Genomic DNA, 54,425 nt, shown 5'->3' with positions numbered 1-54,425 from the left:
CAACCGGCCCGGAGGGTCACCTTGCGGCGGCCGCCTGCGGGTGCGGGCCGCTCGACCGTATAGCCGATACGCTCTTCGCGGCCCGCCCCCGCATCCGACTCGCCGCGAGGCGACGCAGGGCGCAAGGGGTGTGAGAAATGCAGGCTGAGGGCTTGTTAGGACCGGGGCTGCCATCTGGCAAGCGCGCTTGCGGTATTTCTGCCGCATGGCCATGATCCGGCCGCCGCAGCAGGACGCCCCGCCATGACCGACCGCTTGATCATCCGCCGCCCCGACGACTGGCATCTGCATCTGCGCGACGGCGCCATGCTGCGCGCGGTCCTGCCGCATACGACGGCGCATTTCGCCCGCGCCATCATCATGCCGAACCTGACGCCGCCGGTGGTGACCGCCGCCGACGCCCGGGCCTATCGCGACCGCATCCTGGCGGCGCTGCCCGAGGGCGCGCGCTTCACTCCGCTCATGACCGCCTACCTGACCGAGGGCACCGACCCCGACGACCTCGTTCGTGGCCGGGAGGAGGGCGTGCTGACCGCCGTGAAGCTGTACCCCGCCGGCGCCACCACCAACTCGCATGGCGGGGTGCGCGATCTCGCCAAGGTCCGCCCGGTGCTGGAACGGATGCAGGCGATCGGACTGCCGCTCCTGGTGCATGGCGAGGTGGTGGATCCCGATGTCGACATCTTCGACCGCGAAGCGGTGTTCATCGAGCGCCACCTGCAGCCGATCCGCGCCGACTTCCCGGAGCTGCGGATCGTCATGGAGCACGTCACCACCCAGGACGGGGTCGACTTCGTGCAGGCCCAGGGCGACGGCCGGGTCGGCGCCACGATCACGCCGCAGCACCTGGTGCTGAACCGCAACGACCTGCTGGTCGGCGGGGTGCGGCCGCACTATTACTGCCTGCCGGTGGTGAAGCGCGAGCAGCACCGCCTAGCGCTGCGCCGCGCGGCAACCTCGGGCGATCCGCGCTTCTTCCTCGGCACCGATTCCGCGCCGCATCCAGTGCATGCGAAGGAGGCGGCCTGCGGCTGCGCCGGCGTGTTCAACGCCCGCGTCGCGGTCGCCTGCTACGCCCAGGTGTTCGAGGAGGAGGGGGCGCTGGACCGGTTCGAGGCCTTCGCCGCGCTGAACGGCCCGGCCTTCTACGGCCTGCCAGTGAACGAGGAGAGCGTCACCCTGCTCCGCGGCGCCGAGGAGCTGCCGGAGCGGCTGGCGGTGCCGGGCGGCGACGACGTCCATGTCTTCCGCGGCAAGACCGTTCCGGGCTGGCGGGTGGAAGCCTGAAGCTGTAGCCGATCAGATCCGGCGGAACACGACGCTCAGATTGTTGGCCGGCATCTCGGCGACCTCCGGGCCTGAGAAGCCGGTTGCGGCGGCGAGTTCGGCGACGGCCTCCAACTCCCGCAAACCCCAATCCGTGTTACGCTGCCGCAGATCGCGGTCGAACGCCTCGTTGCTCGGTGCGGTCGCCACGCCGGCGCGGCGATAGGGGCCGTAGAGGTACAGGGCGGCGCCCGGCGGCAGGATCGAAGCGGCGCCGCGCATCAGCCCTTCGGTCGCAGCCCAGGGCGAGATGTGGATCATGTTGATGCACAGCACCGCGTCGGCCGTGGTGACCGGCCAGGACGCGGCCGCGGCGTCCAGCGCCAGGGGCGGGCGCAGATTGGCCAGGCCGCTGTCCGCTGTCCAGGCCGCGATGCTGCGACGCGCCTCCGGATTCGGGTCGGACGGCTGGAACACCAGGTCGGGTATGGCAGCGGCGAAATGCACGATGTGCTCGCCCGATCCGCTGGCGATCTCCAGCACCGTGCCGGTCCGGGGCAGCACGCCGCGCAGCACGGCGAGGATCGGATCCCGATTGCGCGCCGCGGCGGGCGCATATTGGCGGTGATCGGTCATGATCCTTCCCGGGCTCGTCGGCCTACCCCGCGGGCCGGCGGGCGGCGGCGAGCAGCAGGCCGAAGCCGATCATCAGGCCGCCGGAGATCCGGTTGAACCAGCGGAACGGCCGGGCGCTGCGAAAGGTGCGGCCGAGCCGGGCGCCGATCAGGGCGTAGATCGTGATCGCCACCCCCTCCAGCACCAGGAAGCTGGCGCCGAGCAGGGTGAAGCTGGCGGCATAGTCCTGCGGCACCACGAATTGCGGGAAGAAGGCGGTGAAGATCAGGATCGCCTTCGGGTTGCCGGCTGCGACCCAGAATTCCTGCCGGATCAGGGCGCCGAGCGGCTGCAGCCGCCCGGCCGCCTCCCGGTCCGGCGCCGGGGCGTCGGCCCGCAGCAGCTTGATGCCGAGCCAGACCAGATAGGCGGCGCCCAGCCATTTCACCACCGCGAAGGCCAGCTCGGAGGCGGTGAGCAGCGTGCCGAGGCCGAGCCCGGCGATGGCGATCATGATGGCGAAGGCGACCAGCCGGCCGGAGGCGGCGGCCACGGCGCGCAGCGTGCCGTCGCGGGCGCCGTTCGACAGCGACAGCAGGTTGTTCGGCCCGAACGCCATGTTCAGCGCGAAGCAGGCGGGCAGGAAAAGGAGATAGTCGTCGAGCGTCATGTCCAGGCCTCCGCCGGCACCGCCGGCCGCGGGCAGCGTGCCAGAGATCGGACGGCCGGGAAACCGCCGAGCAGAACCGGGCACCGCGGTAGGATTTAGTTCCCTAATATTGGATTTTCGTAAAACTGGGGCTGATAGTTCTGAGGTTTCGGCCTGAATTCATTGATCGAAGGCAGGGATTGTCGCCATAATCGCATCGGATTGCAGGATTCGATGAGAGGTTTCGTGGCGATCTCTGTTTCCGGTATCGCGATGCGGGCCTATCTCGGCGGGGTCGAGCCGGTGCTGTTCCGGCTGCGCAAGGAGCAGCGCCTGCGCATCTGGGGGCTGCGCACCGCCGACCTGCCGGAGGCGGCGCTGCGGCTGCAGACCGAGGGCTGCACCGGCGGGCATCTCTGCCGCCACATGGTGTCGGCGCATCGCGACTATCTGGCGAAGTACACGCGGCGCGGGCCGGACGGCATCGCCCGGCTGTGGCAGGGCACGCCCTGCCTGCTCGACCTCGATCCCTTCGCCGATGCCGAGGCCTATGAGAAGGAGATCCGGAAGCACTCCTTCGGCTACATCCTGCGCGAGACGCGCAAGGCCGCGAAGGCCGGCTATCGCTGCCGGATCTTCGACCGCTTCGCCCAGGGCGACGACATGCGGGACATCGAGGCGTCGAAGCTGTTCCGCTCCGGCGGGCCGGTGCCGCAGGCCTTCGCCCAGCGCTTCGGCCGCGGCAGCGCCGTGAAGGGCGACCCCTGGCTCGACGCCGAATGCCCGGAGCACTGGGCGGTCGACTGGGGCGTGTTCATCGATGAGGACGGCCGGGACCGGCTGGTCGGCACCATCGTGCTGCGCCGGATCGGCAACATCATCCGCATCGTCAGCTTCCTCGGCCATGCCGCACACCTCTCCTCCGGCGCGATGAAGCTGCTGTTCGTCGAGATCGTGCGCTGGCTGCTGCGCCGCGAGGACCCGCGGGTGCAGGGCGTGCGCTTCGTCCTCTACGGCGCCCTGGAGCAGGGCGGGCTCGGACTCCTGCACTGGAAGCGCCGGCTGCTGGTCCGGCCCTTCGTCTTCGCCGACGCGGCGCCGGCCGGGGCCATCCGCGCCTGACGCCACGATTGTGGCGGAAGGCGACGCCGGATCGGCCCGATGACGCCATTTTCCCCGGTTGAACTGGCCGTGATCGACATCTCCGGGGGATGATCATGGGGCAGGATGGTGCGGCCGCGGCGCGGCCGGGAACGGATGGCGAAGCCTCGCGCTCGCCGGCAGGGGCGGCCAGCCGTTCGGCCGAGAACGAGGCGCGGATCGTCGCCCATCTGCGCGCGGTGCTGCTGGCGCCGGGGCGTTCACACGTCTGGGAGTAACCCCGATTTCGGCGGGTGCAAATCCGAGGTAGAGTCCAAAAGATCGCACCGGCAGGTCGGGAGCTGACAATGTCGGAGGCCCTTGAGCTGGAGGACGTTCCGGCCGCGTTCATCGCGGCCTGGAACCGCCACGACATGGCGGCGCTGGCCGCGCTGTTCGTGGAGGATGCGGACTTCGTCAATGTCGTCGGCCTGTGGTGGCGAAGCCGGGCCGAGATCGAAGCCGCCCATGCGGCGACACATGCGACCATCTTCAAGGACAGCCGCCTGGAAGGCGGCATCGCCAAGGTCTCCCGTCTGGGACCGGGAACCGCCGCCTTGCACGTGGCCTGGACGCTTACCGGCCAGAGCGCGCCGGACGGCACTCCGGCCGGGCGGCGGCAAGGTATACTGCTTCTGGTGCTGACCGAAGTCTCGGGCGGCTGGCGGGTTCGGATCGCCCAGAACACCGACATCGTGCCGGGCGCGCTTGCGCCGCCATGACCGTGTGTTCTTCCGCTAGCTCCGGCCGAGCACCTCGGCGCTCGGCCGGGCGGCGATGCGGTCCCACCAGGCGGCCAGCCTTTCGTGCCGCGCCAGCAGGTCGCGCCCCTCCGGCGCCATCCGGAAATAACCGAGGATCGGCGCCGCGTGCAGGTCGGCGAGGCTGAGCGCGTCGCCCAGCAGCCAGGGGCCGTCGCCGAGGAAGCCTTCGAGCACGTCAAGGCAGAGGCCGGCCCGCGGCAGGGCGGCGGCGATCCGGGCCTCGTCGCCCGGCCGGCCGGCGTGCGGCTTCGACACCCGCTCGACATAGACGTCCCAGACCAGCGGGCGGTAGGCATAGCTGTCCAGCACGCCGATGATCTGGGTCATCCGGGCGCGGCCGCGGGCATCGGCGGGCTGCAGCGCCGGGCCGGGAAAGGCCTCGTCGACATAGCGGGTGATCGCGGCGGTCTCGTAAAGGGCGAAGCCGTCATGCTCGAAGGCGGGGATGCGGCCGAAGGGGTGCCGGCCGAGATAGCCCGGCGGCGGCCCTTCGGCGGCGAAGATGTCGACCTCGACCAGGTCGAACGGTACGCCCTTCTCCTGCAGCGCCATCAGCGCGGCGCGGACATAGACGCTGTAACGGGCGCCGTAGAGGATCGCGGTCACGGGATCTCGACCTTCCGCTCGGTGTCGATCACCAGGACGCTGTTCCGCTCCAGCTGGTATCGGCCGGTATAGGTCCCGGGCTTCCAGCCCCCCGGCGGGGCGCGCCGGCCGCTGAACACGGACCAGAGATTCTTCGATTCGGCCAGCACGGTCCGGTCCTGGTGCACCGGCTTGCCGTCCGGGCCGGTGATGACGACCGTCTGGGTGTCGCCGCCCCGCACGCCGAAGCTCTCGGCCCACAGCACCAGCGGTGCGTTTCGGCCGCCCTTGATGCCGGCGTAATCGCCGCGCCGGGCGGTCTCCCAATCGGCCGGGCCGGCGGCGAAGCCGGCGATCAGCAGGCCGGTCGGGATATAGGGCACATCCGCGGCCCACAGAGGATGGCCGGCCGTCTCGCAGCCCGAACCGATCGGCAGGGCGGTGAAGGGATCGATGAAGGCCTCGACAGCGCCGTCACCCTGCGCCTTCATCACGGTGAACTCGACATGCGGGAACTCGGTGCTGCCGGACAGGCCGATCTGGCCCAGGGGCTGGCCGGTCTTGACCGTATCGCCCGGCTTCACCCGGATGCTGCCCTGCTTCATATGGGCATATCGCGTCTGCCAGCCGCCGCCATGGTCGATGATGACGGCGTTGCCGGCCTTCACGTCCTTCACCGCCTCGGCTCCGCGCTCCTTGACCGAGATGTCGGGCTCGCCGTCGCGGACGCGGAGGACAGTGCCGTCGGCCGCCGCCAGGATGTCGACGCCCTGGCGCATCGCGGCGAGGTCGCGCAGGCGGATGTCGATGCCGTTGTCGCCGTCATAGCCCAGGCGGTCGCAGCGGAAATTGGCGAAGCGCGGCCCGGGGGCGGTGTCGACATAGTTCTGGATGAAGCAGTCCTGCCCCAGGGTGCAGGCGGCCGGCCAGGCGAAGCGCGGCTCCTGCTCCTGCGCCGAGGCGGCGGCGGACGCGACGAGAAGGACGAGTCCGATCAGGGCGCTCCGCATCATCCGCCTGCTCCGTCTAGAGTGTCACCACCCGGATCCGCCGTCCCTGCACGGCCAGCGCGATGCCGCCGCGCTTCAGCGCCAGCGCATCCTCGCCGAACATCTCGCGGCGCCAGCCGTGCAGCGCCGGCACCTGGGCGTTGTCGTCCATGGCGATGGCCTCCAGGTCGTCGCTGCCGGCGACCAGCTTCTGGGCCACGCCTTCGTCCTCGCATTTCATCTTCAGGAGGACGCGCATCAGCTCGACCAGCGGCGCGAGGCCGGGCGGGGTCGGCGGGCGCTGCGCCAGCTTCGGCGCCTGGTCGGGCGGCGTCGCCAGGCCGCGCTCGACCGCCGCGATCAGCCCCTGGCCCTGCCAGCCCTCGGCCATGTTGCGGCTCATGCCGCGGATCCGGGCCATGCCGTCGATGTCGCGCGGGGTGTGGGCCGCGATCTCCAGCAGGGCCTCGTCCTTCAGGATGCGGCCGCGCGGGATGTCGCGCTTCTGCGCCTCGCGCTCGCGCCAGGCCGCGACCTCGCGCAGGATCGACAGGAACTTGGCCGAGGCGTTGCGCGGCTTCAGCCGCAGCCAGGCCTGATCGGGCTCGGTACGGTAGGTGGCCGGATCGCACAGGATCGCCATCTCCTCGGCGAGCCAGGATTCGCGGCCGGACTTGGTCAGCTGCTTGCGCAACGCCTCGTAGGACGGGCGCAGATGGATGACGTCGGCCAGCGCATAGTCGATCTGGCGTTCGGTCAAGGGCCGGTGCGACCAGTCGGTGAAGCGCGACGACTTGTCGATCCGGGCATTGGCCAGCTTGCCGACCAGGTTCTCGTAGCTGACCGATTCGCCGAAGCCGCAGACCATGGCCGCGACCTGGGTGTCGAACAGCGGCGTCGGCACCTGGCCGGTCAGATGGACGAAGATCTCCACATCCTGCCGGGCGGAGTGGAAGACCTTCAGCACCTTCGGGTCGTGGACCAGCGCGAACAGCGGCGCCAGATCGATGCCGGGGGCCAGCGGGTCGATCGCCGCCGCCTCGTCCAGCCCGGCGATCTGCACCAGGCACAGCTTCGGCCAGAAGGTGTGCTCGCGCATGAACTCGGTGTCGATGGCGATGTAGTCGGCCGCTGCCATGCGATCGCAGAAGGCGGCGAGCTCGGCGGTGGAGGTGATCAGAGTCATCTTTGCCGTTGTAGCGGATGAAACCCCCGGTTGCCGAGAGCTTTACGCCGATCCGCTGAACGGAATGCCGCCGGCGGCGAATCCGGCTAGTCTCGACCGTGAGCCGGGGTGGGGCCGGAGCGGGAACGAGGCCATGCTTTCGCCATGGCGTTCCGGGAGCGTGGGAGGCGACGGCAAGGAGGGCCGCATGAGACGATCCCTGGCATCCACGGCGACGGCCGCGATTCTGGCGGTGACGGCGCCCTTCGCCGGCGCGGCCGAGGAGACGCCGGCCGGGCTGTTCCGGGTCGGCGACACCGGCGTGCGCTGCCTGAAGCAGCCCTGCCCGTGGCGCGGCGTGGTGCCGGTCGACGACGAGAGCGTCGCGGCCGGGGCCGTCCCCCCGGCCTATGCCGGCGACGCGCCGCCGGTGATCGCGGCGCGGGCCGAGCTGCTGGACCAAGTGCGCCGTGAGATCTGGCGCGCCTGGGCCGCGGGCGGCTGCCTGCTGGTCCATGGCCGCTTCGACCGCCGCGGCGCCGCGGCGGTGCCGGTGCTGGCGGTCGACCGGATCATCGGCCCGTGCAGCCGCTGACGGCCGGCCTGTAGACGGAGACGATCGTGCCGACGACATTGAGAGTGATCGCCATCCTGGAGCTTCTGGCAGGCCTCGTCCTGACGCTCTGGTGCTGGTTCGGCGCGCCGGAGAGCTTCTTCCTGGGGCTCGCCTTCCTCCTCACTGGACTCATCTCCGCCGCCGTGTTCGTGGCGCTGGCCCAGATCCTGGAGAATTCGGAGCTGCTGCGGTTGGATCTCGTCCGGCTGCGGCACGACCTCTGGGGGGAGCTCAACAAGCTGCGGGACGGCGGGCCGGCCCCGAACCGGCCGCCGTCCTCGCCGCCGCCACGCCCGTCGACATCGCCGATCCGGGAGTCGACCGATCCGATCACCGGCCGAGTCTCCTACCTGTACAACGGCGTGACCTATGACAGCCGCATCGCCGCCGTGGCGCAGCTCGCGGAGGACGAGCGGCGTGGGGCGCCTCCGGTCTCCGGGTGACGTTGGCGGCAGCCGGCCCATCCGTTTCGCCTCACCCCTCCCAATCCAGCCCCAGGTCGAGGATCGGCGCCGAGTGGGTGATCCAGCCGGCGGAGATCAGGTCGACGCCCGCGGCGGCGATCGCCGGCACCGTCTCGGCCGTCACCCGGCCGGAGGCCTCGGTCACCGCCCGGCCACCGACCCGGCGCACCGCCTCGCGCAGCTGGTCCGGGGTCATGTTGTCCAGCAGCACGGCGTCGACGCCCTCGGCCAGGGCTTCGTCGAGCTGGCCGAGCGTGTCGACCTCCACCTCGATCTTCACCAGATGCCCGACCGCGGCGCGGGCCCGGGCGATCGCCGGCCGTACCCCGCCGGCCACGGCGATGTGGTTGTCCTTGATCAGCACCGCGTCGTCGAGGCCGAAGCGGTGGTTGACGCCGCCGCCGGCCCGCACGGCGTGCTTCTCCAGCGCCCGCAGCCCCGGCGTGGTCTTGCGGGTGCAGGCGATGCGCGCCTTGTGCGGCCGGGCGGCCGCGGCCAGCGCTGCGGTGGCGGTGGCGACGCCGGACAGATGGCACAGCAGGTTCAGCGCCACCCGCTCCGCCGCCAGGATCGGCCGGGCCGGACCGTCGATCCGGATCACCGCGTCGCCCGGCGCCGCCCGGCTGCCGTCGGGCATGAGCACGGTGACCACGATGGCGGGGTCGAGCAGGCGGAAGGCCAGGGCGGCGGCGTCGGTGCCGGCCACGGTGCCGGGCTGGCGCGCGGCGATCGCGCCGCGCATCCGGGCCTCGGCCGGGATCACCGCGGCGCTGGTGATGTCGCCGGCGCGGCCGAGGTCCTCGGCCAGGGCGGCGCGGACCACCGGTTCGACCAGCAGGGCGGGGAGGGAGGGAGATCCATGGTCGGCCTCACGGGCGGGCGGTGCCGGTGCGGGGGGCTTCGCCCTCCAGCACGTCGGCGAGGGTGAGGAAGGAGGGGGCGGAGGCCGGGTCGGCCTCGGGCCGGTCGCTGCGGCACTGCGCGCCGCGGCTCTCGCGCCGGCGCAGGGCGGCGGTCGCGATCAGCAGCCCGGCGAGGGCGCGGTCGGACAGGGCCGAGGGCGCGGCGTCGGCCAGGGGGCGCAGCGCCGTGACCGCGGCGATCAGGCCGGCGCCGTCGCGGACCACGCCGACATGGCGCTCCATCAGCTCCCGCAGCGCGGCGACGATGCCGGCGTCCGGGGCCGGGCGGCGGGCGGCGCCGAGCGGCAGCGGACGCAGCGGCGGCCGGGCCTCGCCGCCGCGGATGTCCCCGGCGATCCAGCCGGCATAGGCCAGCGCCTCCAGAAGCGAGTTGCTGGCCAGGCGGTTGGCGCCGTGCAGGCCGGTCGCTGCCACCTCGCCCGCGGCCCAGAGGCCGGGCACGGAGCTCCGGCCGTTCCCGTCCACCGCGACGCCGCCCATGTGGTAATGCGCCGCCGGGCGGATCGGGATCGGCTGCCGCGCCGGGTCCAGCCCGGCCTCGCGGCACAGCGCGATGACCCTGGCGAAGCGCTCGAGCCTGCCGCCCAGCGGGCGTGCGTCGAGGAACACCGGCTCGCCGGCCATGACCTTGCGGAAGACGGCGCGGGCGATGACGTCGCGCGGGGCCAGGTCGCCCTGCGGGTGATCCGCCATCACCCGCCCGCCCGCCGCCGTGACCAGCATGGCGCCTTCGCCGCGTAGCGCCTCGGTGGCCAGGGGCATCGGATCGCGGCCGACGGCCATGGCGGTCGGATGGAACTGCACGAATTCCAGGTCGCGCAGCACCGCCCCGGCCCGTGCCGCCAGGGCCAGCCCGGTGCCGGCCGCGCCGAGCGGGTTGGTGGTGTGGGCGTAGAGGCCGCCGACCCCGCCGGTCGCCAGCACCACGGCCCGGGCCGGGATGGCGACCGGCTCTCCGTCCTCCCGGGCCAGCACGCCGCAGATTCCGGCTTCGTCGCGCAGCAGGGCAGTGGCGCGGGCGTGGCGGATCGCGATACGGGGATCGGCCTCGGCCGCCTGGGCCAGGGTGCGCAGCACCGCGGCGCCGGTGCCGTCGCCGCCGGCATGGACGATGCGGCGGCGGGAATGCGCGGCCTCCAGGCCCAGGGCGAAGCCGCCGGCCTCGGCCCGGTCGAAGGGCGCGCCGAGCCCGTCCAGCCAGGCGATGCAGCCGGGCGCCGCCTCGGCGACGCGCCGCGCCACCTCCGGGTCGGCGAGGCCGGCCGCGGCCGCCAGCGTGTCGGCGGCATGCAGCGACGGGTCGTCGTCGGGGCCGAGCGCCGCGGCGATGCCGCCCTGGGCCCAGCCGGTGGCGGCCTCGGCCCCGAGCGGTGCGGCGGAGAGCAGGAGAACGGGCAACGGCGCCAGCCGCAGCGCCGTGGCCAGCCCGGCGATGCCGGCGCCGATCACGACCACCCGGTCCTGCGGGCGAGGGGAGATCGCATCCATCACCGCACCTCCAGCATGCGTTCGACCGCGGCGCGGGCGCGGCCGGCCACGGCGGGGTCCAGCTCCACCGCCTCGGTCATCGTCTCCAGCGCGCGCCGGATCTTCGGCAGGGTGATCCGCTTCATATGCGGGCACAGGTTGCAGGGCCGGACGAAGTCGATCTCCGGGAACTGCACGGCGACGTTGTCGCTCATCGAGCACTCGGTCACCAGCACCACCCGGCCCGGCCGCTGCTTCGCCACATAGTCGCTCATCGCCGCGGTCGAGCCGGCGAAGTCGGCCTCCGCCACCACCTCCGGCGGGCATTCCGGATGGGCCAGCACGGTCACGCCGGGATGGCGGTCACGCAGCTGCCGGATGTCGTCGGGGCCGAAGCGCTCATGCACCTCGCAGGCGCCCTGCCAGGCGATGATCTCGACCTTGGTCTCGGCCGCGACATTGGCCGCCAGATAGCCGTCCGGGATGAAGATCACGCGCGGCACGCCCAGGCTCTCCACCACCTTCACGGCGTTGCCGGAGGTGCAGCAGATGTCGCTCTCCGCCTTCACCGCGGCCGAGGTGTTGACGTAGGTGACCACCGGCACGCCCGGATAGCGGCGGCGCAGCAGGCGCACATCCTCCGGCGTGATCGAGGAGGCCAGCGAGCAGCCGGCCGCGGCATCGGGGATCAGCACGGTCTTGCCGGGGTTCAGCAGCTTCGCGGTCTCGGCCATGAAGTGCACGCCGCACAGCACGATCACCGACGCCTCGACCCGCGCCGCCTCGCGCGCCAGGGCCAGGCTGTCGCCGGTGATGTCGGCGATGCCGTGGAAGATCTCCGGCGTCTGGTAGTTGTGCGCCAGGATCACCGCGTCGCGCTCCCGCTTCAGCCGCAGGATGGCGTCGATGTCGGGGGCGAAGCCCGGCCAGTCGAAGGCTGGGATGACGCGGGACAGGCGGCCGTATAGCGGCGCCATGCGCGCGGCCACGGCAGGGGTGTATTCGGCAGGTGCGGACATCGGGTTCTGCTCATTTTGAGAATTACAAGGACAGGGGCGGCCCGAATCGGTGTCGCTTTGGTTACTCTAATTCTCAGAATAAGAAAATCAAGTCGCTAGCCTCGATGCTGTTGGCAGGGCGGTCCTCGCGCCTACATTGGGACGGGGGCGAGGGGGCGCCGCGGCACGCCGGACGATGCCGCAGATATCGGGCCGGGCCGCGGGCGCCCGGCCGGATCCGATCGAAGGAGAGATCATCGTGGAACTGCGCAATCTCGGCCGCTCCGGCATCCGGGTCGGGCCGCTGGCCCTCGGCGGCAACGTCTTCGGCTGGACCGCGGACGAATCGGCCTCCTTCCGGGTGCTGGATGCCTTCGTCGACGCCGGGCTGAACCTGATCGACACCGCCGACGTCTATTCGCATTGGGCGCCCGGCAACCGGGGCGGCGAGTCGGAGACGATCATCGGCCGATGGCTGAAGCGCGGCGGCAAGCGCGACCGGGTGGTGATTGCCACCAAGGTCGGCGGCGAGATGCCAGGCCGGCCGCCGCGGAAGGACCTGTCAGCAGCCTGGATCCGCGAGGAGGTAGAGAACTCGCTGCGCCGGCTGCAGACCGATGTGATCGACCTGTATCAGTCGCATTGGGACGACCCGGAGACGCCGCAGGAAGAGACGCTGGCCGCCTATGCCGAGCTGATCCGGGCCGGCAAGGTGCGGGCGATCGGCGCCTCGAACTTCTCGGTCGAGCGTCTCGCCTCGGCCCTGATGCTCAGCGCCGAGAGCGGGCTGCCGCGCTACGAATCGCTGCAACCGCATTACAACCTCTACGACCGCTCGGACTACGAGGGGGCGCTGGAGGATCTGTGCCGCCGTGAAGAGGTCGGCGTCATCACCTATTTCTCGCTGGCCGCCGGCTTCCTGACCGGCAAGTACCGCACCGAGGCCGACCTGTCGCAGAGCGCCCGCGGCGGCCGCGGCATGAAGGACCGGCTGAACCCGCGCGGCCTGCGCATCCTCGACGCGCTCGACCGGGTGGCCGAGGCGCATGGCGTGCGCCCGGCCACGGTGGCGCTGGCCTGGCTGATCGCCCGGCCCGGCGTCACCGCCCCGATCGCCAGCGCCACCAGCCCGGAGCAGCTGGAGGACCAGATCGCCGCGACCCGGCTGACCCTGGCGGCGGACGAGATCCGGCTCCTGGACGAGGCGGGGCGGTAGGCCGTCCGATCAGTGCAGGTTGGGTTCGCGGCAAGCGAACCCAATCTACGGATTGCGGCCGGTTACAGCCGGCGCGACAGGATCGCCCGGTCGGTGCCGGCGAAGCCGTGGCGGCGGTACAGGCGGGCCGCGTCGGGGTTTCCGGCCTCGACCTCGAGGTGCACGGCGTGCACGCCTTCGGCCCTGAGCAGCCCGGCCAGCGTCTCCAGCACCGCGGAGCCGTGGCCACGGCCGCGATGCTCCGGCTCGATGTAGAACTCGTCGATGAAAGCGTCGCGGCCGCCGAATTCGATGCTCCAGGACCAGGTCACGACCAGATAGCCGATCGTCTCGCCGCCCGCCTCGATCATCCAGCCGGCGGCGAAGCGCGTGCCGCCGGCCAGCTCCTGCAGCGCCCGCCGGCCGCCGGGCCCCAGCGGATGGTTGTCCTCGTCGTTGAAGGCGATGGCCATGGCCAGCAGCCGGTCGTGGTCGGCCGGAACCAGCGGGCGGAGCCGCGCGGTCATCCCGGCCGGCGCGACAGGGGCAGGCGGACGCCGGGCTCGGGCTGCTCCTGCAGCACCTCGCGGCGGAAGCGGACCAGCCGGGCCGGGCGGCCGCCGGTGCCGCCGGCGACCTCGCCGGTCTCCTCCACCAGCCCCTGGCTGTCGACCAGGCGGCGGAAGTTCGGGGCGTGCAGGCGCAAGCCCGCCAGCGCCTCGACCGTGCGCTGCAGCTGCGACAGGGTGAAGGTCGGCGGCATCAGCTCGAACACCACCGGCCGGTACTTGATCTTGCCGCGCAGCCGGCCGATCGCCGTCGCCAGGATGCGGCGGTGGTCGGCCGCCATCGGCGCGCCTTCGGCCAGGGCCGCACAGGCGGGCCTGCCTTCGCCCCGCGCGTCCCGATGCGCCTCGGCGGCAAGGCCGGCCTCGTACATCAGCTCGTAGCGCTCCAGCACCCGCTCCTCGCCCCAGGGCAGGCCGCCGAGGCCGAATGCGAGGCGCAGCCGGGCCTCGCGCCGCCGCCGCTCCGGCTCGGCCGCGGCCGCCTCGACCCAGCCGGCCAGCGCCGGCTCGATCCGGTCCAGGAGATCCGGACGGCCGCCGCGCCGGTCCTCCCAGGGGAAGTGGCGGTACCAGTCGCTCCACAGGCTGTCGCCGGCTGGCGCGGCCTCGCGCAGCAGCGCCAGATAGCCGACCGACAGCACCCGGCCCGGCCCGGCGAGATGCCGGTCGCGGTCGCCGAAGGTGTAGAGCTGCTCGACATAGCCGAGCGGCTGCCCGGTCTGGGCCTCGACCCAGGCGCGCAGCCCCAGCTCCAGCGTCCGGTGCTGCGGCTCCAGCGGGCCGGCGGGCAGCGCCTCGACGCCGCCCGGCCCGCGCAGCGCCAGCACGCGCGGCGTGTCCCCGGCCACCGCCACGACCACGGCCGACAGGTCGACCGTCACCCGGTCCTGGGCGGCCCGGCTCTGAGGGGAATTCGGCGCCCTCTGCGCCCTGGCCGTCACGCCGGCCATCGTGGATCGGAAGCCTCGACTCGCATGCGGCCAGGATAGCATGCACGGGCGTCGCCCGGATGACGGCTCATGGCCGGCGCGTCAGTCGACCGGAGAGAGCTTCGCCCCGGCGGTTGATGGTACCGATCGCTGACGGGGCGGTGGAGGCGCAAAGACCAGGGGCCGTAGATCGGCGAGGCAATCATCGTCGGGCCGCCGCGTCGGGTCATCCAGGAAACGGCCGGCGATGCTGCCGGCGCAGGCATCGCCATAGTAGAGCACGCCATGGCCGTAGGCCGGAAAAACATAGCTGGTGCCATTGGCCAGCCGCTTCACTGCCGCCTCGGCCCAGGATGCTGGGGTGGTGGGATCGAAGGCGCCGGAAATCAGCAGCGCCGGAATGTCGCTGGTCACCGGGGCCGCTTCGCGTTCCGGGCTCCGGGGCACCGGCCATGGCGAGCAGCCGTCGATCTGCTCGTCCTCAATCTGGTCGGCGAAGCGTGCGTCCCTGGCCGAGGCCTGCTCGATCCACTCCGGCTCCGCCGGGATCAGGTCGGCGCAGGCGATCGAAGCATAGACGGCCTGATCCGGGATCTCGTCCACCTTCCGCACCTGCTGGAGCTCGTACTTCTTCATGTTCTTGAGGATACGAGTTTCATTCGCTTCGAGGTCGTCGATGAGGAAGGGCACGAATGTGGCGTCGGCGGGCAACCGCAGCATCTTGATTACGATGTCGCGAAGCATCCAGCCGTCGATCCGCGCGCTCGCATGATCCGAGATCTTCACGGTCAGAGGCTCCTCATCCAGCCGCCGGACCAGCGCGAAGAAGCGCGGCTCGAGATCGGGATAGGCCTTGTTGCAGGTGGTGCTGGTCCGGCAGGCCCGGACGAGTGCGTCGAAGGCTTGGCCGCTGTTCGCGGCATCGTCAAAGACATTTGCCTCCGGCGGCAGCACGCCTTCGAGGATGACCGAGCGCAGACCTTCCGGATGGTCGCGCATGACGATCATCGCGACGCGTGAGCCGAACGAGATTCCCCACAGATTCCAGGCCGGCTGGCCAAGGGCCTGGCGCAAATCCACAATGTCGGCGGCGATGGCCGCGGTGGTGATCTGTGCGGGATCGTGCCCGGCTTCCCGAAACCTCGCCCAGCACCGCTTCGCGCTCTCCCTGATACCTGCGACCCAAGTCTCGCGCGCCGGCTGCGTGTGGTCGAGTATCGACTGCCGTGCGTAGCGGTCGAATGGCCTGCAACGGGTCGGCAGGAGCCTGGATTCCCCGACCCCCCGCTGATCGAACAGCACCAGCGGGCGAGCCCCTAGCCAGTCGGCGGTTCGAAGCGCGGTCGCCCAGTTCGACAGTCCTTTCGCGTCGAGCCCCGCCGGGCCACCCGGCCCGCCCTGGATGAACAGCAGCGGATCCGGCCGCAATTCGCGGTCGGTGCGCCGCAGCGTCGCCACCCGCAGCCGGATGCGCGGCCCGACCGCATCGGCGCGGTTCTCCAGCACCGTGACCGTGCCGCATTCGGCCGCGACGGTCTCCGGCAGGATCATGCCGGCCGGGCAGTCGTCGGCAATGAAGAAGGGCGGCTGCGGTTCCGCCGCGGCGGTGGTGCCCGCGGCGAGGAAAAGGATCAGGACGAAAATCCAGCGCATGCTATCGGAACCTGAAACGAGGCGAAATGCAGCCATTCTGCCGGAGGCAGGGCAGGGGCGTCGAGCCGCGGCTTGACAGGCCGGCGCGGGCGGTGTCACTGACCGGCGTTTCTGCCCTGGTCCGAGAGCATCCCATGCACGCCTACCGCACCCACACCTGCGGCCAGCTTCGTCCCGAACAGGCCGGCGAGACCGTCCGCCTGTCGGGCTGGGTCCATCGCAAGCGCGACCATGGCAATCTGCTGTTCCTCGACCTGCGCGACCATTACGGCCTGACCCAATGCGTGGTCGACACCGACAGCCCGCATTTCAAGGCGGCGGAGGCGGTGCGCGTCGAAAGCGTCGTCACCATCACCGGCACCGTGGTCAGGCGCAGCGCCGAGACCGCCAACGACAAGCTGCCGACCGGCGGCATCGAGGTGCGGATCGACGATTTCGTGCTGCAGTCGGCCGCCCAGGTGATCCCGCTGCAGGTGGCCTCGGACGAGGACGCCGGCGAGGACATCCGCCTGCGCAACCGCTTCCTGGACCTGCGCCGGCAGAAGATGCAGCGCAACATCGTGTTGCGCAGCGAGGTCATCTCCTCGATCCGCCGCCGCATGATCGAGCAGGGCTTCCGCGAGTTCCAGACGCCGATCCTGACAGCGTCGAGCCCGGAGGGGGCGCGCGACTTCCTGGTGCCGGCCCGCCAGCACCCCGGCAAGTTCTACGCCCTGCCGCAGGCGCCGCAGCAGTTCAAGCAGCTGCTGATGGTGGCGGGCTTCGACCGGTACTTCCAGATCGCGCCCTGCTTCCGCGACGAGGACAGCCGCGCCGACCGGTCCCCGGGCGAGTTCTACCAGCTCGATTTCGAGATGAGCTACGTCACCCAGGAGGACGTGTTCCAGACGATCGAGCCGGTGCTGCGCGGCGTGTTCGAGGAGTTCTCGGACTTCACCGGCACCAAGCGCGCGGTCACCGCCGGCGCCTTCCCGCGCATCCCCTATGCCGAGTCGATGCTGAAATACGGCAACGACAAGCCGGACCTGCGCAACCCGCTGGTGATCACCGACGTCACCGAGGTCTTCGCCCGCGACGACGTGACCTTCCGCGCCTTCAAGGGCGTGATCGAGAAGGGCGGCGTAGTGCGCGCCATCCGCGCGCCGAAGGTGGCCGACAAGCCGCGCAGCTTCTTCGACAAGCTGAACGGCTGGGCGCAGGAGCTGGGGGCGCCGGGTCTCGGCTACGTCGTGTTCGAGGCCGGCGCCGGCAAGGGGCCGATCGCCAAGTTCCTGGAGGCGGGCGCCCAGGACGCCTTGCGCGCCGCCACCGGCGCCGAGGACGGCGACGCGGTGTTCTTCGTGGCCGACCTGGAGGCTGCGGCCGCCAAGCTGGCCGGCTTCGCCCGCACCAGGATCGGGCAGGAGCTGGAGCTGATCGACCCGGACCGCTACGAGTTCTGCTGGATCGTCGACTTCCCGATGTATGAGCTGAACGAGGAGACCGGGCAGATCGACTTCAGCCACAACCCGTTCTCGATGCCGCAGGGCGGGCTGGAGGCGCTGGAGACGCAGGACCCGCTGACGATCAAGGCGTTCCAGTACGACATCGTCTGCAACGGCGTCGAGCTGTCCTCGGGCGCGATCCGGAACCATAAGCCGGAGATCATGATCAAGGCGTTCGCGATCGCGGGATACAGCCAGGACGTGCTGGAGGCGAAGTTCGGCGGCATGCTGTCGGCCTTCCGCTTCGGCGCCCCGCCGCATGGCGGCTCGGCCCCCGGCATCGACCGCATCGTCATGCTGCTGGCGGACGAGCCGAACATCCGCGAGGTCATCGCCTTCCCGATGAACCAGCGCGCCGAGGACCTGCTGATGGGCGCCCCGGCCGAGGTCGATCCGGCCCGGCTGAAGGAGCTGCATATCAAGCTGGACCTGCCGAAGAAGGCCTAAGACCGTTTGATAATGCACCTGGCGTGGCCGTCTGACGGCGGTTTCTGCGCTTCCGGTGCTCACGGACTATAACGTCCGCTGCGCTCCGGTTCTCGAAACCACCGCCAGCCGACTCACGCCAGCGCATTCTCATACGGTCTCCGACTGCCGTCGCGCTTGCGTCGGCCCGCGGCTTCGGGCTCAGATGGTGCATGTCCCGCATCGCACCATCCCTCGCCGCCCTCGTCCTCCTGCTGCTGTCCGGCGCGGCCCAGGCCGCCCCGGCGGCGGCGCTGCAGCCGCACCGGGCGGTCTATTCCCTGACGCTCGACATGACGCGCGGGCAGCGCAGCGTGGTCTCGATCGAGGGCCAGATGGAGTATCGCTGGGCCAAGGCCTGCGACGGCTCCAGCTTCGAGCAGAACTACCAGGTGGCGATGGTCTACGCCTCGGGCGACACGCTGACCCGCAAGACCCGCTACGCCGGCTGGGAATCCGCCGACGGGCACGAGCTGACCTACACGCTCAGCTCCTCCACCAACGGCGAGGACAAGGAGGACATCCGCGGCACGGCTCGGCTGGACGGCGCCGCGGGCGGCGACGCGGTGTTCAAGTCGCCGGCCGACCTGAAGCAGGCGCTGCCGGCCGGCAGCCTGTTCCCGACCACGCATATGCAGCGGCTGGTCGAGGCGATGCGGCAGGGCCGGCCGATCTTCACCGCCGGCTTCTTCGACGGCAGCTCCACCGACGGGCCGCAATATGTCAGCGTCGCGATCGGCCGGGCGCAGCCGGGCGACCCTTCGGCCGACGCGCTGCGGCAGGGGCCGTCGCATGCGATCGTCATGGCCTTCTTCACCGTCGGCAAGGCCGAGAAGGACAAGGAAACGGGCGCGGAGCAGCCCGAATACGAGCTGCGCCAGCGCCTGTTCGAGAACGGCATCGCCGACCGCATCGTCATCGACTACGGCGACTTCGCCATGGCGGCGAAGCTGGACACGCTGGAGCCGATCGCGGCGCCGCGCTGCGACTGAGCGCGACGCAGGTTGGGTTCGCGTGCCGCGAACCCAACCTGCTCTCACGCCCCCAGCCGGTCGGAGACGACGGACCAGTTGACCAGACTCTCCATCACCGCCTTGACGTGGTCGGCGCGGCGGTTCTGGTAGTCCAGGTAATAGGCGTGCTCCCAGACATCGATGCCGAACAGCGGTTGGCCGCCATGGGCGAAGGGCGAATCGGCGTTCGAGGTGCCGACCAGGGTCAGCTTTCCGGCGTCGGCCACCAGCCAGACCCAGCCGCTGCCGAACACCTTGCCCGCGGCCTCGGTGGTGGCCTTGACCAGGCCGGCCTGGTCGCCGAAGGCCTCCCCGATCGCGTCGGCCAGCCGGCCTTGCGGCGCCTTCGGGCCGCCGGGGACGAACTGCTCCCAGTACAAATTGTGGTTCCAGGCCTGGCCGGCCTGGTTGAACACCGCGGCGTCCTTGGCCTCGGCGGACTTCACCACCACCTCGGCCAGGGTCATCGATTCGTAGGGCGTGCCGGCGGCGAGCTTGTTCAGCGCGTCGAAATAGGCCTTGTGGTGCTTGCCGTAATGCAGCCCGACGGTCTCGGCGCCGATGGCCGGGGCCAGCGCATCCTCCTTGAACGGCAGCGGCGGCTGCTTGAACGGGCCGGACGGGGCGGTCTGGGCCATGGCCGGGGCGCCGATCCGGGCGGCGGCGGCGACAGCGGCCGCGCCGCCGAGCATCAGGGCTTCACGTCGATTCATCGCAGGCTTCCTCGGTTGGGCGCCGGCCGTGCCGGCGGATCTCATGAAAGCAGGTGGGGCGCAGTCTCGTCCCGACCAGGGCTTGACGCCCAGGGGGAATCCGCCGCGACCGAAAGCCGCTGCGAACCGTTATCCCGGACGGCGCGGCAGGCCGGACCGCCCCTTGGCGATGACGTCCGGACCCAGCTTGCGGCGCATGGCGTCGACCGCCTCCTCGACCGCGCGGCGCTTGGCGGGGGCGGGGTCCAGCAGGTCCGGCGGATCGGCCAGGCGGCCCTCGACCAGGTCGGTGCAGCCGACGCCGATCAGCCGGAAGGCCTCGCCATTCGCCGCCTGCTCGACCATCGGCACGGCGGCGCGCCAGATGGTCTCCGCCAGCTGGGTCGGGTCGGTCAGGCGATGGCTGCGGGTCAGCTGCCGGAAGCGGGCGGTCTTCAGCTTCAGCACGACGGTGCCGCCGGCCAGGTCGTGCTTCTTCAGCCGGGCGGCCACGGTCTCGCACAGGGGCCACAGCTCGCGCAGCAGCGCCTGCGGATGCTGGATGTCGGTGTTGAAGGTGGTCTCGGCCGAGACGCTCTTGGTCTCGCCGTCCGGGTCGACCGGCCGCTGGTCCTCGCCGCGGGCGTAGCGGTAGAGGCGCCGGCCGAACACGCCGAAGCGGCGGACCAGCGCCCCCTCGTCCAGCCGGCGCAGGTCGCCGACGGTGCGGATGCCGTCGCTGAACAGCTTCTCGCGCATGACCTTGCCGACGCCGGGGATGATGCCGACCGGCTTGTCGGCCAGGAAGGCCATGGCGTCGGCCCGGCCGATCACGGCGAAGCCGCGCGGCTTGTCCAGGTCCGACGCGATCTTGGCCAGCATCTTGTTCGGCGCCAGGCCGATCGACAGGGTGACGCCGATCTCGCGCTCGACCTGGCGGGCGATGGCGGCGCAGGTCTCGGCCGGGCTGCGGCCGTGCAGCGCCTGGGTGCCGGTGAGGTCGAGGAAGGCTTCGTCCAGCGACAGCGGTTCGACCTTCGGCGTCGCGGCCAGGAACAGGGCCCGGATCTGCCGGCTGACCGCGGCGTATTTGGCCATGTCCGGGCGCAGAACCACGGCGTCGGGGCAGGCTTCCAGCGCCTTGAACATCGGCATGGCCGAGCGGACGCCGTACAGCCGCGCGACGTAGCAGGCGGCGGAGACGACGCCGCGCACCCCGCCGCCGACGATCACCGGCCGGTCCTGCAGCTCCGGCCGGTCGCGCTTCTCCACCGTGGCGTAGAAGGCGTCGCAGTCGAGATGGGCGATGGCGAGCGCGTGCAACTCGGCATGCCGGACCAGACGCGGCGACCCGCAGCGGGCGCAGCGCCGCGCGCCCGGCGGCGGATGCGCGCCGCAGTCCCGGCACAGGCCGGGCAGCAGGCCGGGCAGCAGGCCGGCGCGGTCCGGCTTCTGGCTCATCGGGCCGGCCGCGTTGCCGGGACGGGATCGGACATGGCGCCATCGTACCCGTTTTGTACCGGATGCGCACCGGTCACCGAGATACGGGTGCTGCGGCCTTTACAAGGCAGAGGGCCCGGCCGATTCTGCTGCCTGGGGGCATCGGACTCGGATGCCGGAAGGGGCGGGCCATGCCGAAGACCGTGCTGATCGTCGAGGACAACGACCTCAACCGGAAGCTGTTCGTCGATGTGCTCGAGGCCAATGGCTACGCCACGGTCGGCACCGACAACGCGTCGGAGGTGATGGCGCTGGCGCGGGCGCACCGGCCCGACCTGATCCTGCTCGACATCCAGCTGCCCGAGATCTCGGGGCTGGAGGTGACGAAATGGCTGAAAGCCGACCGGGAGCTGGCGGCGATCCCGGTGATCGCGGTGACGGCGCTGGCGATGAAGGGCGACGAGGCGATGGTGCGCGCGGGCGGCTGCGACGACTACATCTCGAAGCCGATCAGCGTCGCCGGGTTCATCGCCACGGTGCGCCGCCATCTGGACTGAGAGACCGCTGCAAATGCTACTGGCGCGGCCGTCTAACGGCGGTTTCTGCGCTTCCGGTGCTCACGGACCTGGATGTCCGCTGCGCTCCGGTTCTCGAAACCGCCGCCAGCCGACTCACGCCAGCGCATTTCCAAGCGGTCTCTGACGCGCGCGGGCATGCAAAAAGCCCCGCCGCCGGCGGGGCTCGGTCGGGCAAGCAGGGAAGCGGCGCCCGGTCGGCCGACCGGGCGGCGACGCTTACTTGATCTTGCCTTCCTTGAACTCGACGTGCTTGCGCACGACCGGGTCGTACTTGCGCAGCGTCAGCTTCTCGGTCTGGGTCTTCGGGTTCTTCTTGGTGACGTAGAAGAAACCGGTGTCCGCGGTGCTGTTCAGGCGGATCTTGATGGTGCTCGGCTTGGCCATGATGCTGGTCCCAATATCACTCTGCTCGGCGCCGCATCACGGGCCGGGAAGCGCGCACCATAGCGTCCGCCGCGCGCGAGTCAAGTGCGGCGATGCCCGGCCCTACGGCGCGTGGGCGGCGACGGTGCCGCGGTCCTGTGAGCCCAGGGCCTGGGCGTACAGGGCCGGATCGCTCAGCAGGCCGATCGCCACCTGGACGTCGAGATCGGCGTCGTGCACCTGCCAGGGGCAGGCGGCGCGCACGCGGCGCAGCGCCGTGTCGTCGTCCGGTGCCCGGAAGCGATCCGCCGCCGCATCGGCCAGGCTCGGCAGCTGGCCGGCGCGGAAGGCCTGGATCATCGCCTTGGCGTCGGTCCCGTTGCCGCTGGTGCAGACGGTCGGCAGGATGCCCTGGCGATGCCAGGTGTAGCCGGAGGGCGCATAGATCCGGCTCCAGGTCAGGAACAGCTCGCCGTCGTTCGGCAGCCGGGTCACGGTCTGGACGCTGCCCTTGCCGAAGGAGGTCGAGCCGATCAGGATCGCCCGGTCGGCATCCTGCAGCGCCGCGGCGGTGACCTCGGCCGCCGAGGCGGAGTGGCCGTCCACCAGGACGGCGAGCGGCAGATGGCTCGAAATATCGCCGTTGCGTGCGGAGAAGCTCTGGTCACTGTCCGGGTTGCGGCCGCGGGTCGAGACGATCTGGCCGTTGTCCATGAACATGTCGGCCAGCGCCACCGACTGGTCGAGCAGGCCGCCCGGGTTGCCGCGCAGGTCGAGGATGATGCCGCGGGCCCGGCCGTTGAGGCCGCGCAGCAGGCCGGTCACGGCGTTGCGCACGGCGGAGGCGGCGGTGGTGTTGTAGCGCAGCAGCTTGACGATGATGACGTTGTCGCGCACCTCGCTGCGCACCATGTTCTCGATCACCTTCTCGCGGGTCATGGTGACGGTGCGGCTGGTGCCCTTGGGCTCGCGCACGGTCAGGTCGACCTTGGTGTCGACGGGCCCGCGCATCAGGTCGGCGATCTCGTCGACCTTGGCATCCTCCACCGACACGCCGTCGACGGCGACGATCAGCGAGCCCTTCAGCAGGTTGGCGCGGGCGGCCGGCGTGTCCGGGAACACGTCGCCGATCACCGGCCGGCCCTTGTCGTCCTGGCTGAGGGCGATGCCGACGCCGGTGTAGCCGTCGCGCTGGGCGCGGTCGTCGCGGGCGCGGTCCGGGTTGACGTAGCGGGAATAGGGGTCGAGGTCGGACAGCAGCGCGTCATAGACCGCCTGGTAGGCGGCCTCGCTGCCGGCGGTGGCGATCTTCGGCGAGGCCAGCGAGGCGGCGTCGAGCGTCGAGGCCACCAGCGTGCCCCAGTCATAGGAGGCGTCGGGCGCCGGCGAGTCGAAATCGCCGACGACGTGGCCGGCGCGGATCAGCTGCACCCGGCCGCCGTCACGGCGGGCGCTGAGCCCGTCATCGAGCTTGGACAGGCCGTTCAGCCCGTCCAGGGCCAGCTTTCCGAAGTCTTCCTTGACCAGATAGACTTCCTGGATGCGGTCGAAGCCGACGGTGAACACCGACGGATCGGCGAAATGCCCGCCCTCGCGGGCCTGCGCCGCGGCCTGGGGCGCCGGGGACTCCGGGGCGGAGGAGAGACAGCCCGAAAGCACCAGCAGCGCCGCAACAACCGCCGCCAACCGCTTCTGACGAAACACTTAATGGAACTCCGGCCCCGATCTTTTCACCCTGCACTCTAGGCCAGGACCTTGACAGGAGAAAGGCGGTATTGCAGCGCAGCAGGGCTGCATTTTGCGGCGAGAGACTGTGGACATAAACAGGTATGCGTTTGGCGGCCGGTCCTAGCGGCGCGATCCGCCACGCGGGCCCGGCTTGCGGCCGGGTGGCCGGGGGCGGCCGCGGCGGCCCGGCTCGGCGAGGGGCGGCAGTCCTTCGAGATCGGCGCCGTGGCCGGCATCGACCAGGGCGAAGACGGTGCTGCCGGTCAGGGGATCGGCCTCGGTGACCCGCACCCGCACCCGGGCGCCCAGCCGGAACACGCGGTTCCAGCGCCGGCCGACCAGGGCGTGCGCCGCCTCGTCATGATCGTAATAGTCGTCGGGCAGGGTCGAGATCGGCACCAGCCCGTCGGCGCCCGAGTCGTCCAGCTTCACGAACAGGCCGAACTTGGCGACGCCGCCGATCCGGCCGGGCAGCACCGCGCCGATCCGGTCCGACAGCCAGCTCGCCAGGTAGCGGTCGACCGCGTCGCGCTCGGCCTGGGCGGCGCGACGCTCGGTGAGCGAGATATGGGTGCCGATCTCCTCCAGCCGCGACAGCTCCTCCTCGGTCGAGCCGTCGTCGCCGAGACGCAGCAGCCGGATCAGGCCGCGATGCACGGTCAGGTCGGCATAGCGGCGGATCGGCGAGGTGAAGTGGGCGTAGCGGGGCAGGGCCAGGCCGAAATGGCCGAGATTGTCCGGGCTGTACACCGCCTGGGCCTGGGCCCGCAGCACCATCTCGTTGACCAGCGGCTCCTCCGGCCGGCCCTCGGCCCGCGCCAGGATCTGGCCGAACACCCGCGGCCGCATCACCTGGCCGAGCGACAGGGAATAGCCGAGCGGGGCCAGGAACTCTCTCAGCGCCTCGACCCGGGCGCGGTCGGGCTGGTCGTGCACGCGGTAGAGCGCCGGCATGGCCTTGTCGCTCAGCGTCTCCGCCGCGGCGACATTGGCGGCGATCATGAACTCCTCGATCAGCTTGTGGCTGTCGAGCCGCGGCCGCACGCCGATCGAGGCGACCCGGCCGTCCTCGCCCAGCTGGACCTTGCGCTCCGGCAGGTCCAGCTCCAGCGTGCCGCGCTTCTCCCGCGCCGCCAGCAGCGCCTCATAGGCGCCGTAGAGCGGGGCGATCACCGGCTCCAAGAGCGGCCCGGTCAGCTCATCCGGCTGGCCGTTGCGGGCGGCCTGCACCTGCTCATAGGTCAGCCGGGCGGCGGAGCGCATCAGCCCGCGGCGGAAGCGATGGCGCTTCAGCCGGCCCTGCGCGTCGATCCACAGGTCGGCGGCCAGGCAGGCGCGGTCCTCGTCCGGCCGCAGCGAGCACAGGCCGTTCGACAGCGCCTCCGGCAGCATCGGCACGACGCGGTCGGGGAAGTAGCAGGAATTGCCGCGCTCGAAGGCGTCGCGGTCGAGCGGCGATCCCGGCGGCACGTAATGGGCGACGTCGGCGATGGCGACGATCAGGTGCCAGCCGCCCGGGTGGTCCGGGTCGGGCTCGGCCCAGACCGCGTCGTCGAAGTCGCGGGCATCGGCGCCGTCGATGGTGACCAGCGGCACCTGGCGCAGGTCGACCCGGCCGTCGAGACCGGCGGGCTGCGCCGCCTCGGCCTGAGCCAGCGCCTTGGGCCGGAACTCGGTCGGGATGCCGGCGGCATGAATGGCGATCAGGCTGATCGAGCGCGGATCCTCGGCGTCGCCGTAGCGGGCGGTGACGACGGTGCGGCGCGGCCCGAGGCGGTCGGACGCCTCGACCAGCGCCTCGACCAGGTCGCCGTCCTTGGCGCCGCCGGTGTCGCCCTCGCGCACCGGCCAGGTGTCCCGCGCCCGCTTGTCGGCCGGCACGATGCGCGCCTGGCCGTCGCGGCCGCGGCGGAATACGCCGACGACGCGAAGATCGGCCTGGGCCTCCAGCCGGCGCATGGTCCGGCCGGTCCAGCCGCCGTCCTCGTCCTGCTGCAGCCGGGCCAGCACCCGGTCGCCGACCGCCAGCGCGCCGCGGCTGTCGGCGGCCATGACGATGCGCGGCGGCGGCTCTTCCTCCTCCCAGCGGATCGGCTGGGCCAGAGCCTCGCCTTCGGCGTCGATGGCGACGATGCGCAGCACGGCGACGCCCGGCAGGGCCGCGCCCGGCGCGCGCATGCGTCGGCCGCGGCGCTTCTCCAACTGGCCGTCCTCGGCCATGTCCTGCAGCAGCTGCTTCAGCCGCACCCGATCGTCGCCGGTGATGTGGAAGGCGCGGGCGATCTCGCGCTTGCCGACCGTGTCCTCGCGCGACTTCAGGAAGTCGAGGATCTGCTCGCGCGTCGGGAAGGGCTTCTCCGCCTTCCGGCCCTTGGCCGCGGGGGGCTTGGCGCCCTTCCGGGTCGGCGGGCGGGTCATGATGCGAAGGGCGGCAGGTCTGCCGCCTCACGAGTTCTCTCCCCCTCCCCTTGCGGGAGGGGGCAGGGGAGGGGCTGTCGATCGAAGATCGCCGGTGGCGCCGGATCGAGAGCTTGTGGCCGGATCGCACGATCGGAAACCGCTCTTCGGCCCAACCCTCTTCCCCCTCCCGCAAGGGGAGGGAGATCACAAAAGCCGTAATCGAGGGGGAGGAGGGGCGTTCACTCGGCCGCCTTGCCCTTGCGCGCGGCCGCCTTCTTCGCCGGGGGCTTCTTCGTGGCGGATTTCGGCGCCGCCTTGGCGGAGGACCGGCCCCCTCTTGCACTCTTGGGGCCACCCTTGGCCGGGCCCTTCGCCGCCTTGGCGGCCAGCCATTCCACCGCCTTGTCCACCGTCACCGCCTCGGGCTCCACGCCGCGGGGCAGCGAGGCCATGACCTTGCCGTGGCGGACATAGGGGCCGTAGCGGCCGGCAAAGACCTTGATCGGCTCGCCATCCTGCGGATGGGCGCCGACCTCGCGCAGCGGCTCGGCGCTGGGCCGGGCCTTGGCGGCGTCGGCGGCCAGCAGGTCGACGGCGCGGTTCATGCCGATCTTCAGCACGTCCTCGTCCGGCGGCAGGTTCTTGTAGCGCTCGCCATGCTTCAGATAGGGCCCGAAGCGGCCGATGCCGGCGACGATCGGCTCGCCCGATTCCGGATGCCGGCCGATCTCGCGCGGCAGGGACAGCAGCGCCAGCGCCTCCTCCAGCCCGATCGTCATCGGGTCCTGCGACTTGGTCAGCGAGGCGCGTTTCGGCTTCTCGCCCTTGGCCGCCTCGTCCTTCGGGCCGAGCTGGGCGTAGATGCCGTAGGGGCCCTTGCGGATCGACACCGGCAAGCCGGTCTCCGGATCCTCGCCCAGCAGCCGCGGGAAGGCCGATTCCTCCGCCCCGCCATTCTCCTCCGTCGGGGCGCCGAGCGGCCGGGTGAAGCGGCATTCCGGATAGTTCGAGCAGCCGACGAAGGCGCCGGTGCGGCCCAGCTTCAGCCCCAGCCGGCCCTTGGCGCAGGACGGGCACAGACGCGGGTCGGTGCCGTCGCCCTTGGGCGGGAACAGGTGGTCCGACAGCGCCTCGTCGAGCGCCGAGATCACGTCGCCGATCTTGAGGTCCTTGGTCTCCTCGACCGCGGCGTGGAACGCGGCCCAGAAGTCCCGCAGCACCTGCTTCCAGTCCAGCCGCCCGCCGGAGATGTCGTCGAGCTGCTCCTCCAGCTTGGCGGTGAAGTCGTACTCGACGTAGCGGCGGAAGAAGTTCTCGAGGAAGGCGGTGACGATGCGGCCGCGGTCCTCCGGCACGAAGCGCTTCTTCTCCAGCCGGACATACTCCCGGTCCTGCAGCACCTGCAGGATCGAGGCGTAGGTGGAGGGACGGCCGATGCCCAGCTCCTCCATCCGCTTCACCAGGCTGGCCTCGGTGTAGCGCGGCGGCGGCTGGGTGAAGTGCTGCTCCGGGATGGTCTTGCGGCGGTCGACCGCGTCGCCCTTGGCCATGGCCGGCAGGCGGCGCTGGCTCTCGTCCGCATCTTCCCCCGGGGCCGCCGGATCGTCGCGGTCCTCCTGGTAGACCTTGAGGAAGCCGTCGAAGCGGACGACCGTGCCGACGGCGCGGAACACCGCGGTCTGGCGGGCATCGGCGACGTCGACGATGGCCTGGTCCAGCACCGCCGATTCCATCTGGCAGGCCATGGTGCGCTTCCAGATCAGCTCGTAGAGCCGCAGCTCCTCGCGCGACAGGAAGCGCGACACGTCCTCCGGCCGGCGGCGCAGGTCGGTCGGGCGGATCGCCTCATGCGCCTCCTGGGCGTTCTTGGCGGTCGATTTGTAGACCCGCGGCTGGCCCGGGACATAGGTCGGGCCATAGAGGTTGCCGATCGCCTGGCGGGCCTGGGCGATGGCCTCGCCGGCCAGGGTCAGGCCGTCGGTCCGCATATAGGTGATCAGGCCGACCGTCTCGCCGCCGATGTCGACGCCCTCATACAGGCGCTGGGCGGTGCGCATGGTCTGGGTCGCGCTCATGCCCAGCTTGCGCGACGCCTCCTGCTGCAGGGTCGAGGTGGTGAAGGGCGGGGCCGGGTGGCGCCGCACCTGCTTGGTCTCGACCGAGACGACGGCGAAGGCCAGCGGGTCGATCGCCGCCACCGCGGCCCGGGCCGAGGCCTCGTCCGGCAGGTCGAACTTGTCGAGCTTGCGGCCGTTCAGATGGGTCAGCCGGGCGGTGAACTCGTCGCCCTTCGGCGTCCGGAACACCGCCTCGATGCTCCAGAACTCGCGCGGCCGGAACCGCTCGATCTCCAGCTCGCGCTCGCAGATCAGCCGCAGCGCCACCGACTGGACACGGCCGGCGGAGCGGGAGCCCGGCAGCTTGCGCCACAAGACCGGCGACAGGGTGAAGCCGACCAGGTAGTCCAGCGCCCGGCGGGCCAGATAGGCCTCGATCAGCTCGCGGTCCAGGTCGCGCGGATGGGCGACGGCGTCGAGGATGGCGGATTTGGTGATCTCGTTGAAGGTGACCCGGCGGATGTCCAGGTCCTTCAGCCCGCGGCGGTCGCGCAGCAGCTGCTGCACATGCCAGGAGATGGCTTCGCCCTCGCGGTCCGGGTCGGTGGCCAGCAGCACGCGGGAGGCGTCCTTGGCGGCGCGGGCGATCTCGTCCATGCGGGACTTGCCGCGGTCGGCCAGCTCCCAGTCCATGGCGAAGTCTTCCTCCGGCCGGACCGAGCCGTCCTTGGCCGGCAGGTCGCGGACATGGCCGAAGCTGGCCAGCACCGTGAAGTCCCGGCCGAGATACTTGTTGATCGTCTTGGCCTTCGCGGGCGACTCGACGATGACGAGGGTCTGGTCTGCCAAAGCGCCACACTCGATTGCGACAGCGGCGCCGCCGGGTGGCGACGCCAGGAAACGGGCTCACCAATAACGGCGAGTCACAGCAGGCTGATCCGGTTGCCGGGCTGGCGCTCGATCCGGCCGGCGAGTTCGAGCTCCAGCAGCACGGTCAGCACCACCGGCGGAGACAATTGGCAATCGCGCAACAGTTCGTCAACCGCCGTCGGCGTCGGCGACAGCAGCTCCAGCACCCGGGCCATCGCCCCGGCGCGGTCGGTTTCTGCCCCGTCGCCGCCCTCCGGCACGGCGGCGGGGCGGGGGCGGGACACCGGGGGTGACGCCTCGCGCAGCAGCGGGGCGGAGATCTGCGGCGCCAGCGCCTCGATCACGTGCTCGGCCGATTCGACCAGGGTGGCGCCGCCGCGGATCAGCCGGTTGCAGCCCTGGGCGCGGGGGGCCAGCGGCGATCCCGGCACCGCCAGCACCTGCCGCCCCTGCTCGGCGGCCATGCGGGCGGTGATCAGCGAGCCGGAGCGCAGCGCCGCCTCGATCACCACCACGCCGAGCGACAGGCCGGAGATCAGCCGGTTGCGCCGCGGGAAGTGGCGGGCGGTCGGCTGGGTGCCGAGGGCGCTCTCCGCCACCACGAGACCGGATTCGGCGAGGCGATCGTACAGCCCGGCATTCTCCGGCGGATAGATGATGTCGAGCCCGCCGGCCAGCACCGCCAGCGTGCCGGTGGCGAGGGCGCCCTGATGCGCCGCTGTGTCGATGCCGCGGGCGAAGCCGGAGACCACGGTGAAGCCGGCCTGGCCCAGCTGCCGCGCCATGTCATGGGCGAAGCGGCGGCCGTTCAGCGAGGCGTTGCGGGCCCCGACCATGCCGACCATCGGCCGCGCCGGCAGGTCGCCGCGGCCCAGCAGCGACAGCACCGGTGGCGCGTCCTCGATCGCCGCCAGGGCTTCGGGATAGTCCGGCTCGCAGGCGGCGACGAGGCGCCCGCCGATCCGCGCCAGCGCCTCCAACTCGCGCCGCGCGTCGGCCGGGGAGGGCGGCTTCAGCTCGACCCGCCGGCCGCCGCGGCGCGACAGCTCCGGCAGCGCCTCGATCGCCGCGCCGGCCGAGCCGTAGCGGGCGATCAGATGATGGAAGGTGATGGGCCCGACGGCGTCGGTCCGGGCCAGGCGAAGCCAGTCCAACCGTTCGGCTTCGCTCAGGGGGCGCCGGGGCATCGTCATCCGGCCAGCTTCGCGGCTGGGCGCCGGCCGGGTCAATCGGGATCTCGCGGAGGGCTGCTTCAGGCCGCCGCCATCTCCGCTTCGTCCGCCACCTTCAGTCGCGCCAGGAAATGCCGCAGCACCGGCGGCTCATAGGCGAATTCCAGCCCGCGAAGCTGGTGGGCGCGGCCGGCCACGGCGATCAGGCAATCGGCGATGTAGTCCATATGGTCGTTGGTGTAGACGCGGCGCGGGATAGCCAGCCGCATCAGCTCCAGCGGCGAGGGCTTCTGGCGACCCGTCGCGGGGTCCCGGCCGAGCAGCAGCGAGCCGATCTCGACAGCGCGGATTCCGCCTTCGAGATAGAGCGCGTTGGTCACCGCCTGGGCCGGAAACCGCGATGGCGGGATGTGCGGCGCCAGCTTTGCCGCATCGACGAAGACCGCGTGGCCGCCGACCGGAGTCTGGATCGGGATGCCGCCGTGCCGGAGCCGCTCGCCGAGATAGGCGACCTGGGCCATGCGATAGGACAGGAAGGTCTCGTCGATGCCCTCGCGCAGCCCGATCGCCAGCGCCTCCATGTCGCGCCCGGCGAGGCCGCCATAGGTGACGAAACCTTCGAACGGCACGCAGCGGATGCGCACCGCGTCGAACAGCGCCTCGTCCTCCCGCACGCAGCAGAGCCCGCCGATGTTCACGAGCCCGTCCTTCTTGGCGGACATGGTCATCGCGTCGCCGTAGGTGAACATCTCACGGACGATCTCGGCGATGCTCGTCTCCGCATAGCCCGGTTCGCGCTGCCGGATGAACCAGGCGTTCTCGGCGAAGCGGGCGGCGTCGATCACCACCGGGATGCCGTGGCGCCGGGCGATCACATGGACGGCGCGCATGTTCGCCATCGAGACCGGCTGGCCGCCGGTGCTGTTGCAGGTGACCGTGACGATGATGGCGGCGACGTTGGCCGGGTCGTGCTCGGCGATGGCGGTTTCGAGCCGATCGAGATCGAAGTCGCCCTTCCAGCCGTGGTCGGACGCCGTGTCGAAGGCCTTCTCGGTGACGACATTGACGGCGCGGGCGCCGCTCAGCTCGACATGCGCGGCCGTGGTGTCGAAGTGGTAGTTCGAGATGAAGACGGGCTGCCGGGCCCCGCCCTGGTCGCGCTTCCGCTGCACCAGGCAGGGGAACAGGATGTGCTCGGCGCCCCGGCCCTGGTGGGTCGGCACGACCAAGGGGTAGCCGAACAGGTCGCGGACGGTCTCCTGCAGCAGGAAGAAGCTGCGGCTGCCGGCATAGGATTCATCGCCGGTGATCAGCCCGGCCCATTGCCGGTGGCTCATCGCCCCGGTCCCGGAATCGGTGAGGAGGTCGATATAGACGTCCTCGCCCTTCAGCAGGAACGGGTTGTTGCCCGCCGCTTCGAGGGCAGCCTGCCGCGCCTCGGCCGTGATCGCCCGGATGGGCTCCACCATCTTGATTCGGAAAGGTTCCGGGATGCGCCGCATGGTCCGTCCTCGATTTCATCGAATCGCGTCGGACGCATACAGAGGTAAAAAGTCGGAGCCGATCAATCACATCAGATTGAAATCTTTCATCATGGCTCGAAATCATCGGCCCCGGTCCTGACGCAGGCGGTCGACAAACGATTCATGTCGACGAAATCCCGGCGGGGACACCGGTGCTCAGCCCGCCGTCTGCGTCTTCTTCTGGCCGATCTTCGGCTCCTCGCCGCGCAGCAGCCGGCGGATGTTGCCGTCGTGGCGGATGAACACCAGCACGGCGATGAACAAAGCGAGGGCGGCGCGGGGCAGGTCGGCCCAGACCGCGCCGAAGATCGTGATGCCCGACAGGGCCCAGGCCAGGACCGGCGCCGCGGCGGCCGAGGTCAGCGAGGCGAGCGAGGAGTAGCGGAACAGGACGGCCGTCGCGAGCCAGACCAGGCAGCACAGCACGCCGACCGGCCAGGCGATCGCCAGCAGCGTGCCCAGCGCCGTGGCCACGCCCTTGCCGCCCTTGAAGCCGAGCCAGACCGGGAACAGGTGGCCCAGCATGGCGCCGCCGCCGGCCAGGACGGCCAGCATCGGGTCGAACAGGCCGGCGACCAGCACGGCGATGGCGCCTTTGCCGCCGTCCAGCAGCAGCGTCGCCAGGGCCAGGCCCTTGTGGCCGGTGCGCAGCACGTTGGTGGCGCCGATGTTGCCGGAGCCGATGCTGCGGATGTCGCCCAGCCCGGCCGCCTTCGTCAGCACCAGGCCGAACGGGATCGAGCCGAGCAGATAGCCCAGCACCGCCGCGGCGGCGAGCGCCCAGATCGAGGTGGGATCGAATGAGGACATGAGCGAATCCGTTCCTGCGCCGCGACCATCATGGCGATTTTCCCGGCTGGGGGAACGGCGATCTCTGCGTCAGGCGGCGTGGTTCAGGTGGCGGATCCGGCGCAGCTGTGGGAACCAGGCCGACCACAGCGCGGCCACGGCCATGGTGCCGATGCCGCCGATCACCACCGCCGGAACCACGCCGATCAGCGCCGCCGACAGGCCGGCCCGGAACTCGCCGACCTCGTTCGAGGCGCCGACGAAGACCATGTTCACGGCATTGACCCGGCCGCGCAGCGAATCCGGCGTCCACAGCTGGATCAGGGTCTCGCGGACATAGACGCTGGCCATGTCGAAGGCGCCCATCAGGATCAGCGCCAGGATCGACAGCCAGGGCAGGGTGGAGGCGCCGAAGACGCAGGTGAAGGCGCCGAAGCCGGCGACGCAGACGAACAGGATCAGCCCGGCCCGGTCCTCGATCGGCCGGCGGGCCAGCCAGATCGCCACCACCAGCGCGCCGATGCCGGGGCCGGCCCGCAGCAGGCCGAGGCCCCAGGGCCCGACGTCGAGGATGTCGCGGGCATAGGCCGGCAGCAGCGCCGTGGCGCCGCCCAGCAGCACGGCGAAGAGGTCGAGCGAGATCGCGCCCAGCACCACCTTCTCGCCCCAGATGTAGCGGAAGCCGGCGCCCAGGCTGTGCCAGCTCGCCGGCTCCGGCACCGTCTTCTGCGCCGGCTTGGGGATCAGCGCCACCAGCACGACCGAGACCGCCATCAGTACCGCGGCGCTGGCATAGGGCACCTCGGGCGCCAGGCCGTAGAGCAGGCCGCCGATGACCGGGCCGGTGATGGTGCCGATCTGCCAGGAGGAGGAGTTCCAGGCGATCGCGGTCGACAGGTCGGCGGCCGGCACCAGGTTGGGCAGCAGCGACTGCGCCGCCGGGTTGAGGAAGGCGCGGGCGATGCCGAGGGCCGCGAGGACCACGAAGATCGGCCAGACCCGGTGGTCGCCGCCAATGGTGATGGCCAGCAGCGCCAGGGCGCACAGGATCTCGCCGACGATGCAGACCGCCATGATCATGCGCCGGTTGTAGCGGTCGGCCGCGGCGCCGGTGACCAGCACCAGCGCCAGCGACGGCAGGAACTGCACCAGCCCGACCAGGCCCAGGTCGAACGGGTCGCGGGTCAGGTCGTAGACCTGCCAGCCGACCGCGACGCTGACGAACTGCACCGCGAAGGTCGCGATCAGCTTGGCGGTCCAGTAACAGGCGAAGCCGCGGTGGCGGAAGACATGGCCGGAGGCGGCAGGGGGAGGCTCGTCGGTCATCGGCGGCGCTGGGCAGAGGGGCGCCGACCATAGCCCGAGCCCATCCGCCAATGCTACTGGCGCGGCCGCCCGACGGCGGTTTCTGCGCTCCGGTTCTCGAAACCACCGCCAGCCGACTCGCGCCAGCGCATTCTCGGACGGGCTCTCGGCCGGTTCTTCTCAGTCGATGGCGTCGCCGGTCGCGTCCAGCGGGGCGGCGACCGGGTGGCCGACCACCGGCACGGCCTTGACCACGGCGCCGGTGACGCGGAACGGCGCGGCGACGACGCCGCAGCCGGCCAGGGCGGCGGCCGCGGCGGCCAGGACCAGCCAGCGGGCCTGTCGGCGGTGAGCGCGGGTCATCATCTCTCGTCCTTCGTCTGCTTCCGGATGGGCAGTGTCGGTATCGGCATCATATCACTCCCGCCGCAACGGTGGGCCCGGCCGCTCGGTCGCAGAGGGCCGGTCGCGGGCGACCAGGCACAGGGCACAGGCCCAGAGATAGGGCGCGGCGAGCAGCAGGATGCCGGCGAGCCAGAGCATGACGCCGATCATTTCGGTCCCGGCCCGGCCCGCCGGGCCTCGCCGGAGCGGTGTGCGTCATGCGCCAGCCGGAGCGGCGCCGGCCGTTGATGCGGGACGCCGTGCGGCAGCAGGCGCACGATCCGGACCCGGCGGTCGGGGCGGCCGGACACCCGTGCCAGGCCGCGGGCCACGCTGCGCATGAGCACAAAGCAGGCTCGGAAGATCATCGTATCCCACTCCCCTGTTGATCCCCGGCCGCTACAGGCCGAAGCGATAGGTGACGCTGACGAAGCCGTAGGCCTGGTCCGCCGTGCCGCCCTGCTTCACGATCGGGCTGCGGGCGGCGTCGCCCAGCAGCCGCTCGTAGCCGGTGACGGCGCGGACCGACCAGCGCTCGCTCAGGGCGTAGCTGGCGCCGAGCGACAGGCCGGCGTTCTTGAAGCCGGCCTCGGCGTCGAACTCGTCGTATCTGCTGCGCCGCGCCTGCCGGCGGGTGACGCCGAAATTCGCCGACATGGCGTCGTCGCTGGCCCAGGTCGCGTCGGCGCCGATGGACAGGCTGAAGGATTCGGACAGCGGCAGCTCGTATCCGGTGTCGAAGCCGACCAGGACGCCGCCGCTGTCGATCACGTCCTGGCGGGCCGAGACCGAAGCCGACCAGCCGCCGAAGCCGATCCGGGCATAGGCGCCGAGATCGAAGGCGTCGTCGACATCGCCCAGCCCCTTCAGCCGATGGTCGTCATCCTGCTGACGCCCCGGACGCCAGGCGGCCAGGGGGCCGGCTTGCAGCCAGGGCGTCCGGATCACGACCAGCCGGGCCGTGGTGTTGTCGATCATCAGCGTGTCGTTCCAGGCCAGGCTGACCGCGGGCACCGGCACGAACTCGTAGCGCTTCGACCCCTCATAGGTCGGGGCGAAGCCGGCGCCGACGCCGAGGCCGAGGATCAGGCTGGAGCCGGCCAGGCCGGCGTCGGGCTCGGCGCCGGCGGAGCCGTGCGGCAGCCCCAGGATCAGCAGGGCGGCGGCAGGCAAGGCACGGGCGTTGCGGGAAATCATCGGATCCTCGCTGATCGGTCGTCGAGTCGGAAGGAGGGCGTCCTCGCCCGTCGGGCAAGGTCGCCTATGGTCTGTTCGGGCGGTCTATTCGGGCGGCTCGGGGGCGTCGTCCCCGGGGCCGGGCACATATTCGAGCAGGTCGCCGGGCTGGCATCCGAGATGCCGGCACAGCGCCGTCAGGGTGGAGAACCGGATCGCGCGCGCCTTGCCGGTCTTCAGGATCGACAGGTTGGGGATGCTGACCCCGACCGCATTGGACAGGTCCGTCAAGCTCATCTTCCGCTGGGCCAGTACGACGTCGAGGCGCACGATGATGGGCATCCGGGCTATACCGTCAGGGCTGCGTCTTCCGCCAGATCGGCCGCCTGTCCGAGGACATGGGCCATGATCAGGGCGAACAGGCCTCCCACCAGCGGCATGAAGGGGAGATCGGTCAACAGGATCCAGATGTCGGACGGGTCGAAGCGCGGCTCGGTGGCCCACAGGGCCGCGATGGTGAGAAGCGGCGTCAGCACGTCGACCGCGGCCAGCGCCACCAGCTGCAGCCCGATGCGGCGGAAGCCGGCGACACAGTCCCGGGTGAAATACTGCTCGCGGCCGAAATGGTTGAGGATCCGGCGCAGCGAGAACAGCGCCACCACCATCAGAGCCGCGCGCAGCGCATAGAGCCCCAGGAACACCACGACCGGCAGCAGCGGCAGCGACGACACCGGGACATTGACGTCCTTCGACAGGTCGGCGTCGCCATAGGCGACGACCCAGACCAGGAACGGGATCGTCGCCAGCAGGATGAGCCAAGCCAGGACCGTGACGGCAGGACGGAGCACGCTGCTGAGGCGCGCGACGCGGTGCATGAAGAGGACTCACCCAGTCGAATCACGGCTCCACTATGCGTGGCTCCATATCGAGGGTCAATAAGGGTTTATCGAATTTCGATAAGGACGGCGCGAAGGCCTGCCGACGGCAAGGCCTCCGCGGCGCCCGAAGATGTCAGACCCCGTGCGTCCGGAACCAGGCCTGCAGCCGCTTCCAGCCGTCCTCGGCCGGGCCCTGGCGGTAGCTCGGCCGGTAGTCGGCGTTGAAGGCGTGCGGCGTGTCCGGATAGACCACGAATTCGACGGTCTTGCCGGCCGCCTTGGCGGCGGCTTCCATCTGCTTGACCGTGTCGACCGGAATGCCGGTGTCGGCGCCGCCATAGAGGCCGAGCACCGGGGCGTGCAGATCGGCCACCAGGTCGATCGGGTTCTTCGGCTGCAGCGGGGTGGGATCGCCGACCAGTTTGCCGTACCAGGCGACGCCGGCCTTGAGCTTCGGATTGTGCTCGGCATAGAGCCAGACGATCCGGCCGCCCCAGCAGAAGCCGGTGATGCCCAGCCGGGCGGCGTCGCCGCCGTCGGTGGCGGCGAAGGCGGCGGTGGCGTCGAGATCGGACAGCACCTGCTGGTCCGGCACCTTGGACACGATGGTGGAGATCAGCTGCTGGATGTCGCTGATCTTGCCGGCGTCGCCCTGCCGGGCATAGAGCTCGGTCGCGATCGCGTAGTAGCCGAGCTTGGCCAAGCGGCGGCAGATGTCCTTGATGTGCTCGTGCACGCCGAAGATCTCCTGCACCACCAGGATCACGGGCGCCGGGCCGCCGGCCTTGGGCTTGGCGCGGTAGGCCGGGATCCGGCCGTCCTGGACCGGCACCTGCACCTCGCCGGCGTCCAGCCCCTCGGTGTCGGTGGTGATGGCCGCGGCCGAGACCGGCCGGGTGGCCAGCGCGAAGCCTGCGATCAGCGAGGTCATGGCGAAGCCCCGGCGGGTCAGGTCGCCGGCGTGCCGGAGGCTCGAAATGTCGGAATCGAAGCTGGTCATGGAGGGCCCCTTCGTTGTCGGCGGTCGGAGGCGCGCTCCGGCCCGCCGGCGACGATAGGGAAACCGCAGGCGGCCTGTCGATGGCGGCGTCGTCATGGCGGGCCGGATCAGCCGGGGCTGCAAGTTTACGAAGAATTTAGGCGCCTTACCAAGAGTTAACATGCCTCGGAGGGGCGACTCATGGCGTTCTCTTCCTGCGCGGCACTGTCGGATGTGCCGTTTCGACACGGCTCCCGGGAGCGCTAGACTATGCGGAAACTTATCCTCGCCGGCATCATGACGTTGGCTCTGCCTGTCGCCGCCTTCGCCCAGACTTCGGGCACGACGGACACGACCGCCGCGCCGGCTGCGACCGCCCACAAGACGACCCATCACGCGGCGCATCGCCGTGCGCACACCGCCAAGCATGCCAAGAAGCATGCCCGGACCCACAAGAAGACGAGCTCGACGACGGCGGCGCCGTCGTCCAACCCCGTGAACTGATCGCTTCTCTCCCCCTTCCAGCGATCGTTCATGAAACCCCGGCGTCGGGCCTCGGCGCCGGGGTTCTTTTCAGCCAGCAAGACGAGTTCGGCGACGGCGGTGCCGTCGTCCAGCCCTGTGGACTGATCGCTTCTCTCCCCCTTCCAGGCGATCATTCACGAAACCCCGGCGTCGGGCCTCGACGCCGGGGTTCTTTTTATTCAGCCGATGAGGGGGCCGCCTCAGCGGATGCTCTCGGCCAGCAGCTGGTTGCGCACCTCGACATGCGGGTAGCCGGTCACGGTGGCGGAGCGTCCGACATGGCCGGTCTGGCCCGGCACCACGACGGTCCACGCCTCGGTCGGGGTCTGCAGGCGGAACGAGGTGACGCCGCCCAGATGGGTGACGCCGTCGACGCGGCCGGTCACGGTGATCGGCGTGCCGGTGGCGTATTCGCGCGGATCGGCCGGCGCCGGCCCGCTGGGCATCGCCGTGACCGGCGGATGCCGCGGCTGCGCGCCGCCATGCACCAGATAGGGCTGCTGCGTCCGGAGGTTGGGATCGACCGGATAGGCCGTCGTCGGCTCGGCCATGACGGGGGGCGGCGGGGCGACGACGGCGGGCGCGGGCCGCACGACCGCCGTCGGGGCCGGTTGCACCACCGTCGGCGCCGGTGCGGGGGTGACCACGGTCGGGGCCGGCGACGGCACGATGACGGTCTGGGCCATGGCCGGCGCTGCGACCAGCAGCGCGGCCAGGGCGGCGGCAGACGCCGCATGGACAGTCTTGGCCATGTCTCTGTTCTCCGTCCTTCTCGGCGCCAGGCGCGACCGGACAGTGGCGCGCCCATGACGGATGCGCGCGCCTCGCCGGCGCATGGCGCCAGCCTCAGTTCCCCTTATTAACGCCCGGAAGCGGCTTTCGGTTCGCCGAGCCAGTCCTGCAGCACCTCGTCGCCGTCGGCGCCGCACACGGGCGGGGCGTGGCGATAGCTGACCGGCGTCTCCGACAGCTTGATCGGGCTGCCGATCAGGGCGACCGGTTCCGGCGCCAGCGGATGCGCCATCTCGATCCGCATGCCCCGGGCCGCGACCTGCGGGTCGGCGAAGACCTGGTCAATGGTGTTGATCGGGCCGCAGGGCACCTGCCGGGCCTCCAGCGCCTCGAGCCAGTGGCTGCGCGGCTTCTCCGCGATCAGCCCGGCGACGATCGGCACCAGCACCTCGCGGTTGCGCACCCGGGCCTGGTTGGTGGCGAAGCGCGGGTCGGCCGCCAGGTCCGGCCGGCCGGCGACGTCGCAGAACTTGGCGAACTGCGAATCGTTGCCGACCGCCAGGATCAGGTACTCGTCCGCTGCCCGGAACGCCTGGTAGGGCACGATCGTGGGATGGCCGTTGCCGGTGCGCGGCGTCGGCACGCCCGAGGTCAGGTAGTACTGGCCGGCGTTGGACAGCCAGGCCACCTGGGTGTCCAGCAGCGCCATGTCGACCAGCTGGCCGCGCCCGGTGCGGCGGCGGTGGTCGAGGGCGGCGAGGATGCCGATCGTGGCATAGGTGCCGGTCATCAGATCGGCGATGGCGACGCCGACCTTCATCGGCTCGCCGTCGACCGGGCCGGTCAGGCTCATGATCCCGCCCATCGCCTGGATCAGGTAGTCGTAGCCGGCGCGCGCGGCATAGGGGCCGGTCTGGCCGAAGCCGGTGATCGAGCAGTAGACCAGCGCCGGGAACTCGTCCTTCAGGTCATCATAGCCGAAGCCGTAGCGGGCGAGGTCGCCGAGCTTGTAGTTCTCGACCAGCACGTCGGCCTTGGCCACCAGCCGGCGCAGCAGGGCGCGGCCCTCGTCCTTGGTGAAGTCGATGGCGATCGACCGCTTGTTGCGGTTGGCGCTGAGGTAGTAGGCGCTCTCGGTCGTGTCGTTGCCGTCGGCGTCCCGGAGGAAGGGCGGGCCCCATTTCCGCGTGTCGTCGCCGACGCCCGGCCGCTCCACCTTGACCACGTCGGCGCCGAGGTCGCCCAGGATCTGGGTGGCGCTGGGGCCGGCCAGCACGCGGGTCAGGTCGAGCACCTTGAGGCCGGCCAGGGCGCCGGCGGGGCTGTCGGACATTCTCGGGAACTCCCTCCTTGAGGCTTTCTGGTTAGCCCAGGCGGGGCGGGGCCGCAATCGGCGCGGTCCCGACGGATCATGACCCCAGGTTAAGACCTTCCTCCTTTTTGGCCCGGGCGCGCCGGTGGTATAGGCCATAGCCTTGGCGCCGAAGAAAGGGCCAGCCCAACAGGGGGTACAAAGATGCAAGGCTTCTCCAGGGTTCTCGTCCGCAGCCTGCTGGCGGCGGCGCTGCTGGGCGGGATGTCGCAGATCGCCGCGGCGGAGATGGTGCTGAACGCCGGCAACAGCCAGGAGCCGGAGTCGCTCGACATCCACAAGTCGTCGGGCATCAGCGAGGCGAACATCCAGAACGACCTGTTCGAAGGCCTGCTGACCCAGGACGCCAAGGCGCAGCCGATCCCCGGCGCGGCCGAGAGCTGGACCGTCTCCGACGACGGCAGGACCTACACCTTCAAGCTGCGCGCCGACGGCAAATGGTCGGACGGCACGCCGGTGACGGCCGGCGACTTCGTCTTCGCCTGGAAGCGCCTCCTGGACCCGAAGACGGCCAGCCCCTACGGCTACTTCATCGACCAGGTGGTCAACGCCAAGGACATCCGCCTCGGCAACAAGCCGGCCGACACGCTCGGGGTCAAGGCGGTCGACGACCGCACCTTCGAGGTCACGCTGGTCGGGCCGACGCCGTACTTCCTGGCGACGCTGACCCACCACGCCACCTTCCCGCTCAGCCGCGCCAATGTCGAGAAGTTCGGCGACGACTACATCAAGCCGGGCAACCTGGTGTCGAACGGCGCCTACAAGCTGGCCGAGGCGGTGCCGCAATCCCATGTGAAGCTGGTCAAGAACCCCGAGTTCCACGCCGCCGCCGACGTCAAGATCGACACCGTCAACTACTTCGTGACCGAGGATGTCGACGCAGAGCTGGCGCGCTTCAAGGCCGGCGAGCTCGACTACACCTACACCCTGCCGAACCAGCAGATCCCCGAGCTGAAGCAGACCATGGCGGACGAGGTGCGGATCGTCCCCTATATCGGCACCTACTACTACACGGTCAACCTGACCCATGAGCCGTGGAAGAGCCATCCGGAGCTGCGCCACGCCCTGTCGCTGGCGATCGACCGCGACGTGATGGTCAGCAAGATCACCCAGGGCGGCGAGCTGCCGGCCTACACCTTCGTGCCGCCGGGGATGAGCAACTTCGCGGCCTGGACGCCGAAGGAGGCGGGGGAGACCCAGGCCCAGCGCGACGCCGAGGCCAAGGAGCTGTTCGCCAAGGCCGGCTACGGCCCCGACAAGCCGCTGTCGGTGGAGATCACCTACAACACCTCGGAGAACCACAAGAAGATCGCCGTGGCCATCGGCGCGATGTGGAAGCAGAAGCTCGGCGTCGAGACCACGCTGACCAATCTGGAATGGGGCACGATGCAGAGCGCCCTGCGCAAGAAGGAGTACAAGGACGTCGCCCGCACCTCCTGGATCGGCGATTTCGACGACCCCAGCAACTTCCTCGACCTGTTCCGCAGCACCAGCGGCGAGCAGAACTATCCGGGCTACGCCAGCCCGGACTACGACAAGCTGATGGATGCGGCGGTGGTCGAGGCCGACCCGGCCAAGCGCGGCCAGATCCTGGCCCAGGCCGAGCAGCTGTTCATGGCCGAGCAGGCGATCATCCCGATCTACTACTACACCAGCAAGCGAATGCTCTCGGCCCGGGTGAAGGGCTGGCAGGACAACGTCCTCGACAACCATCTCAGCCGCTGGCTGTCGGTCGAACGCTGACGCGGCCCGCAGCCGTCGGATCGGGCCCCGCCTCCCGCCCGGAGGCAGGGCCTTTCCGTTTCAACCGCGCCAGAACGGCTTGAGCGCCTCGCGGTCGGCGGCGCTGCGCTCCAGGCCGAGGTCGCGCAGCTCGTGGTCGCTCAGCGTCCACAGCCGCGGGCGGGTGCGGGTCCGGCGCAGCCACAGCGACGCCAGCTGGAACAGGCTTCGGACGGTGTCGTCGCGGCGGGCGGCTCGCGGCCCGGCCGCAATCGCGGAAGGCGGGCGCATCGGTCACTCCCCGCCCGCGGTCGCTGCGTCGGCTTCGCGCAGCGCCCGGGCGCAGTCGTCGCAGCACACCTCGACCGTCTGGCCGCCGATCGTCACCTTGATCGCCTCGGCGTCGAGCTCGCAGTCGCAGGCCGCGCAGGTTCTCTCGCTCATCTGGGCTCTCCTTCTTCGCCCGACATCCCGGGCAAGGACAGGGAAGCATTCCGGGCGGGAGGCCCGCTGTCGGATTCTTTAGGGACTTGCGGCGGTCAGCGCAGGCGGACCGAGCGCTGGAATTCCGCCGGGGTGCGGCCATAGGCCTGGCGGAAGGCGGCGCTGAAATGGCTGTGGCTGGAGAAGCCGAGATCGAGGCCGAGCGCGGTGAGGTCGTCGTACCCGCCCAGCAGGTCCAGCGCCCGCGCCAGCCTCAGGCGCAGCTGGTAGCGGTACAGCGGCATGCCCTCGACCTGCCGGAACACCTGCGTGAGGTAGACCGGCGAGACGCCGACCTCGGCCGCGATCTCGGCCAGGGTCCAGCGCCGCGCGAGATCGGCGGACAGCGCCAGCTTGGCCCGGTCGACCAGCTTCTGCAGGCCGCGGCTGGCGCCCGCCTTGTGCGAGGTGCGCTCGCCGATGGCGCGGCGCACCAGGGTCAGCGCCAGGGTCTCCGCCTCCAGCGTCTCGGCGGCGCGGCGCTTCAGGCTGTGCCGCAGCAGCGCCACGAGAGCCTGGCTGCGCGCATCGATGCGCAGCCGGTGTGGGCGGAACGCCGTCGTCGCGCCCTCATGCAGCAGCTCCGGCGGCGCCAGCTCGCGCAGCAGCGCGTCATCGACCACGAGGTCCAGGCAGGAATCGCCACCCGCGACCGGGTGGCTGACCCGGTAACCCTCGCCCGGGTTGAAGAACAGCACCTGGTTGGCCTCGGCCACCGCGTCGTCGGTGCCGAGATGGCGGACGAAGACGCCGCGATAGGGGAACACCAGATGGGTGGCCGCCGCGCATTCCTCGGCGCTCTTGTGCCGGCAGGCGCCGTCGCAGACGACATCGCGGATCGCGACGATCTCCGTCCGCAGCAGGGTCTCGGCCGAGATGTCGGTCATCGGGCTGCGGCTGGGCGCCGCCTCCGGCAGGGCAGGGGCTCTTCGCCCACCATACCCCGCCGGCCGGGATCAGGCGAGGCTCAGCCTCGCCAGAACGGTTTCGCCGCCTCGCGCATGGCGGCGCCGCGGTCGAGGCCGAGATCGCGCAGCTCGTGGTCGCTCAGCGCGTCGAGCTGTCGTCGGGTTCGCGCGCGCCGCAGCCACAGGCCGAAGACCTGCCGCCATCCGGCGAAGGCCGCGGAGCGGGGCAGGGCAGAGCGGGGAACGCGGCGCTCGACAACGCGCGTCGACATGGGAGGTCTCCTGTTGGCCCGCAGCCGGCGGGGGCACGATGCTCGGGCGCCGAAACTGCGGGATTGCATTCCGAGATTGATCCGAGCATGATGTCGGTGCAATCACAGTATTGCTCTCGGAGCAATTTAGGATGCTGGACGATTTCCGCAGCATTGCCGACGCCGTCGCCGGCGAGATCGCCTCGGGGCAATTGCGCCCGGGCGACCGGCTGCCGCCGCAGCGCGACTTCGCCTATCGCCGCGGCATCGCCGCCTCCACCGCCGCCCGGGTCTATGCCGAGCTGACGCGGCGCGGGCTGGTGTCGGGCGAGGTCGGGCGCGGCACCTTCGTCCGCGCCGCGGCGCCGGTTCCGGCCTCGGTGCTGGCGGAGCCGTGGCAGGCGCCGATCAATCTCGAATCCAGCTTCCCGATCCTGCCCGGCCAGCCCGCCGCCCTGGCGCAGGGACTGCAGGCGCTGATGCGGCCGGACGCGTTGGGCCTGGCGCTGCGGGCGGTGCCGGCGGCCGGCACCCAGGCGGCGCGGGCGGTGGCGGCGTCGTTCCTGGCGCAGCCCGGCTGGTCGCCGGAACCGGCGCGGGTGCTGTTCGCCGGCAACGGCCGGCAGGCGATCGCGGCGGCGCTGTCGGCGCTGGCGCCGGTCGGCGGTCGGGTCGGGGTCGAGGCGCTGACCTATCCGGTGATCAAGGGCATCGCCGCCCGGCTCGGCATCGCCCTGGTGCCGATCGCGATGGACGCCGAAGGGCTGCGGCCGGACGCGTTGGAGGCGGCGCACCACGCGTCGCCGCTGCGCGGGGTCTATCTGCAGCCGGTGCTGCACAACCCGCTCGGCCTGTCGATGCCGCCGGGCCGGCGGGCCGATCTGGCGGCGCTGCTGCAGCGGCTCGATCTGGTCGCGATCGAGGACCGGGTGTTCAGCTTCCTGGCCGACGAGGTGCCGCTGGCGGCGCTGGCGCCGGAGCATGCGATCGTGGTCGACAGCCTGTCCAAGCGCCTCGCGCCCGGCCTGACCCTGGGCTTCGCCGTGCCGCCGCGCGCTTTGGTCGAGCGCATGGTGGCGGCGATCCGCTCCGGCCCCTGGAGCCCGGGCGGGCTGGCGCTGGAGGCGGCGTCGCGCTGGATGGCCGACGGCACGGTGGCGGCGCTGGTGGCGGAGAAGCGGCAGGACGCCCGCACCCGCCAGGCGATCGCCCGGGCGGCGCTGGACGGGCTGGAGGTCCGGGGCGCCCCGCGCGCCTATCACCTCTGGCTCGACCTGCCGGAAGGCTGGCGGGCGGAGGCCTTCACCGCCGCGGCCGCCCGCGGGGGCATCGCGCTCACCCCCGGCCCCGCCTATGCCACCGGTCCGGGCCACGCCCCGGCCGCGGTGCGGCTGGCCCTGGCCTCGCCGGCGCCCGAGGTGCTGCGCGAGGCGCTGGAGACGCTGGCCCGGCTGGCGCGGAGCGAGCCGGACCAGATCGCGGTGGATTAGAGAGGAGGCGGTGCCGGCCTTCGCCATTGGCGAAAGACGTCGGCTCTGGCATTCAGCGGCATTGTCCCGGAGCGGCAACGCCGGAGGGGGAGCCAGCGTGTCAGCGTTTGCCGATGTCGAACTCACTGCGGCGGGGGAGCCGCAGGCCGATACCTTCGCAACCTACCTGGCCAGGTATCACGTCGCCCGGAAGGGGTTCCGGTATGGCTGCGTGCCGGAAGCCGCGGAGCTGGCGGCGCATTGCGACATCGTCCTGACGCGCTATGACGGCTATGGGCTTGCGATCCTCTGCGTCGTCGACGGCGAGGCGCGGCCCGACGCGAAATTCGGCCTGACCGTTTCCGAAGCCGAACGGATCGGCCGGGCGTGCCTTGGCCGGACGGGCCGGATTCATGGCCAGAAGATGCCGATGTCGATCCAGGTGTTCGAGGTGGGGCCGGGGTGGGACTCGCCGGCGCGGCGCCTGTGCCTGCAGGCCTTCCGGCGCAGGGTCAAGACCATCCTCGTGGCGACCATCGTCGACACCGCAGCGCTGACGGTCTGGAGCAACATGCCGTTCAGGGGGCTGCTGGCCGGCCGGCCGGCGATCGAGCGCCTCCTGCGCCAGCCCCGGCTTGCCGTTGAGGACCTGCGTCCGCCGGAACCGGTCGCAATCCCGGCACCCCGCTGGCCGATCCTGACCGGCACGATCCTCGCCGTGCTGATCGCAGTATTCGCGGCCGAGATCGGGTCGGGGACCGAGCCATGGACCGGCGCCCTGGAACCGTCGATCGGGACCCTGGTGGATTTCGGCGCGCTAAACCGGTTCCTGGTGCTGGAATTCGGCCAATGGTACCGGCTGCTGTCCGCGCCGTTCCTGCATGCGGACCTATTCCACCTGATGCTGAACGGCCTGGCGCTGTTCCTGGGCGGGCGCGTGCTCGAAACGGTCGTGGGCCGATCCTGGTTCGCCGCCGTCTTCGGGGCGGGGGCGGTCTGCGGATCGCTGGTGTCGCTGGCGGTCAATCCGGAGAACGTCGTCGCCGTCGGCGCCTCGGGCGCGATCACGGCGGTGTTCGCGGCCCTGTTCGCCTGCGCTTACCATTTCCCGGTCGGGCGCGTTCGCACCCAGCTGCAGATCAGTGCCGTGCAGGTGCTGATCCCGGCCCTGCTGCCGCTCCTCCCGGCCCTCGGCGGCGGCGAGGTCGATTACGGCGCGCATTTCGGTGGGGCTTTGGCCGGCGCCGCCATCGGCTTGGCCCTCTTGCGCCTCTGGCCCAGCACGGAGGCGCGGCCAAGGGGGCAAAGGGGCGCCGCGGCCCTGGCGATCGCCTGGCTGCTGGCGAGCCTCTATGCTTTGCTGGCCGTCGTGCAGTGGCTGTTCGGCGGCGACTAGGACATCCGTCGGGCCCGCATTACCCGCCGAACCGCAGCGCGTCCAGCGCGCCCTGCAGGATCCAGGCGGCGGCCGCAGTGTCCACCGCCTTGGCGCGCTTCTTCCGGGTGACGTCGAACTCGATCATCTGGCGCTGCACCGCCATGGTCGACAGCCGCTCGTCCCAGAAGGCGATCGGCAGGTCGCGCAGCTTCAGGAGGTCCTTGGCGAAGGCACGCACCGACTGGCAGCGCGGCCCCTCGCTGCCGTCCATGTTGACCGGCAGGCCGATGACGAGGCCGGCGACGCCGCGGTCGTCGACGATGCGCAGCAGCTCCTGCGCGTCCGGCGTGAACCTGGTGCGGCGGATGGTGCCGATCGGGGAGGCCAGCGACAGGCCGGGGTCGGACACCGCCATGCCGATCGTCTTCTCGCCCAGATCGAGGCCGATCAGCCGCCCGCCGGGGGGCAGACGGGCCTTCAGGTCGCGAAGATTGCAGACCGCCATATCGGGTGTTACCTTCCGCGCCGCTTGCCGTCGGCCGTCCCCCGCGGTTCCGGCCCCATGCCGGCCCGGGGCGGCCTCCGATCCCCGGAGATGACTACGACATGTCGCTCGACAGAGCCACCGTCGCGAAGATCGCGCATCTGGCCCGCATCCGCCTGGACGAGGCGGACCTCGATTCCATGACCGGCGAATTGTCCAAGATCCTGGACTTCGTCGAGCAACTGGCCGAGGTCAATACCGACGGGGTCGAGCCGATGACCAGCGTGGCCCAGCAGGGGCTGCGGCGCCGTCCGGACGAGGTGACCGACGGCGGCTATCCCGAGAAGGTTCTGGCCAACGCGCCCTCGGCCAAGGCCGGGTTCTTCACCGTGCCGAAGGTGGTCGAGTGATGTCGAAGCCGACCCACCTGACCCTCGCCGGCGCGCGCGATGCGCTGAAGAAGCGCGAGATCTCCTCGGTCGAGCTGACCACGGCGCATATCCAGGCCATGGAGAGCCTGCGGGAGCTCAACGCCTTCGTCACCGAGACGCCGGACAAGGCGCTGGAGATGGCCAAGGCCTCCGACGCCCGCCTGGCGCGGGGCGAGGGCGGCCCGCTCGAGGGCCTGCCGATCGCCATCAAGGACCTGTTCTGCACCGAAGGCGTGCGGACCACGGCCGCCAGCCGGATCCTCGGCAACTTCGTGCCGCCCTATGAATCGACCGTCACCAGCCATCTCTGGCGCGACGGCGCGGTGATGCTGGGCAAGCTGAACATGGACGAGTTCGCCATGGGCTCGGCCAACATCACCTCGGCCTTCGGCAATGTCGAGAACCCCTGGCGGCGGCAGGATGGCGGCAACGCCAAGCTGGTGCCGGGCGGCTCCTCCGGCGGCTCGGCTGCTTCGGTCGCGGCCCGCATCGCCCTGGCCGCCACCGGCACCGACACCGGCGGGTCGATCCGCCAGCCCGCCGCCTTCACTGGCATCGTCGGCATCAAGCCGACCTATGGCCGCTGCTCGCGCTGGGGCGTGGTCGCCTTCGCCTCCTCGCTAGACCAGGCCGGGCCGATGGCGCGGACTGTGCGGGACGCGGCGATCATGCTGCGCTCGATGGCCGGCTTCGACCCGAAGGATTCGACCAGCGTCGACATGGCGGTGCCGGATTTCGAGGCGGCGCTGACCGGCGACGTCCGCGGCCTGAAGGTCGGCATCCCGAAGGAATACCGGGTCGACGGCATGCCGGCGGAGATCGAGCGCGTCTGGCAGCAGGGCGCCGAATGGCTGCGCGCCGCGGGGGCGGAGATCGTCGAGGTCTCGCTGCCGCACACGAAGTACGCGCTGCCGACCTACTACATCGTCGCCCCGGCCGAGGCCTCGTCGAACCTGGCGCGCTATGACGGCGTGCGCTACGGCCTGCGCGAGACCGGCGGGTCCCTGAACGAGCTGTACGAGAACACCCGCGCCGCCGGCTTCGGCCGCGAGGTGAAGCGCCGGGTGATGATCGGCACCTATGTGCTGTCGGCCGGCTATTACGACGCCTACTACACCAAGGCGCAGAAGCTGCGGACGCTGATCGCCCGCGACTTCACCGAAGCGTACAAGCGCTGCGACGTGATCCTGACGCCGACGGCGCCGTCCACCGCCTTCGCCATCGGCGAGAAGCAGGACGACCCGATCGCGATGTATCTCAACGACGTGTTCACCGTGCCGGCCTCGCTGGCCGGGCTGCCGGGCCTGTCGGTGCCGGCCGGCCTCGGCGACGACGGGCTGCCGCTGGGCCTGCAGCTGCTCGGCCGGCCTTTCGACGAGGAGACGGTGCTGCGCGTCGCCGGGGTGATGGAGCAGGCGGCCGGCTTCACCGCCCTGCCGCAGACCATTTCCTGACGATGACGGGCTTCAGCATCCGCCGGCTCGGGCCCGAGGATGCCGCAGCCTATCGGGAGATCCGCCTGGAGGGGCTGGAGCGCCACCCCGAAGCGTTCGGCTCCACCTACGAGACGGAAGCCGGGCTGTCGCTGGACGATTTCGCCCGGCGCGTCGAGGAGGTGCCGACCTTCGCGGCGGAGCGGGACGGCCGACTGCTCGGCCTCGCCGGGCTGGCTCTGGAGAAGACGGTCAAGCGCCGCCACCGGGGCACGCTGGTGCGGATGTATGTCCGGCCCGAGGCGCGCGGCAGCGGCGCCGCCGACGCGCTGGTCGAGGCGGTGCTGGACCATGCCCGGGCGGAAGGCCTGGACGCGGTGCTGCTGGCCGTGATCACCGAGGCCGAGCCGGCCCGCCGCCTCTACGAGCGGCACGGCTTCAAGGTCTACGGCGTCGAGCCGGGCGCGCTGCGGATCGGCGGCCGCGCCTATGACGACGAGCTGCGCATCCGCTTCCTGTAGGTCTCGGCTGCACCGAGCCCCACACCGCCATGGCGAGCCCCGAATAGGCGCGCTTGCGCCGGCGGCCGGCCGCCGCGAAGATCACGGCTTCAGCTCGACTCGCACCCGCAACGGGAGACTGCCGTGCCGCTCAAGCTCCACACCATCATCTGCAGCACCCGGCCGACCCGGATCGGCCCCGTGGTCGCCTCCTGGTTCCAGGAGATCGCCGCCGGCCATGGAAAATTCGATGCGTCGCTGGTCGACCTCAAGGATTTCGACCTGCCGGTGTTCGACGAGCCGGAGCATCCGCGGCTGCAGCGCTATGTGCACGAGCACACCAAGCGCTGGGCCGCCAGCGTCAGCGCCGCCGACGCCTTCGTCTTCGTCACGCCGGAATACAATTTCGGCCCGCCGCCGTCGCTGCTGAACGCGCTGAACTACCTGTATCTGGAATGGAATTACAAGCCGGCCGGCTTCGTCAGCTATGGCGGCGCCTCGGGGGGCATGCGCTCGGTCCAGGTCGAGAAGCTGACCCTGACCACGCTGAAGATGGTGCCGCTGACCGAGGCGGTGGCGATCCCGATGGCCTGGAACGCGGTGGCCGACGGCAAGCTCACCGTCCCCGAAGGCCAGGCCAAGGCCGCGACCGGGATGCTGGACGAGCTGGCCCGCTGGGCCGAGGCGCTGAAGCCGCTGCGGGCGAAGTAAGGCTCCAGCCCTTTATTTCACTGTCATGCCCGGGCTTGACCCGGGCATCCAGGGAGCGTCGACGCTCTCTGGATTGCCGGGTCAAGCCCGGCAATGACACCAGGGGGGATCCTGCTGTTGCCTCACCCCGCATGGATCCACAGGATCTCCGCCTCCTCCGGCCCGTCCGAGAGGACGGCGTGCGGCGTGCGCGTGTCGAAATAGAGGCTGTCGCCGGCGGCCAGGCGGAGCGGCGCGTCGCCGGCGAAATGCATCGTCACCGCGCCGGACAGGACCAGGAGGAACTGCTGGCCCTCATGCTGGTCCAGCGGCCCGTAGTCGAGCAGGGTCCGGGCCTTGACGCGGGCCCGCACCGGCGTGATGCGCTTGCCCGCCAGGTCAGCGCCCAGCAGCTCGTGGCTGTAGCTGCGGGTCTCATGCCGCGGCCCGGTGCCGGCCCGGGTCAGGCTGCGCGCCGCCGGGTCCGGCCGGGCCTCGCCGAACAGCCCGGCCAGGTCGACGCCGAAGCCCTGCGACAGCTTCAGCAGCACCTCGACCGTCGGCGACATCCGGCCGTTCTCGATCTTCGACAGGGTCGACTTGGCCAAGCCCGTGCGTTCGGACGCCGCCTCCAGCGTCCAGCCGCGGGTCCGGCGCAGCGCCTTCAGCCGCGGGCCGAGGCTCTGGGGCGCGTCTTTGTCCATGCGCCGCAGCTAAGCATGCGCCGCCACACATCGCATCTGTTTCCGATCGGAAAAATCCTGATTGCGGAGCCGCGGGCGGCGGCGTAGGAGTCGGGAAACTCCGGGCAGGGTGCGGGCATGGCGGACAGCTTCGACGTGGTCATCATCGGCGGCGGTGCCATCGGCAGCGCCGTGGCCTGCTTCCTGATGCTGGAGCCGGGCTTCGACGGCACGGTCGCGGTCATCGAGCGCGACCCGACCTACCGCACCGCCTCCTCGGCGCTGTCCGCCTCCTCGATCCGGCAGCAATTCTCCACCCCCTTCAACGTGGCGGTGTCCCGCTTCGGGCTGGAGGTGCTGAAGCATCCCGAGCGCTGGCTCGAGGTCGACGGCGAGGTGCCGGATTTCGGCTTCCACGAAAAGGGATATCTGTTCCTGGCCACCCCGGCCGGGCTGCCGGCGCTGCAGGCCAATCACGAGATGCAGTTGGGCGAGGGCGTCGCCGTGGACCTGATGGCGCCGGACCGGCTGGCCGAGCGCTTCCCCTGGCTGAACACCGATGGCCTCGCCGCCGGCTCTCTGGGCCTGGCGGGCGAGGGCTGGTTCGACGGCTACAGCCTGCTGCAGGCATTCAAGCGCAAGGCGCGGTCGCTCGGCGCCACCTACATCACCGACACCGTCACCGGCATCGACCGGGCCGGCGGACGGGTCACCGGCGTGACCCTGGCGCAGGGCGGCCGGGTCGGCTGCGGCACCCTGGTCAACGCCGCCGGGCCGCAGGCCGGCAGGGTCGCGGCGCTGGCCGGGATCGACCTGCCGGTCGATGGCCGCAAGCGCTGCGTCTTCGTCTTCGACTGCCGCCAGACGCTGGAGGGCTGCCCGCTGGTGATCGACCCCTCGGGCGTCTGGTTCCGGCCCGAGGGCAACCTGTTCATCTGCGGCGCCCCGCCCACGGGCGAGGACCCCGACACCGAGGACCTGACGGTCGATCACGGCCTGTTCGACGAGATGATGTGGCCGGCCCTGGCCGAGCGGGTGCCGGCCTTCGAGAGCCTGAAGGTCGTCAATTCCTGGGCCGGCCATTACGAGATGAACACGGTCGACCACAACGCCATCATCGGGCCGCATCCTGACCTGCCGAACCTGATCTTCGCCAACGGCTTCTCCGGCCACGGGCTGCAGCAGTCGCCGGCGGCAGGACGCGGCGTGGCCGAGCTGATCGCTTACGGCGGCTTCCGCAGCCTCGACCTGTCGCCCTTCGCCTTCACCCGCATCCTGGAGAACCGGCCGATCGTCGAGCTGAACGTGGTGTGACGGCGGCACCGCCGAAATCCTTGACACCGATGCCCCTTCCGCGCTCCCTGTCTCGCTTCCGGAGGGTTTGAGTGCGAGCGGTTCCATGTACACGATCGAGGGTGAGACGGGCGCCTGGGAGACGGTGATCGGGCTGGAGGTCCATGCCCAGGTCATCTCCAAGGCCAAGCTGTTCTCCGGCGCCGCCACCGATTTCGGCGCGGCCCCGAACAGCCAGGTCAGCCTGGTCGACGCCGCCATGCCCGGCATGCTGCCGGTGATCAACGACTACTGCGTCGAGCAGGCGGTGAAGACCGGCCTCGGCCTCAAGGCGCAGATCAACCGCCGCTCGGTGTTCGACCGCAAGAACTACTTCTACGCCGACCTGCCGCAGGGCTATCAGATCAGCCAGTACAAGGACCCGATCGTCGGGACGGGCGAGATCGTGCTCGACCTGCCGGACGGGTCGGCGCGCACGGTCGGCATCACCCGGCTGCACCTGGAGCAGGATGCCGGCAAGAGCCTGCACGACCAGTCGCCGCGCGAGACCTTCGTCGACCTGAACCGCTCCGGTGTGGCGCTGATGGAGATCGTGTCGGAGCCGGACCTGCGCAGCCCGGACGACGCGGCGGCTTACTTGCGCAAGCTGCGCTCGATCCTGCGCTATCTCGGCACCTGCGACGGCAACATGGAGGAAGGCTCCATGCGCTGCGACGTCAACGTGTCGGTGCGCAAGGTCGGCGACACCGCCTACGGCACCCGCTGCGAGGTCAAGAACGTCAACTCGATCCGCCACGTCATGTCGGCGATCGAGTTCGAGGCGCGGCGCCAGGTCGAGATCCTGGAGGGCGGCGGATCGATCGACCAGGAGACCCGGCTGTGGGATCCGAACAAGGGCGAGACGCGGTCGCTGCGCAGCAAGGAAGAGGCGCACGATTACCGCTACTTCCCGGACCCGGACCTGCTGCCGCTGGTGCTGGAGGACGGCTTCGTCGAGCGCATCGCCGCGACCCTGCCGGAGCTGCCGGACGAGAAGAAGGCCCGCTTCATGGCCGAATACGGCCTGTCGGCCTATGATGCCGGCGTGCTGGTGGCGGAGCAGGCCAAGGCCTTCTTCTACGAGCGCGCGGCCAAGGGGCGCGATCCGAAGCTGGCCGCCAACTGGGTGATCAACGAGCTGTTCGGCGGCCTGGCCAAGGCCGGCAAGGAGATCGAGGACAGCCCGGTGTCGGCCGAGCAGCTGGGCGGGCTGGTCGACCTGATCGCCGACAACACCATCTCCGGACGCATCGCCAAGGACGTCTTCGCCGAGATGATGGAGACCGGGCAGGACGCCGGCGCCATCGTCGAGGCCAAGGGGCTGAAGCAGGTCACCGACACCGGGGCGATCGAGAAGGTGATCGATGAGGTGATGGCGGCGCAGGCCGACAAGGTCGTCGAATACCGCTCGGGCAAGGACAAGCTGTTCGGGTTCTTCGTCGGCCAGGTGATGAAGGCCTCGGGCGGCAAGGCCAACCCAGCGCTGCTGAACGAGCTTTTGAAGAAGAAGCTGAACGGCTGACCGGAGCCGGACGGCGATGGACGATCTTACCGTCGCCCTCCGCCTCGGCGCCGCCCTGGCCGTCGGCCTGATCATCGGGCTGGAGCGCGGCTGGACCGACCGGGACCGGCCGGAGGGGCGCCGCGCCGCCGGCCTTCGCACCTTCGCCATCACCGGCTTCGGCGCCGGCGTCGCCGCAGTCCTGGCGCCGGATCTCGGGCCCGGCCCGCTGCTGCTGTTCCTGGCCGGGATCGGGGCCTACATGCTGGCCGCCTATTGGCGCGAGCAGGGCAGCCTGGGCCTGACCACCGAGGTCGCCATGCTGGTCACCGCCCTGCTCGGCGCCGCCGCCGGGACCGGGCACGACCTAGCGGGCATCGGCGGCGCCGTGGTCGTGGCCCTGCTGCTGCGCGAGAAGGCCCGGCTGCATGGCTGGCTGGAGCGCTTCACCCCGACCGAGACCGCGGCGGCGCTGCAGTTCCTGCTGATCGCCGTGGTCGTGCCGCCCTTCCTGCCTGACCGGGCGCTCGACCCTTGGGAGGCGATCAACCCGGCGAAGATCTGGTGGCTGGTGGTGCTGGTCGCCGGCCTGTCCTTCGCCGGCTATGCCGCGGTGCGGATCGCCGGACCCCGGGTCGGGACCCTGCTGACCGGGCTGCTCGGCGGCCTGGTGTCCTCCACCGCGCTGACCCTGGTCTTCGCCCGCCAGGCGCAGGCCGCGCCCCAGGCGGCGCCGGCGCTGGCGGCCGGCATCGTCGCCGCCTGGGCGGTGATGGTCATCCGCATCGGCGTGCTGGTCCTGGTCCTGCACCCGCCGCTGGCCCTGGCCCTGGCGGCGTCCCTCGCCGGCGCCGCGGCGGTGGCGATCGGCTGCGGCCTGTGGCTGTGGCGCGCCGCTTCCGACCGGACCAGCGAGGCGGCGCCGCCGCTCGGCAACCCGCTGGACCTCTGGTCGGCCTTGAAGATCGTGGCGCTGATCACGGCGGTGCTGCTGTTGTCGAAGGTGCTGGACGACACCCTCGGCGTCGCCGGCCTCTACCTGCTCGCCGCCGTCTCCGGCCTGGCCGATGTCGACGCGATCACCCTGTCGGCGGCGCGGCTGACCCAGGGCGGACTCGACATCGCCGCCGGCGCCACGGTGGTGCTGATCGCGGCCGGGGTGAACACCCTGGTCAAGGCCGGGCTCGCCGTCGCCCTCGGCGGCCGGGCGATGGCGCTGCGCATCCTGCCGGCGACGGTCGCGATGCT

Annotated in this window: 57 protein-coding genes (1 of these 57 only partly in view); 21 read left to right on the top strand and 36 right to left on the bottom strand. The window is 71.0% G+C overall.

From position 1 onward, the window contains the following. The first annotated feature begins 243 nt into the window (after window positions 1–243). The gene (gene pyrC, locus LG391_RS08540; protein ID WP_225767551.1) at window positions 244–1,287 is read left to right on the top strand and encodes a dihydroorotase; all 1,044 of its coding nucleotides are present in this window, start codon (window positions 244–246) and stop codon (window positions 1,285–1,287) included. Between the two features lie 12 nt (window positions 1,288–1,299). On the opposite strand, the gene LG391_RS08535 is transcribed toward pyrC, so the two are convergent. After that, complete coding sequence (locus tag LG391_RS08535; RefSeq protein WP_225767550.1) at window positions 1,300–1,902, bottom strand: DUF938 domain-containing protein; 603 nt, start codon at window positions 1,900–1,902, stop codon at window positions 1,300–1,302. Between the two features lie 22 nt (window positions 1,903–1,924). Continuing rightward, the gene (locus tag LG391_RS08530; RefSeq protein ID WP_225767549.1) at window positions 1,925–2,551 is read right to left on the bottom strand and encodes a LysE family translocator; all 627 of its coding nucleotides are present in this window, start codon (window positions 2,549–2,551) and stop codon (window positions 1,925–1,927) included. Window positions 2,552–2,776: 225 nt separating this feature from the next. On the opposite strand from LG391_RS08530, the gene LG391_RS08525 reads away from it, so the two are divergent. The 3 genes from LG391_RS08525 (at window position 2,777) to LG391_RS08515 (ending at window position 4,392) form a co-directional block, all read left to right on the top strand. Continuing rightward, window positions 2,777–3,652 carry a hypothetical protein gene (locus LG391_RS08525; RefSeq protein WP_225767548.1) on the top strand — a complete coding sequence of 292 codons (876 nt, stop codon included), beginning with the start codon at window positions 2,777–2,779 and terminating at the stop codon, window positions 3,650–3,652. A 95-nt stretch (window positions 3,653–3,747) separates the two neighbouring features. Beyond that, the gene (locus tag LG391_RS08520) at window positions 3,748–3,909 is read left to right on the top strand and encodes a hypothetical protein (protein WP_225767547.1); all 162 of its coding nucleotides are present in this window, start codon (window positions 3,748–3,750) and stop codon (window positions 3,907–3,909) included. A 69-nt stretch (window positions 3,910–3,978) separates the two neighbouring features. Further along, window positions 3,979–4,392 carry an SgcJ/EcaC family oxidoreductase gene (locus LG391_RS08515; protein WP_225767546.1) on the top strand — a complete coding sequence of 138 codons (414 nt, stop codon included), beginning with the start codon at window positions 3,979–3,981 and terminating at the stop codon, window positions 4,390–4,392. Window positions 4,393–4,407: 15 nt separating this feature from the next. Here the strand turns inward: LG391_RS08515 and LG391_RS08510 are convergent, their stop codons facing one another. Genes LG391_RS08510 through rnd form a run of 3 tightly spaced genes read right to left on the bottom strand, consistent with a single transcriptional unit; the run spans window position 4,408 to window position 7,194 of the window. Next, window positions 4,408–5,040 (bottom strand): glutathione S-transferase family protein, encoded by a 633-nt coding sequence (locus tag LG391_RS08510; protein ID WP_225767545.1) that lies wholly within the window; start codon window positions 5,038–5,040, stop codon window positions 4,408–4,410. After that, window positions 5,037–6,032, bottom strand: a complete 996-nt coding sequence (locus LG391_RS08505; protein ID WP_225767544.1) for a M23 family metallopeptidase — start codon at window positions 6,030–6,032, stop codon at window positions 5,037–5,039. Before LG391_RS08505 ends, LG391_RS08510 begins: the two co-directional genes overlap by 4 nt. Before the next feature lie 13 nt (window positions 6,033–6,045). Further along, window positions 6,046–7,194, bottom strand: a complete 1,149-nt coding sequence (rnd, locus tag LG391_RS08500; RefSeq protein ID WP_225767543.1) for a ribonuclease D — start codon at window positions 7,192–7,194, stop codon at window positions 6,046–6,048. A 187-nt stretch (window positions 7,195–7,381) separates the two neighbouring features. Between rnd and LG391_RS08495 the strand changes: the two genes are divergently transcribed. Both LG391_RS08495 and LG391_RS08490 read left to right on the top strand, forming a co-directional pair. Further along, complete coding sequence (locus LG391_RS08495) at window positions 7,382–7,768, top strand: hypothetical protein (RefSeq protein WP_225767542.1); 387 nt, start codon at window positions 7,382–7,384, stop codon at window positions 7,766–7,768. Between the two features lie 26 nt (window positions 7,769–7,794). Beyond that, a complete protein-coding gene (locus tag LG391_RS08490; protein ID WP_225767541.1) occupies window positions 7,795–8,232 on the top strand; it encodes a hypothetical protein in 438 nt (145 codons plus the stop codon). A gap of 31 nt (window positions 8,233–8,263) precedes the next feature. On the opposite strand, the gene nadC is transcribed toward LG391_RS08490, so the two are convergent. Genes nadC through nadA form a run of 3 tightly spaced genes read right to left on the bottom strand, consistent with a single transcriptional unit; the run spans window position 8,264 to window position 11,662 of the window. Further along, window positions 8,264–9,076: a carboxylating nicotinate-nucleotide diphosphorylase gene (gene nadC, locus LG391_RS08485; protein WP_225767540.1), complete on the bottom strand. Its 813-nt coding sequence runs from the start codon at window positions 9,074–9,076 to the stop codon at window positions 8,264–8,266. Between the two features lie 46 nt (window positions 9,077–9,122). After that, the gene (locus tag LG391_RS08480; protein WP_225767539.1) at window positions 9,123–10,664 is read right to left on the bottom strand and encodes an L-aspartate oxidase; all 1,542 of its coding nucleotides are present in this window, start codon (window positions 10,662–10,664) and stop codon (window positions 9,123–9,125) included. Next, window positions 10,664–11,662 carry a quinolinate synthase NadA gene (nadA, locus tag LG391_RS08475; RefSeq protein ID WP_225767538.1) on the bottom strand — a complete coding sequence of 333 codons (999 nt, stop codon included), beginning with the start codon at window positions 11,660–11,662 and terminating at the stop codon, window positions 10,664–10,666. Before nadA ends, LG391_RS08480 begins: the two co-directional genes overlap by 1 nt. 238 nt (window positions 11,663–11,900) lie before the next feature. Between nadA and LG391_RS08470 the strand changes: the two genes are divergently transcribed. Beyond that, entirely contained in the window at window positions 11,901–12,857 is a 957-nt protein-coding gene (locus LG391_RS08470) for an aldo/keto reductase (protein ID WP_225767537.1), read from the top strand. A 62-nt stretch (window positions 12,858–12,919) separates the two neighbouring features. Here the strand turns inward: LG391_RS08470 and LG391_RS08465 are convergent, their stop codons facing one another. The 3 genes from LG391_RS08465 to LG391_RS08455 all read right to left on the bottom strand — a co-directional run bounded on the left by LG391_RS08465 (window position 12,920) and on the right by LG391_RS08455 (window position 15,987). Beyond that, window positions 12,920–13,363, bottom strand: a complete 444-nt coding sequence (locus LG391_RS08465) for a GNAT family N-acetyltransferase (RefSeq protein WP_225767536.1) — start codon at window positions 13,361–13,363, stop codon at window positions 12,920–12,922. Next, the gene (locus LG391_RS08460; protein WP_225767535.1) at window positions 13,360–14,355 is read right to left on the bottom strand and encodes a hypothetical protein; all 996 of its coding nucleotides are present in this window, start codon (window positions 14,353–14,355) and stop codon (window positions 13,360–13,362) included. The genes LG391_RS08465 and LG391_RS08460 overlap by 4 nt, the downstream gene beginning before the upstream one ends. An 81-nt stretch (window positions 14,356–14,436) precedes the next feature. Continuing rightward, the gene (locus tag LG391_RS08455; protein ID WP_225767534.1) at window positions 14,437–15,987 is read right to left on the bottom strand and encodes an alpha/beta fold hydrolase; all 1,551 of its coding nucleotides are present in this window, start codon (window positions 15,985–15,987) and stop codon (window positions 14,437–14,439) included. Window positions 15,988–16,121: 134 nt separating this feature from the next. Between LG391_RS08455 and aspS the strand changes: the two genes are divergently transcribed. Both aspS and LG391_RS08445 read left to right on the top strand, forming a co-directional pair. Next, the gene (gene aspS, locus LG391_RS08450) at window positions 16,122–17,918 is read left to right on the top strand and encodes an aspartate--tRNA ligase (RefSeq protein WP_225767533.1); all 1,797 of its coding nucleotides are present in this window, start codon (window positions 16,122–16,124) and stop codon (window positions 17,916–17,918) included. A gap of 191 nt (window positions 17,919–18,109) precedes the next feature. Further along, window positions 18,110–18,928, top strand: coding sequence for an EipB family protein (locus LG391_RS08445; RefSeq protein WP_225767532.1), 819 nt, complete (start codon window positions 18,110–18,112; stop codon window positions 18,926–18,928). A gap of 44 nt (window positions 18,929–18,972) precedes the next feature. Here the strand turns inward: LG391_RS08445 and LG391_RS08440 are convergent, their stop codons facing one another. Together LG391_RS08440 and LG391_RS08435 are read right to left on the bottom strand one after the other, a co-directional pair. After that, window positions 18,973–19,662 (bottom strand): superoxide dismutase, encoded by a 690-nt coding sequence (locus LG391_RS08440; protein WP_225767531.1) that lies wholly within the window; start codon window positions 19,660–19,662, stop codon window positions 18,973–18,975. A 129-nt stretch (window positions 19,663–19,791) separates the two neighbouring features. Beyond that, window positions 19,792–21,102, bottom strand: coding sequence for a DNA polymerase IV (locus LG391_RS08435; protein WP_225767530.1), 1,311 nt, complete (start codon window positions 21,100–21,102; stop codon window positions 19,792–19,794). Between the two features lie 170 nt (window positions 21,103–21,272). Between LG391_RS08435 and LG391_RS08430 the strand changes: the two genes are divergently transcribed. After that, complete coding sequence (locus LG391_RS08430; RefSeq protein ID WP_225767529.1) at window positions 21,273–21,638, top strand: response regulator; 366 nt, start codon at window positions 21,273–21,275, stop codon at window positions 21,636–21,638. 237 nt (window positions 21,639–21,875) lie between these two features. On the opposite strand, the gene rpmG is transcribed toward LG391_RS08430, so the two are convergent. The 15 genes from rpmG to LG391_RS08360 all read right to left on the bottom strand — a co-directional run bounded on the left by rpmG (window position 21,876) and on the right by LG391_RS08360 (window position 37,304). Further along, window positions 21,876–22,043 (bottom strand): 50S ribosomal protein L33, encoded by a 168-nt coding sequence (gene rpmG / locus LG391_RS08425; RefSeq protein WP_225767528.1) that lies wholly within the window; start codon window positions 22,041–22,043, stop codon window positions 21,876–21,878. Between the two features lie 102 nt (window positions 22,044–22,145). Further along, window positions 22,146–23,708, bottom strand: a complete 1,563-nt coding sequence (locus LG391_RS08420; RefSeq protein WP_225767527.1) for a S41 family peptidase — start codon at window positions 23,706–23,708, stop codon at window positions 22,146–22,148. Between the two features lie 162 nt (window positions 23,709–23,870). Further along, window positions 23,871–26,168, bottom strand: coding sequence for a ribonuclease R (gene rnr, locus LG391_RS08415; RefSeq protein WP_225767526.1), 2,298 nt, complete (start codon window positions 26,166–26,168; stop codon window positions 23,871–23,873). Window positions 26,169–26,389: 221 nt separating this feature from the next. After that, window positions 26,390–29,056: a type I DNA topoisomerase gene (gene topA / locus LG391_RS08410; RefSeq protein WP_225767525.1), complete on the bottom strand. Its 2,667-nt coding sequence runs from the start codon at window positions 29,054–29,056 to the stop codon at window positions 26,390–26,392. Window positions 29,057–29,130: 74 nt separating this feature from the next. Beyond that, on the bottom strand, window positions 29,131–30,270 hold the full coding sequence (gene dprA / locus LG391_RS08405) for a DNA-processing protein DprA (protein WP_225767524.1): 1,140 nt from the start codon (window positions 30,268–30,270) through the stop codon (window positions 29,131–29,133). A 59-nt stretch (window positions 30,271–30,329) separates the two neighbouring features. After that, on the bottom strand, window positions 30,330–31,751 hold the full coding sequence (locus LG391_RS08400; protein WP_225767523.1) for a tryptophanase: 1,422 nt from the start codon (window positions 31,749–31,751) through the stop codon (window positions 30,330–30,332). A gap of 177 nt (window positions 31,752–31,928) precedes the next feature. Beyond that, window positions 31,929–32,582: a glycerol-3-phosphate 1-O-acyltransferase PlsY gene (gene plsY, locus LG391_RS08395; protein ID WP_225767522.1), complete on the bottom strand. Its 654-nt coding sequence runs from the start codon at window positions 32,580–32,582 to the stop codon at window positions 31,929–31,931. 69 nt (window positions 32,583–32,651) lie between these two features. Continuing rightward, the gene (locus LG391_RS08390; protein WP_225767521.1) at window positions 32,652–33,887 is read right to left on the bottom strand and encodes an MFS transporter; all 1,236 of its coding nucleotides are present in this window, start codon (window positions 33,885–33,887) and stop codon (window positions 32,652–32,654) included. Between the two features lie 159 nt (window positions 33,888–34,046). After that, window positions 34,047–34,232, bottom strand: coding sequence for a DUF6726 family protein (locus tag LG391_RS08385; RefSeq protein ID WP_225767520.1), 186 nt, complete (start codon window positions 34,230–34,232; stop codon window positions 34,047–34,049). A 51-nt stretch (window positions 34,233–34,283) separates the two neighbouring features. Then, entirely contained in the window at window positions 34,284–34,409 is a 126-nt protein-coding gene (locus tag LG391_RS34680) for a hypothetical protein (protein WP_255646468.1), read from the bottom strand. 8 nt (window positions 34,410–34,417) lie between these two features. Then, the gene (locus LG391_RS08380; RefSeq protein WP_225767519.1) at window positions 34,418–34,618 is read right to left on the bottom strand and encodes a hypothetical protein; all 201 of its coding nucleotides are present in this window, start codon (window positions 34,616–34,618) and stop codon (window positions 34,418–34,420) included. Between the two features lie 31 nt (window positions 34,619–34,649). Continuing rightward, window positions 34,650–35,447: a MipA/OmpV family protein gene (locus LG391_RS08375; protein ID WP_225767518.1), complete on the bottom strand. Its 798-nt coding sequence runs from the start codon at window positions 35,445–35,447 to the stop codon at window positions 34,650–34,652. 84 nt (window positions 35,448–35,531) lie between these two features. Beyond that, a complete protein-coding gene (locus LG391_RS08370; RefSeq protein ID WP_225767517.1) occupies window positions 35,532–35,768 on the bottom strand; it encodes a helix-turn-helix transcriptional regulator in 237 nt (78 codons plus the stop codon). A 5-nt stretch (window positions 35,769–35,773) separates the two neighbouring features. Further along, window positions 35,774–36,301, bottom strand: coding sequence for a DUF2975 domain-containing protein (locus LG391_RS08365; RefSeq protein WP_225767516.1), 528 nt, complete (start codon window positions 36,299–36,301; stop codon window positions 35,774–35,776). Between the two features lie 136 nt (window positions 36,302–36,437). Further along, a complete protein-coding gene (locus tag LG391_RS08360) occupies window positions 36,438–37,304 on the bottom strand; it encodes a dienelactone hydrolase family protein (RefSeq protein WP_225767515.1) in 867 nt (288 codons plus the stop codon). Window positions 37,305–37,553: 249 nt separating this feature from the next. On the opposite strand from LG391_RS08360, the gene LG391_RS08355 reads away from it, so the two are divergent. Then, window positions 37,554–37,787, top strand: a complete 234-nt coding sequence (locus LG391_RS08355; protein WP_225767514.1) for a hypothetical protein — start codon at window positions 37,554–37,556, stop codon at window positions 37,785–37,787. Window positions 37,788–38,008: 221 nt separating this feature from the next. Here the strand turns inward: LG391_RS08355 and LG391_RS08350 are convergent, their stop codons facing one another. Together LG391_RS08350 and LG391_RS08345 are read right to left on the bottom strand one after the other, a co-directional pair. After that, window positions 38,009–38,560: a hypothetical protein gene (locus LG391_RS08350; protein ID WP_225767513.1), complete on the bottom strand. Its 552-nt coding sequence runs from the start codon at window positions 38,558–38,560 to the stop codon at window positions 38,009–38,011. A 107-nt stretch (window positions 38,561–38,667) separates the two neighbouring features. Next, window positions 38,668–39,873, bottom strand: coding sequence for a CaiB/BaiF CoA-transferase family protein (locus LG391_RS08345; protein ID WP_225767512.1), 1,206 nt, complete (start codon window positions 39,871–39,873; stop codon window positions 38,668–38,670). Between the two features lie 183 nt (window positions 39,874–40,056). Between LG391_RS08345 and LG391_RS08340 the strand changes: the two genes are divergently transcribed. Beyond that, entirely contained in the window at window positions 40,057–41,655 is a 1,599-nt protein-coding gene (locus LG391_RS08340) for a peptide ABC transporter substrate-binding protein (protein ID WP_225767511.1), read from the top strand. A 60-nt stretch (window positions 41,656–41,715) separates the two neighbouring features. Here LG391_RS08340 and LG391_RS08335 read toward each other — a convergent pair whose 3' ends face one another. The 4 genes from LG391_RS08335 to LG391_RS08320 form a co-directional block, all read right to left on the bottom strand. Continuing rightward, window positions 41,716–41,925, bottom strand: a complete 210-nt coding sequence (locus LG391_RS08335; RefSeq protein ID WP_225767510.1) for a DUF1127 domain-containing protein — start codon at window positions 41,923–41,925, stop codon at window positions 41,716–41,718. A gap of 3 nt (window positions 41,926–41,928) precedes the next feature. Further along, complete coding sequence (locus LG391_RS08330) at window positions 41,929–42,078, bottom strand: hypothetical protein (protein WP_225767509.1); 150 nt, start codon at window positions 42,076–42,078, stop codon at window positions 41,929–41,931. A 95-nt stretch (window positions 42,079–42,173) separates the two neighbouring features. Next, window positions 42,174–43,004 carry an AraC family transcriptional regulator gene (locus LG391_RS08325; protein ID WP_225767508.1) on the bottom strand — a complete coding sequence of 277 codons (831 nt, stop codon included), beginning with the start codon at window positions 43,002–43,004 and terminating at the stop codon, window positions 42,174–42,176. A gap of 80 nt (window positions 43,005–43,084) precedes the next feature. After that, window positions 43,085–43,297, bottom strand: coding sequence for a DUF1127 domain-containing protein (locus tag LG391_RS08320; RefSeq protein WP_225767507.1), 213 nt, complete (start codon window positions 43,295–43,297; stop codon window positions 43,085–43,087). Window positions 43,298–43,428: 131 nt separating this feature from the next. Here LG391_RS08320 and LG391_RS08315 point away from each other — a divergent pair, with 131 nt between their 5' ends. Together LG391_RS08315 and LG391_RS08310 are read left to right on the top strand one after the other, a co-directional pair. Beyond that, window positions 43,429–44,766 carry a PLP-dependent aminotransferase family protein gene (locus tag LG391_RS08315; RefSeq protein ID WP_225767506.1) on the top strand — a complete coding sequence of 446 codons (1,338 nt, stop codon included), beginning with the start codon at window positions 43,429–43,431 and terminating at the stop codon, window positions 44,764–44,766. 10 nt (window positions 44,767–44,776) lie between these two features. Then, window positions 44,777–46,141, top strand: a complete 1,365-nt coding sequence (locus LG391_RS08310; RefSeq protein WP_225767505.1) for a rhomboid family intramembrane serine protease — start codon at window positions 44,777–44,779, stop codon at window positions 46,139–46,141. A 19-nt stretch (window positions 46,142–46,160) separates the two neighbouring features. On the opposite strand, the gene ruvX is transcribed toward LG391_RS08310, so the two are convergent. After that, window positions 46,161–46,628 carry a Holliday junction resolvase RuvX gene (gene ruvX / locus LG391_RS08305; RefSeq protein ID WP_225767504.1) on the bottom strand — a complete coding sequence of 156 codons (468 nt, stop codon included), beginning with the start codon at window positions 46,626–46,628 and terminating at the stop codon, window positions 46,161–46,163. A gap of 101 nt (window positions 46,629–46,729) precedes the next feature. Here ruvX and gatC point away from each other — a divergent pair, with 101 nt between their 5' ends. From gatC to LG391_RS08285, 4 genes are all read left to right on the top strand, one after another. Further along, entirely contained in the window at window positions 46,730–47,017 is a 288-nt protein-coding gene (gatC, locus tag LG391_RS08300) for an Asp-tRNA(Asn)/Glu-tRNA(Gln) amidotransferase subunit GatC (protein WP_225767503.1), read from the top strand. Next, window positions 47,017–48,492 (top strand): Asp-tRNA(Asn)/Glu-tRNA(Gln) amidotransferase subunit GatA, encoded by a 1,476-nt coding sequence (gene gatA, locus LG391_RS08295; protein ID WP_225767502.1) that lies wholly within the window; start codon window positions 47,017–47,019, stop codon window positions 48,490–48,492. Before gatC ends, gatA begins: the two co-directional genes overlap by 1 nt. Before the next feature lie 2 nt (window positions 48,493–48,494). After that, a complete protein-coding gene (locus tag LG391_RS08290; RefSeq protein ID WP_225767501.1) occupies window positions 48,495–48,992 on the top strand; it encodes a GNAT family N-acetyltransferase in 498 nt (165 codons plus the stop codon). Window positions 48,993–49,115: 123 nt separating this feature from the next. Next, window positions 49,116–49,682: an NADPH-dependent FMN reductase gene (locus tag LG391_RS08285; RefSeq protein WP_225767500.1), complete on the top strand. Its 567-nt coding sequence runs from the start codon at window positions 49,116–49,118 to the stop codon at window positions 49,680–49,682. 122 nt (window positions 49,683–49,804) lie between these two features. Here LG391_RS08285 and LG391_RS08280 read toward each other — a convergent pair whose 3' ends face one another. Next, window positions 49,805–50,365, bottom strand: a complete 561-nt coding sequence (locus tag LG391_RS08280) for a helix-turn-helix domain-containing protein (RefSeq protein ID WP_225767499.1) — start codon at window positions 50,363–50,365, stop codon at window positions 49,805–49,807. Window positions 50,366–50,482: 117 nt separating this feature from the next. Here LG391_RS08280 and LG391_RS08275 point away from each other — a divergent pair, with 117 nt between their 5' ends. The 3 genes from LG391_RS08275 to LG391_RS08265 form a co-directional block, all read left to right on the top strand. Further along, window positions 50,483–51,658: an FAD-binding oxidoreductase gene (locus tag LG391_RS08275; protein WP_225767498.1), complete on the top strand. Its 1,176-nt coding sequence runs from the start codon at window positions 50,483–50,485 to the stop codon at window positions 51,656–51,658. An 85-nt stretch (window positions 51,659–51,743) separates the two neighbouring features. Beyond that, entirely contained in the window at window positions 51,744–53,198 is a 1,455-nt protein-coding gene (gatB, locus tag LG391_RS08270) for an Asp-tRNA(Asn)/Glu-tRNA(Gln) amidotransferase subunit GatB (RefSeq protein ID WP_225767497.1), read from the top strand. A 16-nt stretch (window positions 53,199–53,214) separates the two neighbouring features. Further along, a protein-coding gene (locus LG391_RS08265) for a DUF4010 domain-containing protein (RefSeq protein ID WP_225767496.1) crosses the window boundary here: on the top strand, window positions 53,215–54,425 show its 5' portion. It continues 40 nt past the right edge of the window; the window shows 1,211 of its 1,251 coding nt (coding positions 1–1,211); its start codon is at window positions 53,215–53,217; the stop codon falls past the right edge of the window.

Origin of the sequence: Inquilinus sp. Marseille-Q2685 (assembly GCF_916619195.1) — a bacterium.
GTDB lineage: Bacteria > Pseudomonadota > Alphaproteobacteria > DSM-16000 > Inquilinaceae > Inquilinus.
This window is presented reverse-complemented; position numbering and strand designations above follow the sequence as displayed.

Bases quoted from the DNA above. Each gene is read 5' to 3' on its own strand.
- LG391_RS08360 (WP_225767515.1), bottom strand. From the start codon at position 37,304: ATGACCAGCTTCGATTCCGACATTTCGAGCCTCCGGCACGCCGGCGAC.
- rnd (WP_225767543.1), bottom strand. From the start codon at position 7,194: ATGACTCTGATCACCTCCACCGCCGAGCTCGCCGCCTTCTGCGATCGC.
- gatB (WP_225767497.1), top strand. From the start codon at position 51,744: ATGTACACGATCGAGGGTGAGACGGGCGCCTGGGAGACGGTGATCGGG.
- LG391_RS08315 (WP_225767506.1), top strand. From the start codon at position 43,429: ATGCTGGACGATTTCCGCAGCATTGCCGACGCCGTCGCCGGCGAGATC.
- LG391_RS08520 (WP_225767547.1), top strand. From the start codon at position 3,748: ATGGGGCAGGATGGTGCGGCCGCGGCGCGGCCGGGAACGGATGGCGAA.
- LG391_RS08335 (WP_225767510.1), bottom strand. From the start codon at position 41,925: ATGCGCCCGCCTTCCGCGATTGCGGCCGGGCCGCGAGCCGCCCGCCGC.
- LG391_RS08495 (WP_225767542.1), top strand. From the start codon at position 7,382: ATGAGACGATCCCTGGCATCCACGGCGACGGCCGCGATTCTGGCGGTG.
- plsY (WP_225767522.1), bottom strand. From the start codon at position 32,582: ATGTCCTCATTCGATCCCACCTCGATCTGGGCGCTCGCCGCCGCGGCG.
- gatA (WP_225767502.1), top strand. From the start codon at position 47,017: ATGTCGAAGCCGACCCACCTGACCCTCGCCGGCGCGCGCGATGCGCTG.
- LG391_RS08340 (WP_225767511.1), top strand. From the start codon at position 40,057: ATGCAAGGCTTCTCCAGGGTTCTCGTCCGCAGCCTGCTGGCGGCGGCG.
- LG391_RS08515 (WP_225767546.1), top strand. From the start codon at position 3,979: ATGTCGGAGGCCCTTGAGCTGGAGGACGTTCCGGCCGCGTTCATCGCG.
- LG391_RS08325 (WP_225767508.1), bottom strand. From the start codon at position 43,004: ATGACCGACATCTCGGCCGAGACCCTGCTGCGGACGGAGATCGTCGCG.
- rpmG (WP_225767528.1), bottom strand. From the start codon at position 22,043: ATGGCCAAGCCGAGCACCATCAAGATCCGCCTGAACAGCACCGCGGAC.
- LG391_RS08330 (WP_225767509.1), bottom strand. From the start codon at position 42,078: ATGAGCGAGAGAACCTGCGCGGCCTGCGACTGCGAGCTCGACGCCGAG.
- LG391_RS08275 (WP_225767498.1), top strand. From the start codon at position 50,483: ATGGCGGACAGCTTCGACGTGGTCATCATCGGCGGCGGTGCCATCGGC.
- LG391_RS08320 (WP_225767507.1), bottom strand. From the start codon at position 43,297: ATGTCGACGCGCGTTGTCGAGCGCCGCGTTCCCCGCTCTGCCCTGCCC.
- rnr (WP_225767526.1), bottom strand. From the start codon at position 26,168: ATGACCCGCCCGCCGACCCGGAAGGGCGCCAAGCCCCCCGCGGCCAAG.
- LG391_RS08455 (WP_225767534.1), bottom strand. From the start codon at position 15,987: ATGCGCTGGATTTTCGTCCTGATCCTTTTCCTCGCCGCGGGCACCACC.
- LG391_RS08355 (WP_225767514.1), top strand. From the start codon at position 37,554: ATGCGGAAACTTATCCTCGCCGGCATCATGACGTTGGCTCTGCCTGTC.
- gatC (WP_225767503.1), top strand. From the start codon at position 46,730: ATGTCGCTCGACAGAGCCACCGTCGCGAAGATCGCGCATCTGGCCCGC.
- LG391_RS08345 (WP_225767512.1), bottom strand. From the start codon at position 39,873: ATGTCCGACAGCCCCGCCGGCGCCCTGGCCGGCCTCAAGGTGCTCGAC.
- nadA (WP_225767538.1), bottom strand. From the start codon at position 11,662: ATGTCCGCACCTGCCGAATACACCCCTGCCGTGGCCGCGCGCATGGCG.
- pyrC (WP_225767551.1), top strand. From the start codon at position 244: ATGACCGACCGCTTGATCATCCGCCGCCCCGACGACTGGCATCTGCAT.
- LG391_RS08535 (WP_225767550.1), bottom strand. From the start codon at position 1,902: ATGACCGATCACCGCCAATATGCGCCCGCCGCGGCGCGCAATCGGGAT.
- LG391_RS08370 (WP_225767517.1), bottom strand. From the start codon at position 35,768: ATGCCCATCATCGTGCGCCTCGACGTCGTACTGGCCCAGCGGAAGATG.
- LG391_RS08505 (WP_225767544.1), bottom strand. From the start codon at position 6,032: ATGATGCGGAGCGCCCTGATCGGACTCGTCCTTCTCGTCGCGTCCGCC.
- ruvX (WP_225767504.1), bottom strand. From the start codon at position 46,628: ATGGCGGTCTGCAATCTTCGCGACCTGAAGGCCCGTCTGCCCCCCGGC.
- LG391_RS08465 (WP_225767536.1), bottom strand. From the start codon at position 13,363: ATGACCGCGCGGCTCCGCCCGCTGGTTCCGGCCGACCACGACCGGCTG.
- LG391_RS08375 (WP_225767518.1), bottom strand. From the start codon at position 35,447: ATGATTTCCCGCAACGCCCGTGCCTTGCCTGCCGCCGCCCTGCTGATC.
- LG391_RS08365 (WP_225767516.1), bottom strand. From the start codon at position 36,301: ATGCACCGCGTCGCGCGCCTCAGCAGCGTGCTCCGTCCTGCCGTCACG.
- LG391_RS08440 (WP_225767531.1), bottom strand. From the start codon at position 19,662: ATGAATCGACGTGAAGCCCTGATGCTCGGCGGCGCGGCCGCTGTCGCC.
- LG391_RS08280 (WP_225767499.1), bottom strand. From the start codon at position 50,365: ATGGACAAAGACGCGCCCCAGAGCCTCGGCCCGCGGCTGAAGGCGCTG.
- LG391_RS08480 (WP_225767539.1), bottom strand. From the start codon at position 10,664: ATGGATGCGATCTCCCCTCGCCCGCAGGACCGGGTGGTCGTGATCGGC.
- LG391_RS08445 (WP_225767532.1), top strand. From the start codon at position 18,110: ATGTCCCGCATCGCACCATCCCTCGCCGCCCTCGTCCTCCTGCTGCTG.
- LG391_RS08430 (WP_225767529.1), top strand. From the start codon at position 21,273: ATGCCGAAGACCGTGCTGATCGTCGAGGACAACGACCTCAACCGGAAG.
- dprA (WP_225767524.1), bottom strand. From the start codon at position 30,270: ATGACGATGCCCCGGCGCCCCCTGAGCGAAGCCGAACGGTTGGACTGG.
- LG391_RS08435 (WP_225767530.1), bottom strand. From the start codon at position 21,102: ATGAGCCAGAAGCCGGACCGCGCCGGCCTGCTGCCCGGCCTGCTGCCC.
- LG391_RS08460 (WP_225767535.1), bottom strand. From the start codon at position 14,355: ATGGCCGGCGTGACGGCCAGGGCGCAGAGGGCGCCGAATTCCCCTCAG.
- aspS (WP_225767533.1), top strand. From the start codon at position 16,122: ATGCACGCCTACCGCACCCACACCTGCGGCCAGCTTCGTCCCGAACAG.
- LG391_RS08385 (WP_225767520.1), bottom strand. From the start codon at position 34,232: ATGATGACCCGCGCTCACCGCCGACAGGCCCGCTGGCTGGTCCTGGCC.
- LG391_RS08290 (WP_225767501.1), top strand. From the start codon at position 48,495: ATGACGGGCTTCAGCATCCGCCGGCTCGGGCCCGAGGATGCCGCAGCC.
- LG391_RS08530 (WP_225767549.1), bottom strand. From the start codon at position 2,551: ATGACGCTCGACGACTATCTCCTTTTCCTGCCCGCCTGCTTCGCGCTG.
- LG391_RS08380 (WP_225767519.1), bottom strand. From the start codon at position 34,618: ATGATCTTCCGAGCCTGCTTTGTGCTCATGCGCAGCGTGGCCCGCGGC.
- LG391_RS34680 (WP_255646468.1), bottom strand. From the start codon at position 34,409: ATGCTCTGGCTCGCCGGCATCCTGCTGCTCGCCGCGCCCTATCTCTGG.
- LG391_RS08400 (WP_225767523.1), bottom strand. From the start codon at position 31,751: ATGCGGCGCATCCCGGAACCTTTCCGAATCAAGATGGTGGAGCCCATC.
- LG391_RS08390 (WP_225767521.1), bottom strand. From the start codon at position 33,887: ATGACCGACGAGCCTCCCCCTGCCGCCTCCGGCCATGTCTTCCGCCAC.
- LG391_RS08350 (WP_225767513.1), bottom strand. From the start codon at position 38,560: ATGGCCAAGACTGTCCATGCGGCGTCTGCCGCCGCCCTGGCCGCGCTG.